This is a genomic window from Pseudomonas sp. C9D1 (assembly GCF_056491235.1).
The window spans coordinates 4,127,443-4,180,000 of the sequence record NZ_JBSZIE010000002.1 but is presented as its reverse complement, the minus strand read 5'-3'; the positions used below and the strand labels follow the sequence as shown (position 1 = coordinate 4,180,000).

At 64.2% G+C, this 52,558-nt stretch carries 52 protein-coding genes and 1 rRNA gene (2 of these 53 running past the window's edge); 27 read left to right on the top strand and 26 right to left on the bottom strand.

Annotation, left to right across the window (positions count from 1 at the left end):
- Together ACXI0U_RS27105 and tyrS are read right to left on the bottom strand one after the other, a co-directional pair.
- Positions 1–601, bottom strand: a 16S ribosomal RNA gene (locus tag ACXI0U_RS27105) (it extends 936 nt beyond the left edge of the window).
- A 553-nt stretch (positions 602–1,154) separates the two neighbouring features.
- On the bottom strand, positions 1,155–2,354 hold the full coding sequence (tyrS, locus tag ACXI0U_RS27100) for a tyrosine--tRNA ligase (RefSeq protein ID WP_350447640.1): 1,200 nt from the start codon (positions 2,352–2,354) through the stop codon (positions 1,155–1,157).
- Between the two features lie 181 nt (positions 2,355–2,535).
- Here tyrS and ACXI0U_RS27095 point away from each other — a divergent pair, with 181 nt between their 5' ends.
- Together ACXI0U_RS27095 and ACXI0U_RS27090 are read left to right on the top strand one after the other, a co-directional pair.
- Entirely contained in the window at positions 2,536–3,975 is a 1,440-nt protein-coding gene (locus tag ACXI0U_RS27095) for a peptidoglycan DD-metalloendopeptidase family protein (RefSeq protein WP_184488561.1), read from the top strand.
- 4 nt (positions 3,976–3,979) lie between these two features.
- A complete protein-coding gene (locus tag ACXI0U_RS27090; RefSeq protein WP_021221628.1) occupies positions 3,980–5,071 on the top strand; it encodes an anhydro-N-acetylmuramic acid kinase in 1,092 nt (363 codons plus the stop codon).
- A gap of 62 nt (positions 5,072–5,133) precedes the next feature.
- Here ACXI0U_RS27090 and erpA read toward each other — a convergent pair whose 3' ends face one another.
- The 3 genes from erpA to ACXI0U_RS27075 all read right to left on the bottom strand — a co-directional run bounded on the left by erpA (position 5,134) and on the right by ACXI0U_RS27075 (position 6,710).
- Positions 5,134–5,484: an iron-sulfur cluster insertion protein ErpA gene (gene erpA / locus ACXI0U_RS27085; RefSeq protein ID WP_031288532.1), complete on the bottom strand. Its 351-nt coding sequence runs from the start codon at positions 5,482–5,484 to the stop codon at positions 5,134–5,136.
- Between the two features lie 81 nt (positions 5,485–5,565).
- Positions 5,566–5,979, bottom strand: a complete 414-nt coding sequence (locus ACXI0U_RS27080) for a bactofilin family protein (protein WP_021221626.1) — start codon at positions 5,977–5,979, stop codon at positions 5,566–5,568.
- Between the two features lie 5 nt (positions 5,980–5,984).
- Positions 5,985–6,710 carry a DUF6776 family protein gene (locus ACXI0U_RS27075; RefSeq protein WP_021221625.1) on the bottom strand — a complete coding sequence of 242 codons (726 nt, stop codon included), beginning with the start codon at positions 6,708–6,710 and terminating at the stop codon, positions 5,985–5,987.
- Between the two features lie 192 nt (positions 6,711–6,902).
- Here ACXI0U_RS27075 and hemJ point away from each other — a divergent pair, with 192 nt between their 5' ends.
- The 5 genes from hemJ (at position 6,903) to ACXI0U_RS27050 (ending at position 11,638) form a co-directional block, all read left to right on the top strand.
- On the top strand, positions 6,903–7,328 hold the full coding sequence (gene hemJ / locus ACXI0U_RS27070; RefSeq protein WP_021221624.1) for a protoporphyrinogen oxidase HemJ: 426 nt from the start codon (positions 6,903–6,905) through the stop codon (positions 7,326–7,328).
- Between the two features lie 31 nt (positions 7,329–7,359).
- Positions 7,360–8,322 carry an NAD(P)H-dependent flavin oxidoreductase gene (locus ACXI0U_RS27065; RefSeq protein WP_479551064.1) on the top strand — a complete coding sequence of 321 codons (963 nt, stop codon included), beginning with the start codon at positions 7,360–7,362 and terminating at the stop codon, positions 8,320–8,322.
- Positions 8,319–9,581, top strand: a complete 1,263-nt coding sequence (locus tag ACXI0U_RS27060) for an alanine racemase (protein WP_431483283.1) — start codon at positions 8,319–8,321, stop codon at positions 9,579–9,581. Before ACXI0U_RS27065 ends, ACXI0U_RS27060 begins: the two co-directional genes overlap by 4 nt.
- 96 nt (positions 9,582–9,677) lie before the next feature.
- Positions 9,678–10,796, top strand: coding sequence for a DUF805 domain-containing protein (locus ACXI0U_RS27055; RefSeq protein WP_431483282.1), 1,119 nt, complete (start codon positions 9,678–9,680; stop codon positions 10,794–10,796).
- A gap of 53 nt (positions 10,797–10,849) precedes the next feature.
- Positions 10,850–11,638: an SDR family NAD(P)-dependent oxidoreductase gene (locus tag ACXI0U_RS27050; protein WP_431483281.1), complete on the top strand. Its 789-nt coding sequence runs from the start codon at positions 10,850–10,852 to the stop codon at positions 11,636–11,638.
- A gap of 45 nt (positions 11,639–11,683) precedes the next feature.
- Here ACXI0U_RS27050 and ACXI0U_RS27045 read toward each other — a convergent pair whose 3' ends face one another.
- Entirely contained in the window at positions 11,684–13,165 is a 1,482-nt protein-coding gene (locus ACXI0U_RS27045; protein WP_431483280.1) for an AAA family ATPase, read from the bottom strand.
- An 89-nt stretch (positions 13,166–13,254) separates the two neighbouring features.
- On the opposite strand from ACXI0U_RS27045, the gene ACXI0U_RS27040 reads away from it, so the two are divergent.
- The 3 genes from ACXI0U_RS27040 to coq7 all read left to right on the top strand — a co-directional run bounded on the left by ACXI0U_RS27040 (position 13,255) and on the right by coq7 (position 15,118).
- Positions 13,255–13,593: a histidine triad nucleotide-binding protein gene (locus tag ACXI0U_RS27040; RefSeq protein WP_031288529.1), complete on the top strand. Its 339-nt coding sequence runs from the start codon at positions 13,255–13,257 to the stop codon at positions 13,591–13,593.
- Positions 13,593–14,402, top strand: coding sequence for a formylglycine-generating enzyme family protein (locus tag ACXI0U_RS27035; RefSeq protein ID WP_431483279.1), 810 nt, complete (start codon positions 13,593–13,595; stop codon positions 14,400–14,402). Before ACXI0U_RS27040 ends, ACXI0U_RS27035 begins: the two co-directional genes overlap by 1 nt.
- A 68-nt stretch (positions 14,403–14,470) precedes the next feature.
- Positions 14,471–15,118: a 2-polyprenyl-3-methyl-6-methoxy-1,4-benzoquinone monooxygenase gene (gene coq7, locus ACXI0U_RS27030; RefSeq protein ID WP_431483278.1), complete on the top strand. Its 648-nt coding sequence runs from the start codon at positions 14,471–14,473 to the stop codon at positions 15,116–15,118.
- A 119-nt stretch (positions 15,119–15,237) separates the two neighbouring features.
- Here coq7 and speD read toward each other — a convergent pair whose 3' ends face one another.
- Together speD and ACXI0U_RS27020 are read right to left on the bottom strand one after the other, a co-directional pair.
- Positions 15,238–16,032 (bottom strand): adenosylmethionine decarboxylase, encoded by a 795-nt coding sequence (gene speD, locus ACXI0U_RS27025; RefSeq protein ID WP_021221615.1) that lies wholly within the window; start codon positions 16,030–16,032, stop codon positions 15,238–15,240.
- A gap of 226 nt (positions 16,033–16,258) precedes the next feature.
- The gene (locus ACXI0U_RS27020) at positions 16,259–16,681 is read right to left on the bottom strand and encodes an OsmC family protein (protein WP_021221614.1); all 423 of its coding nucleotides are present in this window, start codon (positions 16,679–16,681) and stop codon (positions 16,259–16,261) included.
- A gap of 238 nt (positions 16,682–16,919) precedes the next feature.
- Here ACXI0U_RS27020 and crp point away from each other — a divergent pair, with 238 nt between their 5' ends.
- Complete coding sequence (gene crp, locus ACXI0U_RS27015) at positions 16,920–17,564, top strand: cAMP-activated global transcriptional regulator CRP (RefSeq protein WP_021221613.1); 645 nt, start codon at positions 16,920–16,922, stop codon at positions 17,562–17,564.
- Between the two features lie 54 nt (positions 17,565–17,618).
- Here crp and trpC read toward each other — a convergent pair whose 3' ends face one another.
- The 12 genes from trpC to ACXI0U_RS26955 form a co-directional block, all read right to left on the bottom strand.
- A complete protein-coding gene (trpC, locus tag ACXI0U_RS27010; protein WP_316926619.1) occupies positions 17,619–18,455 on the bottom strand; it encodes an indole-3-glycerol phosphate synthase TrpC in 837 nt (278 codons plus the stop codon).
- Positions 18,452–19,501: an anthranilate phosphoribosyltransferase gene (gene trpD, locus ACXI0U_RS27005; RefSeq protein ID WP_021221611.1), complete on the bottom strand. Its 1,050-nt coding sequence runs from the start codon at positions 19,499–19,501 to the stop codon at positions 18,452–18,454. Before trpD ends, trpC begins: the two co-directional genes overlap by 4 nt.
- A 1-nt stretch (position 19,502) precedes the next feature.
- Positions 19,503–20,096: an aminodeoxychorismate/anthranilate synthase component II gene (locus tag ACXI0U_RS27000; RefSeq protein ID WP_021221610.1), complete on the bottom strand. Its 594-nt coding sequence runs from the start codon at positions 20,094–20,096 to the stop codon at positions 19,503–19,505.
- Between the two features lie 10 nt (positions 20,097–20,106).
- Positions 20,107–21,594, bottom strand: a complete 1,488-nt coding sequence (gene trpE / locus ACXI0U_RS26995; protein WP_431483276.1) for an anthranilate synthase component I — start codon at positions 21,592–21,594, stop codon at positions 20,107–20,109.
- An 87-nt stretch (positions 21,595–21,681) separates the two neighbouring features.
- Positions 21,682–22,521 (bottom strand): phosphoglycolate phosphatase, encoded by an 840-nt coding sequence (locus ACXI0U_RS26990; RefSeq protein ID WP_431483275.1) that lies wholly within the window; start codon positions 22,519–22,521, stop codon positions 21,682–21,684.
- The gene (rpe, locus tag ACXI0U_RS26985; RefSeq protein ID WP_021221607.1) at positions 22,521–23,189 is read right to left on the bottom strand and encodes a ribulose-phosphate 3-epimerase; all 669 of its coding nucleotides are present in this window, start codon (positions 23,187–23,189) and stop codon (positions 22,521–22,523) included. The genes ACXI0U_RS26990 and rpe overlap by 1 nt, the downstream gene beginning before the upstream one ends.
- Before the next feature lie 136 nt (positions 23,190–23,325).
- Positions 23,326–24,153, bottom strand: coding sequence for an ABC transporter permease (locus ACXI0U_RS26980; protein WP_021221606.1), 828 nt, complete (start codon positions 24,151–24,153; stop codon positions 23,326–23,328).
- A gap of 11 nt (positions 24,154–24,164) precedes the next feature.
- Positions 24,165–25,397: an ABC transporter permease gene (locus ACXI0U_RS26975; protein ID WP_021221605.1), complete on the bottom strand. Its 1,233-nt coding sequence runs from the start codon at positions 25,395–25,397 to the stop codon at positions 24,165–24,167.
- A 69-nt stretch (positions 25,398–25,466) separates the two neighbouring features.
- Positions 25,467–26,498: an ABC transporter substrate-binding protein gene (locus ACXI0U_RS26970; RefSeq protein WP_021221604.1), complete on the bottom strand. Its 1,032-nt coding sequence runs from the start codon at positions 26,496–26,498 to the stop codon at positions 25,467–25,469.
- A gap of 52 nt (positions 26,499–26,550) precedes the next feature.
- Positions 26,551–27,660 (bottom strand): ABC transporter ATP-binding protein, encoded by a 1,110-nt coding sequence (locus ACXI0U_RS26965; RefSeq protein ID WP_431483274.1) that lies wholly within the window; start codon positions 27,658–27,660, stop codon positions 26,551–26,553.
- Between the two features lie 153 nt (positions 27,661–27,813).
- Positions 27,814–28,443 carry a response regulator gene (locus ACXI0U_RS26960; protein ID WP_021221602.1) on the bottom strand — a complete coding sequence of 210 codons (630 nt, stop codon included), beginning with the start codon at positions 28,441–28,443 and terminating at the stop codon, positions 27,814–27,816.
- Entirely contained in the window at positions 28,440–30,839 is a 2,400-nt protein-coding gene (locus ACXI0U_RS26955) for a PAS domain-containing sensor histidine kinase (RefSeq protein ID WP_431483273.1), read from the bottom strand. Before ACXI0U_RS26955 ends, ACXI0U_RS26960 begins: the two co-directional genes overlap by 4 nt.
- Before the next feature lie 142 nt (positions 30,840–30,981).
- Between ACXI0U_RS26955 and ACXI0U_RS26950 the strand changes: the two genes are divergently transcribed.
- Positions 30,982–32,034 carry an alpha/beta hydrolase family protein gene (locus ACXI0U_RS26950; protein ID WP_431483272.1) on the top strand — a complete coding sequence of 351 codons (1,053 nt, stop codon included), beginning with the start codon at positions 30,982–30,984 and terminating at the stop codon, positions 32,032–32,034.
- On the opposite strand, the gene ACXI0U_RS26945 is transcribed toward ACXI0U_RS26950, so the two are convergent.
- From ACXI0U_RS26945 to ACXI0U_RS26935, 3 genes are read right to left on the bottom strand one after another with little or no spacing between them, the layout of a single operon-like run.
- Positions 32,031–32,798 (bottom strand): TerB family tellurite resistance protein, encoded by a 768-nt coding sequence (locus ACXI0U_RS26945; protein WP_431483271.1) that lies wholly within the window; start codon positions 32,796–32,798, stop codon positions 32,031–32,033. The genes ACXI0U_RS26950 and ACXI0U_RS26945 overlap by 4 nt on opposite strands.
- A 1-nt stretch (position 32,799) precedes the next feature.
- Positions 32,800–33,474: an N-acetylmuramate alpha-1-phosphate uridylyltransferase MurU gene (murU, locus tag ACXI0U_RS26940; protein ID WP_431483270.1), complete on the bottom strand. Its 675-nt coding sequence runs from the start codon at positions 33,472–33,474 to the stop codon at positions 32,800–32,802.
- Entirely contained in the window at positions 33,471–34,496 is a 1,026-nt protein-coding gene (locus tag ACXI0U_RS26935) for an aminoglycoside phosphotransferase family protein (protein ID WP_431483269.1), read from the bottom strand. Before ACXI0U_RS26935 ends, murU begins: the two co-directional genes overlap by 4 nt.
- Before the next feature lie 127 nt (positions 34,497–34,623).
- On the opposite strand from ACXI0U_RS26935, the gene ACXI0U_RS26930 reads away from it, so the two are divergent.
- The 12 genes from ACXI0U_RS26930 to ACXI0U_RS26875 all read left to right on the top strand — a co-directional run bounded on the left by ACXI0U_RS26930 (position 34,624) and on the right by ACXI0U_RS26875 (position 49,247).
- Positions 34,624–37,401, top strand: coding sequence for an LPS-assembly protein LptD (locus ACXI0U_RS26930; protein WP_374979698.1), 2,778 nt, complete (start codon positions 34,624–34,626; stop codon positions 37,399–37,401).
- Positions 37,382–38,674 carry a peptidylprolyl isomerase gene (locus ACXI0U_RS26925; RefSeq protein ID WP_031288521.1) on the top strand — a complete coding sequence of 431 codons (1,293 nt, stop codon included), beginning with the start codon at positions 37,382–37,384 and terminating at the stop codon, positions 38,672–38,674. The genes ACXI0U_RS26930 and ACXI0U_RS26925 overlap by 20 nt, the downstream gene beginning before the upstream one ends.
- A 77-nt stretch (positions 38,675–38,751) precedes the next feature.
- Positions 38,752–39,741 (top strand): 4-hydroxythreonine-4-phosphate dehydrogenase PdxA, encoded by a 990-nt coding sequence (pdxA, locus tag ACXI0U_RS26920; RefSeq protein ID WP_431483268.1) that lies wholly within the window; start codon positions 38,752–38,754, stop codon positions 39,739–39,741.
- A gap of 121 nt (positions 39,742–39,862) precedes the next feature.
- The gene (rsmA, locus tag ACXI0U_RS26915) at positions 39,863–40,666 is read left to right on the top strand and encodes a 16S rRNA (adenine(1518)-N(6)/adenine(1519)-N(6))-dimethyltransferase RsmA (RefSeq protein ID WP_431483267.1); all 804 of its coding nucleotides are present in this window, start codon (positions 39,863–39,865) and stop codon (positions 40,664–40,666) included.
- Between the two features lie 38 nt (positions 40,667–40,704).
- Positions 40,705–41,085: a Co2+/Mg2+ efflux protein ApaG gene (gene apaG / locus ACXI0U_RS26910; RefSeq protein ID WP_043244113.1), complete on the top strand. Its 381-nt coding sequence runs from the start codon at positions 40,705–40,707 to the stop codon at positions 41,083–41,085.
- Between the two features lie 11 nt (positions 41,086–41,096).
- Complete coding sequence (locus ACXI0U_RS26905) at positions 41,097–41,921, top strand: symmetrical bis(5'-nucleosyl)-tetraphosphatase (RefSeq protein WP_431483266.1); 825 nt, start codon at positions 41,097–41,099, stop codon at positions 41,919–41,921.
- A complete protein-coding gene (glpE, locus tag ACXI0U_RS26900) occupies positions 41,918–42,247 on the top strand; it encodes a thiosulfate sulfurtransferase GlpE (protein ID WP_021221590.1) in 330 nt (109 codons plus the stop codon). Before ACXI0U_RS26905 ends, glpE begins: the two co-directional genes overlap by 4 nt.
- A gap of 278 nt (positions 42,248–42,525) precedes the next feature.
- Positions 42,526–44,448 (top strand): PrkA family serine protein kinase, encoded by a 1,923-nt coding sequence (locus ACXI0U_RS26895; RefSeq protein ID WP_021221589.1) that lies wholly within the window; start codon positions 42,526–42,528, stop codon positions 44,446–44,448.
- A 112-nt stretch (positions 44,449–44,560) separates the two neighbouring features.
- Positions 44,561–45,832 carry a YeaH/YhbH family protein gene (locus tag ACXI0U_RS26890; protein WP_043244110.1) on the top strand — a complete coding sequence of 424 codons (1,272 nt, stop codon included), beginning with the start codon at positions 44,561–44,563 and terminating at the stop codon, positions 45,830–45,832.
- A 10-nt stretch (positions 45,833–45,842) separates the two neighbouring features.
- Positions 45,843–47,408: a SpoVR family protein gene (locus tag ACXI0U_RS26885; protein ID WP_021221587.1), complete on the top strand. Its 1,566-nt coding sequence runs from the start codon at positions 45,843–45,845 to the stop codon at positions 47,406–47,408.
- A gap of 59 nt (positions 47,409–47,467) precedes the next feature.
- Positions 47,468–48,049, top strand: a complete 582-nt coding sequence (locus ACXI0U_RS26880) for a DUF4136 domain-containing protein (protein ID WP_021221586.1) — start codon at positions 47,468–47,470, stop codon at positions 48,047–48,049.
- The gene (locus ACXI0U_RS26875) at positions 48,015–49,247 is read left to right on the top strand and encodes a multifunctional CCA addition/repair protein (RefSeq protein WP_431483265.1); all 1,233 of its coding nucleotides are present in this window, start codon (positions 48,015–48,017) and stop codon (positions 49,245–49,247) included. The genes ACXI0U_RS26880 and ACXI0U_RS26875 overlap by 35 nt, the downstream gene beginning before the upstream one ends.
- Here the strand turns inward: ACXI0U_RS26875 and folK are convergent.
- A complete protein-coding gene (gene folK, locus ACXI0U_RS26870; RefSeq protein WP_021221584.1) occupies positions 49,220–49,762 on the bottom strand; it encodes a 2-amino-4-hydroxy-6-hydroxymethyldihydropteridine diphosphokinase in 543 nt (180 codons plus the stop codon). The genes ACXI0U_RS26875 and folK overlap by 28 nt on opposite strands.
- A complete protein-coding gene (gene folB / locus ACXI0U_RS26865) occupies positions 49,753–50,106 on the bottom strand; it encodes a dihydroneopterin aldolase (protein ID WP_021221583.1) in 354 nt (117 codons plus the stop codon). Before folB ends, folK begins: the two co-directional genes overlap by 10 nt.
- A gap of 52 nt (positions 50,107–50,158) precedes the next feature.
- Between folB and plsY the strand changes: the two genes are divergently transcribed.
- The gene (gene plsY / locus ACXI0U_RS26860) at positions 50,159–50,728 is read left to right on the top strand and encodes a glycerol-3-phosphate 1-O-acyltransferase PlsY (protein WP_043244106.1); all 570 of its coding nucleotides are present in this window, start codon (positions 50,159–50,161) and stop codon (positions 50,726–50,728) included.
- Between the two features lie 53 nt (positions 50,729–50,781).
- Here plsY and tsaD read toward each other — a convergent pair whose 3' ends face one another.
- Positions 50,782–51,807, bottom strand: coding sequence for a tRNA (adenosine(37)-N6)-threonylcarbamoyltransferase complex transferase subunit TsaD (tsaD, locus tag ACXI0U_RS26855; RefSeq protein WP_021221581.1), 1,026 nt, complete (start codon positions 51,805–51,807; stop codon positions 50,782–50,784).
- Between the two features lie 204 nt (positions 51,808–52,011).
- On the opposite strand from tsaD, the gene rpsU reads away from it, so the two are divergent.
- Both rpsU and dnaG read left to right on the top strand, forming a co-directional pair.
- Positions 52,012–52,227, top strand: coding sequence for a 30S ribosomal protein S21 (gene rpsU / locus ACXI0U_RS26850; RefSeq protein ID WP_003085057.1), 216 nt, complete (start codon positions 52,012–52,014; stop codon positions 52,225–52,227).
- A 194-nt stretch (positions 52,228–52,421) separates the two neighbouring features.
- On the top strand, positions 52,422–52,558 hold the 5' end (the start) of the coding sequence (gene dnaG / locus ACXI0U_RS26845; RefSeq protein WP_431483264.1) for a DNA primase. It continues 1,855 nt past the right edge of the window; 137 of the gene's 1,992 nt are visible here — the first part of the coding sequence; it begins with the start codon at positions 52,422–52,424; the stop codon falls past the right edge of the window.

Here is a 52,558-nt window from a genome sequence, read left to right as displayed (position 1 = left end):
TCACATCCAACTTGCTGAACCACCTACGCGCGCTTTACGCCCAGTAATTCCGATTAACGCTTGCACCCTTCGTATTACCGCGGCTGCTGGCACGAAGTTAGCCGGTGCTTATTCTGTCGGTAACGTCAAAACAGCAAGGTATTAACTTACTGCCCTTCCTCCCAACTTAAAGTGCTTTACAATCCGAAGACCTTCTTCACACACGCGGCATGGCTGGATCAGGCTTTCGCCCATTGTCCAATATTCCCCACTGCTGCCTCCCGTAGGAGTCTGGACCGTGTCTCAGTTCCAGTGTGACTGATCATCCTCTCAGACCAGTTACGGATCGTCGCCTTGGTGAGCCTTTACCTCACCAACTAGCTAATCCGACCTAGGCTCATCTGATAGCGCAAGGCCCGAAGGTCCCCTGCTTTCTCCCGTAGGACGTATGCGGTATTAGCGCTCCTTTCGAAACGTTGTCCCCCACTACCAGGCAGATTCCTAGGCATTACTCACCCGTCCGCCGCTGAATCATGGAGCAAGCTCCACTCATCCGCTCGACTTGCATGTGTTAGGCCTGCCGCCAGCGTTCAATCTGAGCCATGATCAAACTCTTCAGTTCAATACTGCTTGGGTTTTGAGAAAACCCTAAACCTGGCTCAGCAATCGCAAATAAACTCTCGAATTCACGAGTGTTACTTGTGTTGCTGATAATCAGTCGACTACCAGTCTTACATCACAAGCACCCACACGAATTGCTTGATTCAAATTGTTAAAGAGCAATTTCGATTAAGTCTTTCGTCTCAACCGAGGCCGCGCATTCTACAGCAGCCTTTCTATCTGTCAAGCTGTTTCTCGAAGAATTTTTTCTTTCTACTCAACGACTTGCGCTTTCCGTGAATCTTTCGCTTCACATCAGCGGGAGGCGAATTCTACAGCGTTTCAACTCGCTGTCAACACCTCTTTTTCAGCCTCCTTCGAACTCATTCGGAAGACACTGGCGACACCAAAACCCAACCTGGCACCACCCTTCCACTGCATCGATTCGACCTAGATCAAACCACTCTACCTTTACTTAACCTTTTGATTTGCAAGAGGTTTTTCTTGGCTTCTGCTGTGGAAGTGGTGCGCATTATAGGGATCAGAAACGGCACGTCAACACTTTATTGAAAAAATCATTCAGCCTTCAACGAGATGCGCGCAAACGCCTTCTTGCCAGCCTGACAGACATGCACGGCACCGAGCTTGAAGATGAAGCCGCGATCCACAACGACGCCATCAACACGCACACCACCCGAACCGAGCAGATCACGAGCGACAGCAGCGTTCTTCACCAGCCCTGCCTTATTAAGGACGGATGCAATGGGCATGTCCTCTATAGATAGCAGCTCGATCTCCGGCAGGTCTTCCGGCAGCTCGCCTTCCTTCATACGGTTCCCCGCAGAACGATGAGCAGAAGCCGCAGCTTCCTCGCCATGGAAACGAGCGACGATCTCTTCGGCCAACTTGATCTTGATGTCACGCGGATTGGCGCCCTGTTCAACATCACGACGGAACTGCTCGATCTCCTCCATGGAGCGGAAGCTGAGCAGCTCGAAGTAACGCCACATGAGCACATCAGGAATGGAAACGAGCTTGCTGTACATAACGCCCGGCGCTTCCTGGATACCCACATAGTTACCCAGGGACTTGGACATCTTCTTCACGCCATCCAAGCCCTCGAGCAGCGGCATGGTGACGATGCACTGAGACTCCTGCCCATAAGCACGCTGCAGTTCACGCCCCATCAGCAGGTTGAACTTCTGGTCAGTCCCCCCAAGCTCCACGTCCGCACGCAAGGCCACCGAGTCGTACCCTTGAACCAGCGGATAGAGGAACTCATGGATAGCGATGGGCTGATTGGTGGTGTAGCGCTTGTCGAAGTCATCGCGCTCCAGCATACGAGCGACGGTGTACTGCGAAGACAGGCGAATGAAATCCGCAGGACTCAACTGGTCCATCCAGGTGGAGTTGAACGCAACCTCGGTCTTCGCCGGATCAAGAATCTTGAAAACCTGAGTCTTGTAGGTCTCGGCGTTGTCCAGGACCTGCTCGCGGGTCAAAGGCGGGCGAGTGGCGCTTTTGCCGCTGGGGTCACCGATCATCCCGGTGAAGTCACCTATAAGGAAGATGACCTGATGGCCCAGCTCCTGGAACTGACGCAGCTTATTAATAAGGACGGTATGACCGAGGTGCAGATCGGGCGCGGTCGGATCGAACCCCGCCTTGATACGAAGGGGCTGCCCCCGCTTGAGCTTTTCAACCAGCTCGGACTCGACCAGAACCTCTTCCGCGCCGCGCTTGATAAGCGCCAGCTGCTCTTCAACCGACTTCATGACAGCCCCGTACACACTAGAGAAACCGAAAGGGAACCAAACATACAAGATCGCTGACTAATTACAAGTTTTGCGCCCGGGGCGGTACCAACCGGCGGAAGGCAGGATCTTGAGGTTGCCTACACCGGATTTTGGTTATATTTTAGGCAGTTAGTTCACATTCTAAAAAACACCACTCGCCATGACGCATATTGTTCCTAAAGCGCCGCGCTACCCGAAAAGCCATTTGCTGGCCGCAAGCGGTGTAGCTGCGCTGCTCAGCCTGGCTTTGCTGGTGTTCCCGTCTCGCGAGGTCGAGGCGAAGAAGACCTACATCAACCTGGAAATGGAGAACGGCTCAGAAGCCCTCATCCAGGAAAAGGACGACCTCCGATCAGACGCAGTCATCGGGGAAGAGGGCAGCTCGCCATTCGCTAACATCGAGCGCCCTGCAGACAACCAGAACAGCGCCGACAAAGACGCGAACAAGGACGAACAGACCCAAAGCGAGCTTGCCTCCAGCGAACCTCCGAAAGATCCCGGCTTGCATACGGTCACCGTAGGCAACGGCGATACCCTGTCGACGCTGTTCAGCAAGGTCGGCCTATCCGCCACCGTACTGCACGATGTGCTCAACAGCAGCAAGGACGCCAAAGACCTCAGTCGCCTGAAGATCGGCCAGGCCTTCGAATTCCGCCTGAGCCCCGAGGGTGAACTGCAGAGCCTGCACTCCAAGCTCAGCGACCTCGAGACCGTCACCCTGTCCAAGACCGACAAGGGCTATGACTTCAAGCGAGACCTGGCCAAGCCGGACATCCATACCGCCTATGCCCATGGCGTGATCGATAGCTCCCTGTTCCTATCGGCCAAGCGCGCCGGCATGTCTCACAACCTGACCATGGACCTGGCCAATATCTTCGATTACGACATCGACTTCGCCCTCGACATCCGTGAAGGCGACGAATTCGAAGTCATCTATGAAGAGAAGTCGGTGAACGGCAAGCAGGTGGGCACCGGCAACATCCTCGCCGCTCGCTTCACCAACCGCGGTAAGACCTACAGTGCCGTGCGCTTCACCAACAACCAGGGCATTGCCAGCTACTTCCGCGATGACGGCACCAGCATGCGCAAGGCCTTCATCCGTACCCCGGTGGACTTCGCACGCATCAGCTCGCGCTTCTCGCTCGGCCGTCGCCATCCGATCCTCAACAAGATCCGCGCGCACAAGGGCGTCGACTACGCAGCGCCTCGCGGCACGCCGATCAAGGCAACCGGTGACGGCAAGATCTTCCTGGCCGGGCGTCGCGGTGGCTACGGCAACGCAGTGATCATCCAGCACAGCGGCAAGTACCGGACGCTCTATGGCCACATGCAGGGTTTCGCCAAAGGCATCAAGACCGGCGGCACCGTCAAGCAAGGTCAGATCATTGGCTACATCGGTACCACGGGTCTCTCCACCGGCCCGCACCTGCACTATGAGTTCCAGGTGAACGGCCAACACGTCGACCCGCTCGGCGTGAAGCTGCCCATGGCTGACCCGCTCGCCGCTGCAGAGAAGAAGCGCTTCCTGCAAATGAGCAAGCCGCTGATGGCACGCATGGACCAAGAAAAGGCCACCATGCTCGCGCAGAACAAGCGCTGATTCGATGCCGCGCTACCTCGGAGTGATGTCCGGAACCAGCCTGGATGGGCTGGACATCGCCCTGATCGACCAAGGCGAACACACCCGCCTGATCGCCTCGCACTACATCCCCATGCCCGACACACTCCGCCAGGAGTTGCTCTCGCTATGTTCACCAGGCGAAGACGAACTCGCACGCGCGGCCTTGGCCGAACAACGCTGGGTCGAACTGGCCGCTTCGGGGATCGCCCAACTGCTTCGCGAAAAAGGCCTCACAGCCGCAGATATCCGCGCAATCGGCAGCCATGGCCAAACCGTGCGCCACGAACCGGCGCGCGGCTTCACCATCCAGATCGGCAACTGCGCCCTGCTGGCCGAGCTCACCGGCATCACGGTGGTCGGTGACTTCCGGCGCCGCGACGTCGCTGCCGGCGGCCAGGGTGCGCCCCTGGTGCCAGCCTTCCACGAGGCGCTCTTCGACAATGACAGAGGCAACCGCGCCGTGCTCAACATCGGTGGGTTCAGCAACCTCAGCCTGATCGAACCCAACCAGCAGGTGCGTGGTTTCGATTGCGGCCCCGGCAACGTACTCATGGATGCCTGGATCCAGCTCAACCTCGGCCAGGACTACGACCGTGATGGCGCCTGGGCAGCCAGTGGCCAGGTCCAGCCGCAGTTGCTGAGCACACTGCTGAAGGATGAGTTCTTCAGCACGCGCGGCCCCAAGAGCACCGGCAGGGAACTGTTCAACCTGCCCTGGCTGCAGGCGCAGTTGGCCAAGCTCCCGGCCTTCAAGGCGGAGGACGTGCAAGCCACCCTTCTTGAGCTCAGCGCTCGCACCATGGCAGAAGCACTCAAGGCATCCCAAGCGGAAACCCGCGATCTGCTGGTCTGCGGCGGTGGCGCCCACAATGGCACCTTGATGCAACGCCTCGCCGAGCTGCTGCCCGGCACCCAGGTCAGCAGCACCGACAGCCGAGGCGTACCGGCAGACTGGGTCGAAGCCATGGCCTTTGCCTGGCTGGCCCATTGCTGCCTCGAAGGCATCCCTACCAACCGCCCGAGCGTGACCGGCGCCAAAGGCCTGCGCATCCTCGGCGCCATCTACCCCGCCTGACCAAACTGCACAAACGAAAACGCCGTGCATAAGCACGGCGTTTCGGTATCAGCGAAGGATGATCAGATCGAGAAGGACGAACCGCAGCCGCAGGTAGTGGCGGCATTCGGGTTCTTGATCACGAAGCGCGAGCCTTCGAGACCTTCCTGGTAATCCACTTCCGCACCGGCCAGGTACTGGAAGCTCATGGGATCGACCACCAGGCTCACACCATCGCGCTCGACAATGGTGTCATCGTCAGCCACGTCTTCATCGAACGTGAAACCGTATTGGAAGCCCGAACAGCCACCGCCCGTGACGAAGACGCGCAGCTTGAGCCGCGGATTGCCTTCCTCATCGATCAGGTTCTTCACCTTGTTTGCCGCTCCATGCGTAAACATCAGGGCTGTGGGGGTGAAGGATTCGACACTCATGCTGTAACTCTCCCGGCTTGACGCCGCCTTACTGCGCTGTGGCCACGCATTATCCGCTTACCCTAGAAAACTGGTCAACTATTAAGCGTCCTGGCTTTCCGGACCGGCCGGCGCCTCCAACAGGCGCTGCGCTTCCTTGATGTGCCCGAGGCGCCCTTCTATCTGCGCCCCCATGGCCATCTCCATGAGCCCGTAGTAGAGGTTGCCGCGTACCCGTGCCTTGGCACCCAGCTCCAGGTGCTCGGAAGCGAATACATCACCGACCACTTCCCCGTCGATGATCACGTGAGGCGCGCGGATCTCGCCCTCCACCAGGCCTTCGACGCTGACCCTGACCAGCCCTTCGCTGGCATTGAGGTTGCCCTTGAGGCGGCCGTCCACCTGCACCGCGCCCTGGAAGCGCAGATCACCCTCCAGTTCCGCGCCGATGGCGATGATGCTGGTCTTGCCGCTGAAACGCTGCAGATCAGCCTTGGGTTTCTGTTTGTTGAACATGCTCGTCATGACTCCTCGTCAATCCACTCGAATGTGCGCTCCAGCGGTTTCTGCTGGCCGTCCACTTGCGCGCGCACCTTTACCTGACGGGGACTGAAGCCTTCCGGCAGCTCCAGCTCGGCGAAACGTCCCGCTTCGGGAATCGCCTGGAAGTGCTTGAAGGAAAACACAACATCCTGCTGCGTCATCTCGCGGGAAAGCGTCGCCAGCTCTAGGCTCGCCTCCTTGCCGTCCTGACGACCGATCACTCGCACACGCAGCGTGCCCTTGATCGGCTGGTCATCCTTGCCGACCCGGCTGAGCATCAGCCGGAAACGGAAGCGCTGTGGCTGGTCCGTGCCATGCAACTCGAAAGCGCGGATGCGCAATCCCTCACGGCGGCTGTCCGGTGCCAGCACGCCACGGTAGAACGCCAGTTCCTGCTGCAGTTTGAAAACCTGCTCTTCCATCATCTTGATGGTCTGGCGGCTCTGCTCGTTGGCCTGGAGCCCCAGTCGCTCGCCGCTTACCAGTACCGCCTGGCGCTGTTGCAACTGTTCGAGTGCACGGGTGCGCTCATCCAGTTGCGCGCGCAGGCTGTCGCGCTCCGCCACGGCATCCGCCATGCCCTCGGCTCGCAACCAGCCACCGGCGAAGAACGCCACCGGCAGCGCCAGCAACAGGACCAGTACCAACCAGCGCACCAGCCGCTCACGGCGCGGGTCGCTGATGCGGACCTCCCAGCGCGACATCAGTGACGCCCGGCGCGGTGCGACCGGAGAGGCAGAACGCCACCCCTCGTAGCTAGCTTGAACATCGACCGCACCCTACCCACTGGAAAGCCGCCGATGATAAAGCCGCATCGGCCAAGGGCCAACCGTCGAGGTGACGCGTGACCGCCGGAGCCTCTACTATCGGACCCACCTCACATCAGGGAACATCCAATGCTCTATCTCTGGCTCAAGGCCTTCCACATCATCGCCGTCGTATGCTGGTTCGCCGGTCTCTTCTACCTGCCACGCCTGTTCGTCTATCACGCCTCGGCCGAAGACGCGCCCAGCCGCGAACGCTTCAGCATCATGGAGCGCAAGCTCTATCGCGGCATCATGCAGCCCTCCATGGTCCTCACCCTGCTGCTCGGCGCCGGCATGCTCTACCTCAACCCGGCCTGGTTCAAACAGGGCTGGCTACACGCCAAGCTCACCCTGGTGTTCCTGCTGATCGGCTACCACCACGTCTGCGGCGCCATGCTCAAACGCTTCGCTCGCGGCGAGAACGGCCGCAGCCATGTGTTCTACCGCTGGTTCAACGAAGTCCCGGTCCTGTTCCTGCTCGCCATCGTCATCCTGGTGGTGATCAAACCCTTCTGACTCACGAATGACCGATAGAGAGGAATGCCCGATGTCACTGCCCGCCCTGCTTGAACAACGCCTGCGCCTGCCCGTCGTCGCAGCGCCCATGTTCCTGGTTTCGACCCCGGAACTGGTCCTGGCCTGCAGCAATGCGGGCATCGTCGGCAGCTTCCCCGCCCTCAACCAGCGTGACAGTGCCGGCTTCCGCGCCTGGCTCGACGAGATCGAGGCGGGCCTGATGGCGGGCGCCGCGCCCTATGCGGTCAACCTCATCGTCCATCACAGCAACCCCAGGCTGCAGGCGGACCTGGCCATCTGCGTCGAGAAGCAGGTGCCCATCGTCATCACCAGCCTGGGGGCGGTGAAGGAAGTGGTCGACGCGGTGCACAGCTACGGCGGCCTGGTGTTCCATGACGTCACCACCCGCCGCCATGCCGAAAAGGCCGCCGAAGCCGGCGTCGATGGGCTGATCGCGGTGGCGGCCGGAGCCGGTGGCCATGCCGGCACCTGGAGCCCCTTCGCCCTGGTCGCCGAGATCCGCCAGTTCTTCGACAAGACGTTGCTGCTGGCCGGCTGCCTCAACCACGGCCACGAGATACTCGCCGCGCAGATGCTTGGCGCCGACCTCGCCTACCTCGGTACCCGCTTCATCGCCACACGCCAGAGCAACGCCGACACGCCCTACAAGCAGATGATCCTCGACGCCAAGGCCGCCGATATCGTCCACACGCCCGCCGTCTCCGGCGTACCGGCCAGCTTCATGCGCCAGAGCGTCGAAGCCGCCGGCTACGACCTCAAGCGCCTTACCGACAAGGCCGACGTCAACTACGGCGAAAAGCTCAAGCCCATCAGTGACGAGGCCAAGGCCTGGAAGACCGTCTGGTCCGCCGGTCAGGGCGTGGGCGACATCAGCGACCTGCCGACGGTGGAGGAACTGGTGAAGCGCCTGGATAACGAGTACCGCGCCGCCCACCAGAGGGCCAGCCACCTCGGTCAGCGCTGGCCCCGTTGAAACGCCGCCACCTGCTCGGCCTGGGCGCACTCGGGGCACTCGGGCTCTGGGCTGTGCGCCCTGGTGACCAGGGGCGCCCCCACACACCCTACTTCGCCGACCTACAGCGCCTGCTGAAGCAGGAAGGCCGCGGCGTGCCGCAGTTGGTCATCGACCTCGACCGCCTCGACGCCAATGCCGACCTGCTCGCCCAGCGCCTGGGCAAACTGCCCCTGCGCCTGGTGGCCAAGTCCCTGGCTTCCAATGGCCTGCTGGACTACCTCGCCAAGCGCCTGGCTACGCGCCGCTTCATGGTCTTCCACCAACCCCAGGCCAACCAGTTGGCACAGGCCTTCCCCGACGCCGATCTGCTGCTGGGCAAGCCGCTGCCGGTAGCGGCCGCCCTCGCCTTCTACCAGCAGTTGCCCAATGGCCTGGGCTTCGACCCTACACGCCAGCTCACCTGGCTGATCGACAGCCCGCAGCGCCTCGTGCAGTACCTCGAACTCGCCAAGGCCCTGCAGAAGCCCATGAGCATCGCCCTCGAGATCGATATCGGCCTGCAACGCGGCGGCCACCCGGATGCCACCCAGCTGGCGCAGACGCTGCGGCTGCTCGCCGACAACAGCACGCGGCTGCAACTGCGCGGGCTGATGGGCTACGACGCCCAGGTCGCCCACGCACCGTTCTGGACCGGCAGCCAGCAAGCCTTTACTGCCGCCAACGAGCGATACGCGGCCTTCATCGATGCCGCACGCGCCTTCCCCGCCATCTGGCCCAGGCAACCCCTGCTCAATGGCGCCGGCAGTCTCACCTATCCACTGCACGCCAAGGGGCCGACACCGCTGAACGAAGTCGCCGTCGGCTCGGCCCTGCTCAAGCCCGCCGAGTTCGACACCCCCCTCCTGGCCAGCCACCAGAGCGCGATGTGGATCGCCACGCCGGTACTCAAGGTTCAACGCGGCCCCCTCCCCTACCTGCAACAGGCCCAGGGCATGCTCGAAGCCTGGAACCCCAACCGGCAGAACGCCTACTACCTCTATGGCGGAGGCTGGCCCGCCGAACCCGCATCCCCCGCAGGCCTGGCCTATGACGGCATCTACGGGCGCAGCCCCAACCAGGAGCGCCTGATCGGCTCGGCAACGACCGGGCTCGGCGTCGACGACTGGGTGTTCCTGCGACCTCTCTTGTCCGAAGGACTGTTTAGCGGCTTCGGCCAACTGCGCCTGCTCCGTCACGGCCGCCTCGTCGGCACCTGGAAGCCGCAGCCAGCCGCCTGACCAGCTCTGTTTTTTGTGCGGCAGCCCGCTTGTGCCGCAGGGTGCGCCACCATTACGCTGTGCCATCCCTAACCAGCCGCTGACAAGGATGCCCGCATGTCCGATGCCCGCTACAAGATCGTCTTCGAAGGAGAACTGATGCCCGGTGCGGCATTGGAAACTGTCAAGGAGAACCTGGCCAAGCTGTTCAAGAGCGATGCCAGCAAGATCGACAGCCTGTTCGGCGGGCGCCCCGTGGCGCTGAAGCGTGACCTCGAAGAAGTCGAGGCAGACAAATACCTGGCCGCCCTGCAGCGGGCCGGTGCCCAGGTACGCAAGGAACAGGACCTCGCCGCCGGCTTCAGCCTGGTGGAAACCGAAGACCACCCGAACCCGGAAACCCTCGCCGCAGTAGAAAGCGAGCAGGACACCGGCACCATGACCTGCCCCAAGTGCGGCCACGAGCAGGCCAAGTCCGGCGAGTGCCAGGCGTGCGGCATCATCATCGAGAAATTCCTCGCCCGTCAGGCGCAACTGGCTGAAGCCGCTCCCGCCGTCGCATCGTCGGCCGTGGCACCGGGCGCCTCGCCTTACGCCACCCCGCAGGCCCAGGTCGGCGAGGCGCTGCCCCAGTACTGCGAGCTGCGCCCCTTCGGCATCACCGGCCGTATCGGCCGCGTGCGCTACCTGGCCTGGTCCTTCGTGTTCATGATCGCGCTGCTGGTCGTGCTTGGCGTCGGCGCCGGCATCGGCTTCGCCATCCACCCGATCGTCGGCGGCCTCATCGCCACCGTGCTGGGTATCGCCGCCATCGTCGTCAGCGTGCAGATCAACGTCCAGCGCCTGCACGACATCGGCTGGTCGGGCTGGCTCTACCTGCTGAACTTCGTGCCCATCGTCGGCAGCGTCTTCCCCCTGCTGCTGCTGTTCATCCCCGGCACCACCGGCGCCAACCGCTTCGGTGCACCGCCGCCGCCGAACACCACTGCAGTCAAAGTCCTGGCCTGGATGTGGCTGATCATCCCGGTGGTCTTCGGCATCCTCGCCGCCATCAGCATCCCGGCCTACCAGGACTACGTGGAGCGCTCCGAGATGAGCAGCTACGAGATGCCGGCCGATGGCGATAGCGCCGACTATGCCGAACCGACCGACGAAGCCGCACCCTATGCAGAGCCGGACGAGTCGATGGACGAGGGCGACGTGGCCGCCGAACAGGAAGAGAACGAGTCCAACTGAGCAACCTCCCGGGGCTGACGTTGTCCAACCCGGCCCCGACACGGAGATTCCCGATGCCTCGTTTTGCCCTGATTACCGGCGCCTCCAGCGGCCTCGGCCTGGCCCTGGCGGAAGCCCTGGCCCGGCGGGGTCGCCACCTGATCCTGGTGGCCCGGCAACGTGACGCGCTGGAAAGCATCGCCTACGAGCTGACCCAGCGCTTCGGCGTCGAAGTGCTCTACCGCACCTGTGACCTCGCCGAACCGCTGCAGCTTTCAGGTCTGCTCCACGAGCTCAACCAGGGTGAGCGGGAAATCGACCTGCTGGTGAACAACGCCGGCATCGGCACCTCCGGCCTCTATGTCGAACAGGACTGGAGCCGCGAACAGGAACTGATCGAACTCAACGTCCTCGCCCTCGCCCGCCTCTGCCACGAGATCGGCGGCGCCATGGCCAGCCGTGGTACCGGGCAGATTCTCAACGTCGCGTCGGTAGCCGGCTTCCAGCCCGGCCCCTGGATGAGCAACTACTACGCCAGCAAGGCCTATGTGCTGCACTTCTCCGAAGGGCTGCGCGAGGAGCTGAAGGTTCATGGCGTCGGCGTCTCGGTGCTTTGCCCCGGCCCTACCCGCACCGCCTTCTTCCGCGGCGCACGGATGGCCGGCGAGAAACTGGAAGGCAGCAAGCTGATGATGAGCGCCGAAGAAGTGGCGCTGATCACGATGAAGGCGCTGGAGAAGAACCGCGCCATCATCATCCCCGGCTGGCGCAACCGCCTGCTGGCGATGAGCCCGCGCCTGTCGCCGCGTTGGCTGGTCCGGCGCCTGGCCGGGCGGATCAACAAGGCCTATCTACCGAAATAGAAAACAAAAAGGCGCCGCAAGGCGCCTTTCTTCTCTCCAGCCGTTTCAGTCAGCCTTCACGCAGCGCCCGTCGGCCCAGGCGCGCAGCTTGGCCTGCTCCTCGGCCATCACCACCGACAGCGGTGCCGTACCCAGCAACTGCTGCAACAGCAGCGCCTGGCTCACGCCGGTCTGGGCGGCTTGCGCGGCATAGAGCATCCCCACCACGGCCTGCTCGATCTCGGCACCGGAGAAACCATCGCTGGACGCCGCCAGGATCGGCAGATCGAACTGCGCCGGATCGATATCGCGACGGGACAGGTGGATGCGGAAGATTTCTGCCCGCACCTCGCTACCCGGCAGATCAACGAAGAACAGCTCGTCGAAACGCCCCTTGCGCACCAGCTCCGGCGGCAAACGGTGGATGGCGTTGGCGGTGGCCACCATGAACACCGGCGCCTTGCGCTCCGACATCCAGGTCAGCAACGTACCCAGCACGCGCTGGCTCACGCCGCCGTCCTGGTCGCCGCTGGCCAGGCCCTTCTCCAGCTCATCCATCCACAGCACGCAGGGCGCCATCTGCTCGGCCAGCTTGAGCGCATCACGCAGGTTGCGCTCGGTCTCGCCGAAGAACTTGTTGTACAGGCAGGCGAAGTCCAGGCGCAGCAACGGCAGCCCCCAGAGCCCTGCCACCGCCTTGGCCGCCAGGCTCTTGCCGCCGCCCTGCACGCCCACCAGCAACATGCCCTTGGGCATGGACGCCGGCTTGGCCTCCATGAACGCGCTCTGGCGCTCACCCAGCCAGCGCTTGAGGTTGGCCAGGCCGCCGACATCGGCGAAGCGCGCGGTGTCGTATTCGAAGCTGAGCACGCCTTCAAGGTCCAGCAACTGGAACTTTGTCTTGTTCAGCTCCGGCAGATCTTCCTGAGTGATGGCGCCGTCGTCGCAGATCACATTGCGCGCCAGCGAGCGCGCCTCACCGTGACTGAGGCCACGCAGGTTCTTCACCACCTGCTGCAGGGTGCGGTTGTCGGTGCGCACCCGGGCGCCACGGTTGCGCTCGCTCCAGCGCGTGGCCTCCTCGCGAACGATGGCCAACAGCTCATCCTCGTTCGGCAGCGCCAGGCTGAAGCGGGCGCTGTAGCGCTGTACCTCGGCCGGCAGCTTCATTGCGTGGGAAACCAGCACCAGGGTCGGCTTGTGGATCGCCTCGGCCATGGCGACTTCCTTGAGCAGGCGCACCAGCTTGGGGTTGTCGTCGAAGAAGGGATGCAGGTCGCACATCACATAGAGGTTGGGCTGCGGATCGGCCTTGATCAGCCGCAGCGCTGCCTCGGCATCGGTACTGGCCCCCTCGCCCACGGGGTCGCCACCAAAGCCAAGGCGCTGCAGGCCTTCGGTCACCGCCCAGGTGAACAGGCCCAGCCCGCGCTTCACCGCCAGGGTGGTCAGGGTTTCCAGCACGCGCTGCTCGTCCCAGGACTCGATGACGATGAGTTTGACCTTGGAGTCCAGCACCAGCCCCAGATCGTGGATGTCGTTCTTCACACAGGCTCCTTGTGCGGCCAGGCGGGCTGGCCGGGATAATCTCGCGCCGCTAAACTCGGGGGCTTCTTATAACAGGCCGGAGAATGTCCGTGGACTGTCTGTTCTGCAAAATCGTCGCCGGGGATATTCCTGCACGCAAGCTCTATGAAGACGATCACGTGATCGCCTTCCACGACATCGCGCCACAAGCCCCGGTGCACTTCCTGGTGATCCCGAAAAAGCACATCAACACCCTCAACGACCTCACCGAAGACGACAAGACGCTGACCGGGCATATCGTCCACACTGCCCAGCGCCTGGCCAAGGAGCAGGGCTGTGACGAAGGCTTCCGCGTGGTTATGAACTGCAACGAACTGGGCGGCCAGACCGTCTATCACATCCATATGCACGTGCTCGGGCAGCGCCAGCTGCACTGGCCGCCGGGCTGATGCGCCGCACGCTACTCCTCGCCCTCTCGCTGCTACCCCTCGCCGCCCTGGCCCAACAGGCCGGCGAGCGCCTGCGCGACAGCCTGCCGGACGGCGCCCAGGGCCCGGAACTGGTGATCGTCCCTGCCGGCGAGTTCCTCATGGGCGATGCCACCGGGCGCGGCAACGACAACGAGCGCCCCACCCACCGCGTGACCATCGACAAGACCTTCGCCATCGGCCGCTTCGAGCTGACCTTCGATGACTGGCAGCGCTACGCCAGCGCCACCGGCAAGCCGATGCCCGACAACGAAGGCTGGGGCCTCTCCGGGCAGCGCCCGGTGATCCATGTGAGCTGGTTCGATGCCCGCGCCTATTGCGACTGGCTGAGCAGCGTCACCGGCCAGCGCTACCGGCTGCCCACCGAGGCGGAATGGGAATACGCCGCACGGGCCGGTGGTACAGGCTACTACGGGTGGGGCGATGAGTTGGACAGCAGCGAGAGCGCGCCACGGGCCCATTGCCGGGGCTGCGGCACCCCCAATTCGATCCGCGGCAAAACGGCGCAGGTCGGCCAGTACCCGGCCAACGCCTTCGGCCTGCACGACACCGCCGGCAACGTCTGGGAATGGACCGCCTCGCGCTTCGCCGCCCCCTTCGACGGCAGCGAGGCGCAAGCCGCGGCCTTGCTGGATCGCAGCCCCCGCGTGGTCCGTGGCGGTGCCTGGAACAGCGGGCCGGCGTACCTGCGCACCAGCCTGCGCGATCTCAAGCAGCCGGGGCACGATGACTACGCACTGGGCTTCCGGGTACTGCGCGAACTGGACTGATCCCAGTCAAACCCGGGCAGGCCCGATGGGTTAAACTGCCCGGCATTCTTGCCTACCGGAGGTGCCCCATGGCCACCGAACGCCAGTACTCCCCCGTTGACCGCTTCCTGCTCCAGGCCGATGCCGCGCTCAAGACCCTGCTGCCGTTCAAGGGCCAGCCCTATCGCCCCAACCCGGCGAACCTGCAGGACGAGGTGCCCATGAGCGAGGCGGACAGCCGCCATGTCACTGGCCTGATGCGCATCAACCACACCGGCGAGGTCTGCGCCCAGGCGCTGTACCAGGGGCAGGCGCTGACCGCCAAGCTGCCGGAAGTGCGCAAGGCCATGGAGCATGCCGCCGAAGAGGAAATCGACCACCTCGCCTGGTGCGAGCAACGCATCCGCGAACTGGGCGGCCGCCCCAGCGTGCTCAACCCGCTGTTCTATGGCCTGTCGTTCGGCGTCGGTGCCGTCGCCGGCCTGATCAGCGACAAGGTCAGCCTCGGCTTCGTCGCCGCCACCGAGGACCAGGTCTGCAAGCACCTGGACGACCACCTGCAGCAGATCCCTGCCGACGACGCAAAGTCCCGCGCCATCCTCGAACAGATGCGTACCGACGAGGAGCAGCACGCCACCACCGCGCTGGACGCCGGCGGCCTGCGCTTCCCGGCGCCGGTGAAGTTCGGCATGACCCTGCTCTCCAAGGTCATGACCAAGAGCACTTATAGGGTTTAAGCAGCGGCAAGCTGCAAGTTTCAAGCGGCAAGCAAACCGCAAGAACGACAAAGGGCGCCGAGGCGCCCTTTGTGCTTTTCACGTGCGGCTTGCAGCTTCGAGCTGGCAGCCCCCGCGCGTCAGCGCGGCATATTGCGCGCGTAGAAGATCTCCAGCATCTCGTGCCGAACACGCTCTTCGACCTGCTTGCGCTGCTCAGCGGTCAGGTTGGAGGTCGCGTCGCCGAACAGGTAGTTGTCCAGGTCGAAGTTCTTCAACAGCATCTTGGTATGGAACAGGTTCTCCTGGTACACGTTCACGTCCGTCATCTGGTACGCGTCCTGGGTATCGTCGGAGAGGTAGTTCTGGATCGAGTTGATCTCGTGGTCGATGAAGTGCTTCTTGCCTTCCACATCGCGAGTGAAGCCACGCACGCGATAGTCGACGGTGACGATGTCCGAGTCGAACTGGTGGATCAGGTAATTGAGCGCCTTCAGGGGCGAAATCACACCGCAGGTGGAAACGTCGATGTCCACGCGGAAGGTCGCGATCCCCGACACCGGATGGATCTCCGGGTAGGTGTGAACGGTGATGTGGCTCTTGTCCAGGTGGGCCAGGATGGTCTCGGGCAACGGACCGGGGGATTCCTCGATCTGGCTGTCGGTGGGGGTCACCGGCTGCTCGGAAATGAGGATGGTCACGCTGGCGCCCTGGGGATCGTAATCCTGGCGGGCAATGTTGAGGATGTTCGCACCTATGATGTCGACCACGTCGGTGAGGATCTGGGTCAGGCGTTCGGCGTCGTACTCTTCATTGATGTACTCGACGTAGGCCTGCTGGTCCTCGGGGGTCTCTGCATAGCAGATGTCATAGATGTTGAAGCTCAAGGTCTTCGTCAGGTTATTGAACCCGTGGAGCTTGAGTTTGCTTTTCACCGTTGGGAACTCTCTGTTCATTGCGGCCCTGCCGCGTGGTTGAGCATGCCCGTCAGAAGCGCACAGTGACTTCTGCGTAGGACGGTTTACACCTCTTCGCGATGGCGATTGTGGTTATCGGTTCTGGGGCGGATTACCCCGGAAAAACGAGGGGGCGCATTATGCAGATGACGGGCGTCACCTGCCAGAGTCTGCGCCCCGAATGTGATGATTGGGTGTCGGTGGGTCAGCCGAGTTCGACGATTTCGTAATCGTGGGTGATCTCGACACCGGCGCGGCCGAGCATGATCGACGCGGAGCAGTACTTCTCGGCCGAGAGCTCGACGGCGCGCTTGACCTGCGCCTCCTTCAGGCCGCGGCCCTTGACCACGAAGTGCACGTGAATCTTGGTGAAAACCTTGGGGTCTTCATCAGCGCGCTCGGCTTCGAGGAAGGCCTCGCAGCTCTCCACCGGCTGGCGGGATTTCTTGAGGATACTCACCACGTCGAAGTTGGTGCAGCCACCCAGGCCGATGAGCAGCATCTCCATCGGGCGCACGCCTAGATTGCGGCCACCACTCTCCGGCGGGCCGTCCATCACCACGGCATGACCACTGCCGGACTCGCCGACGAACAGGGCTTCTCCCGCCCACTGGATACGCGCTTTCATCGCCAGACTCCAGGCTGAAAAAAAGGGTCGCCAGCTTATCACAGCCCCTGGAAAGGCCGCGTGTCACATACGTTGGTCGTTTAGTTCCCCGCCAGTTGTTACCTGCGTCTCAAATTCGGATCACCGGTCACGAACCGTCTGTTAAGCTGACGCCGGATAACTGGCACACTTAGCCAGATAACTAATAAGAAAGTGCCTGTTGGACAAAGGCTTACCTTTAAAATTTCGGGACTCGGGCATGGTAGCTATTACCCTCACACCAAAGATCAAGAACCTCGACAAGCTGCTAGCGCACTGTCATCGCCGCCGTTATACGGCAAAGAGCACCATCATCTATGCGGGCGACCGCTGCGAGACGCTCTTCTTCATCATCAAAGGCTCAGTCACCATCCTCATCGAGGATGACGACGGCCGCGAAATGATCATCGCCTATCTCAACTCCGGGGACTTCTTCGGTGAGATGGGGTTGTTCGAAAAGGAAGGTACCGAGAAGGAACGCAGTGCCTGGGTACGGGCCAAGACGGAATGCGAAGTGGCTGAGCTCAGCTACGCCAAGTTCCGCGAGCTGACCCAGCAGGATCCGGAGATCCTCTACGCCCTGGGCAGCCAGATGGCGGACCGCCTGCGCAACACCACGCGCAAGGTTGGCGACCTGGCATTCCTCGACGTCACCGGTCGTGTCGCTCGCACCCTGCTGGACCTGTGCAAGCAACCCGACGCCATGACGCACCCGGATGGCATGCAGATCAAGATCACCCGTCAGGAGATCGGTCGCATCGTCGGTTGCTCGCGTGAAATGGTCGGTCGCGTACTCAAGAGCCTGGAGGAACAGGGCCTGGTACACGTGAAAGGCAAGACCATGGTGGTATTCGGTACCCGCTAAGACGCGCACATGAAAAAGCCGGCAGGACGCCGGCTTTTCCATGTGCACTTCCAGTCAATCAGGATCGATCGCCCGGCTCACCCCGCCACGCTCGGGGAAGAACAGCCGGCGCAGTTCCGTGCCCGGTTCCTCGGCACGCATGAACGCCTCGCCCACCAGGAAGCCGAATACCTCGCTGACTTCCATCAGCTCCACATCCGCACGGTTGAGGATGCCGCTCTCGGTGATCACCAGGCGATCACGCGGGATCATCGGCAGCAGGTCCAGGGTGATATCCAGGCTCACCTCGAAGGTGTGCAGGTTGCGGTTGTTGATACCCACCAGCGGCGTATCCAGGGTGTTCAGCGCCCGCTCCAGCTCATCGCCATCGTGCACCTCCACCAGTACATCCAGCCCCACATCCTTGGCGGTCTTCGCCAGCTCGGCCATCTGCGCATCGGACAGCGCGGAGACGATGAGCAGCACGCAGTCGGCACCCAGCGCACGCGCCTCGACCACCTGGTAGGGGTCGATGAGGAAATCCTTGCGGATCACCGGCAGCGAACAGGCCGCGCGAGCCTCCTGCAGGTAGGCGTCACCGCCCTGGAAGAAATCGATGTCGGTCAGCACCGAGAGGCAGGTAGCGCCGCCGTCCTGGTAGCTGCGGGCGATCTGCGCCGGCACGAAATTCTCGCGGATGACGCCCTTGCTCGGGGAGGCCTTCTTGATCTCGGCGATCACCGCCGGCTGCTTGCGTGCAGCCTGCTCCAGCAACGCACGGGCAAAACCACGGGGTGCATCGGCGGCACGGGCCAGCGCCTCGACTTCCGCCAGCGGCACGCGCAGGCGACGCTCGGCGACTTCCTCGGCCTTGCGGGCCAGGATCTTTTCAAGAACGGTAGGGATGCTCACGCTTCATTCTCCACTCGGAACACCGCGGTAAAGGAGGCCAGTTCTTCCAGCTTCTCGCGGGCGAGGCCGGTGTGCAGTGCGTCATGGGCGAGCTGCACGCCCTCTTTGAAGGTGCTCGCGTGGTCCGCCGCATAAAGCGCGGCACCGGCGTTGAGCACGATCATCTCGGCAGCCTTCTGGCCGTTCTCGGTCTTGCGACGGCCCAGGGCATCGCGGATCAGCTCCAGCGACTGCTGCGGGCTGTCCACGGCGAGGCCGATCAGGCTCTGGCTCTTGATCCCGAAGTCCTCGGGCTGCACCTGGTACTCGGTGACCACCCCGTCCTTGAGTTCGGCGACATGGGTCGGAGCCGCGAGGCTGATCTCGTCCAGGCCATCCTTCGAATGCACCACCAGGATGTGTTCGCTGCCCAGGCGCTTGAGCACCTCGGCCAACGGGCGGCACAGCGCCTGGCTGAATACGCCGACCACCTGGTGCTTCACACCGGCCGGATTCGTAAGCGGGCCGAGCATGTTGAACAGGGTGCGCAGCCCCAGCTCGCGACGCGGGCCGGCGGCGTACTTCATCGCCTTGTGATGGACCTGGGCGAACATGAAGCCGACGCCGACGTGCTCGATGCAGCGCGCCACCTGTTCGGGCTTCAGGTCCAGGTAGATGCCGGCCGCCTCCAGCACGTCGGCGCTGCCGGTCTTGCCGGACACCGCGCGGTTGCCGTGCTTGGCGACCTTGCCCCCTGCGGCGGCGACCACGAAGCTCGCCGCCGAGGAGACGTTGAAGATGTTGGCGCCGTCGCCACCGGTGCCGACCACGTCGACCACCCGGGCCAGGGAGCCCAGTTCGACACGGCTGGCCAGCTCGCGCATCACCGAGACCGCACCGACGATCTCGTCGATGGTCTCGCTCTTCATGCGCATCCCCATGAGGAAGGCGCCGATCTGTGCGTCGGTGCATTGGCCGGTCATGATCAGGCGCATCACGTCCTGCATTTCCTCGGTGGTCAGGTCCAGCTGGTTGACCACGCGGTTGAGGGCTTCCTTGATATCCATCTCAGCGCACCCCGCCTTGTTGCTTGAGGAAATTGGCCAGCAGCTCGTGGCCCTGCTCGGTGAGTATGGATTCCGGATGGAATTGCACACCCTCGATGTTCAGCGTCTTGTGGCGCAGCCCCATGATCTCGTCCACGGCGCCGTCGGCATGCTGGGTCCAGGCGGTGATCTCCAGGCACTCTGGCAGCGTCTCGCGCTTCACCACCAGGGAGTGGTAGCGGGTCACGGTGAGCGGGTTGTTCAGCCCTTCGAACACGCCCAGGTCCTCGTGGAACACCGGGCTGGTCTTGCCATGCATGGCCTGGCGCGCACGCACCACGTCACCACCGAAGGCCTGGCCGATGCTCTGGTGGCCCAGGCACACGCCGAGGATCGGCAGCTTGCCGGCGAAGTGAGTGATCACCTCCAGCGATACGCCCGCCTCGGTGGGCGTGCACGGGCCGGGTGAAACCACGATGCGCTCGGGGTTCAGGGCTTCGATCTCGGCGACGGAGAGTTCGTCGTTGCGGATCACATGGACATCAGCACCCAGTTCGCCCAGGTACTGCACCACGTTGTAGGTAAAAGAGTCGTAGTTATCGATCATCAGCAACATGGAGCGATCCTCAGGCGTCGGTCTTGGCGGTCTGTTCGGCGAGAGCCACGGCACGGAACATGGCGCGGCGCTTGTTCAGCGTCTCCTCCCATTCCAGTGCCGGGACCGAGTCGGCGACGATTCCCGCGCCTGCCTGCACGTGCAGTTGGCCGTCCTTGATGACCGCCGTGCGAATCGCGATGGCGGTGTCCATATTGCCGTTCCAGGCCAGGTAGCCCACGGCGCCGCCGTAGACGCCACGCTTGACCGGTTCGAGCTGGTCGATGATCTCCATCGCGCGGATCTTCGGCGCCCCGGAGAGGGTGCCGGCCGGCAGGATGGCGCGCAGCGCGTCCATCGCCGAGACGCCGTCCTTCAGCTGCCCGGTGACGTTGGAGACGATGTGCATCACGTTGGAGTAGCGCTCGATCACCATCTTCTCGGTGACCTTCACCGAGCCGGTGGACGAGACGCGGCCGACATCGTTGCGGCCCAGGTCGATGAGCATCAGGTGCTCGGCGAGTTCCTTGGCGTCGGAGAGCAGGTCCTCCTCCAGCGCCAGGTCGGCTTCCTCGGTGGCGCCACGCGGGCGGGTGCCGGCGATGGGGCGCACGGTGACCAGGCCATCCTCGACCCGCACCAGCACCTCCGGCGAGCTGCCCACCACATGGAAGTCGCCGAAGTTGAAGAAGTACATGTAAGGCGTCGGGTTGAAGCAGCGCAGCGCCCGGTACAGGTCGATGGGCGCAGCCTTGAAATCGATGGTCATGCGCTGGGAGATCACCACCTGCATGCAGTCGCCGGCGAGGATGAACTCCTTGATCTCGCGTACCGCCTGCTCGTACTCCTCACGGGTGGAGCTGGAGCGGTAGGGCAGGTCTTCGGAGAACTGCAGCGCCGGGTCCACGCCCAGGCGCGGGGTGATCGGCAGGCGCAGCTTCTGGCGCAGCTCGGCGAGGGCCGCCTGGCCCTGCTCGAAGGCGTCGGGGGCGCTCGGGTCGACCAGCACGATGGCGTGCAGCTTGCCGGCCAGGTTGTCGAACACCACCACGGCGTCCGAAACCATCAGCAGGATGTCCGGGGTGCCCAGCGGATCGGGGTTCGGGCAGTTGGCCAGGCGCTTCTCGACGTAGCGCACGCAGTCGTAGCCGAAGTAACCCACCAGCCCGCCGTTGAAGCGCGGCAGCCCGGCGATGGGCGCCACCTTGTAGCGATCCTTGAAGCTCTCGACGAAACCCAGCGGGTCTTCGCTCTCCTGGCTTTCCACGACCTGGCCGTCGATGCTCACGCTGACCTGGTGGCCATGGGCGCGCAGGACGGTGCGGCTTTCCAGCCCGATGATCGAGTAGCGGCCCCACTTCTCGCCGCCCTGTACCGATTCGAGCAGGTAGGAGTACGGCGTGTCGGCCAGTTTCAGGTAGAGGGAAAGGGGGGTGTCGAAATCCGCCAGGGTTTCGAACGCGAGCGGGATGCGGTTGTAGCCTTCAGCGGCCAAACGCAGGAATTCATCGCGGGTCATGATCAGCCTCGTGGGCGAGGAGCCCGCAGGCTCCTGGAGAAAAAACGTCGGTGTGCAAACGCGCCGGAGTATCCGGCCAGAATCAAATCAGGCGCGCCAGCGCCAACGGGCCGCGGCCTTGATGATCTTCATTCCGGCTCGTTCGAGCCAACGCTTGCAGGGAACCAGCACGTTTCTATCTCTGTGAGGCAGATGATCTGGGGAGTCGGGCGACATTAGCGCAGCGCCGTTTGCCGCGCAACCGCCAGGCAGCAGCTCACGCAGGTCGTCCACCACCAGGGCCGGCCCCTCTTCGCTGATGGGCCGTCCGTGGTTGTAGCCGTAGCTCATGGCCACGCACTGCACGCCGGCCGCCTTGGCTGCCAGCACGTCGTTGCGCGAGTCACCGATGAACAGCGACTCGGTGCGGCTGGTGCCGGTCATGTGCATCACATGGAGCAGTGCCGCCGGGTCGGGCTTCTGCTGGGGCAGGGTGTCGCCGGCGATGATCAGCGGGAAGTAGCGCCCGAGCTTCATCTCGTCCAGCAAGGGTGCGACGAAGCGCTCCGGCTTGTTGGTGATCAGCGCCAGCTCGACGCCCTTCTTCTTCAGCCACTTGAGGGTCTCGGCGACGCCCGGGTAGACCACCGTCAGCGAATGGCTGTCGGCGTACGCCTCCATGAAGATCTCCAGCGCCTTCTCGGCGTCCTCGTCATGCACGGCGGCATGGTCGAGGCCACCGGCCAGGGCGCGGCGTACCAGCACCCGGGCACCGTTACCGACCCATTCGCGCACCTGCTCGATACCCGCGGCCGGACGGCCGAGGGTGACGAGCATGCGGTCGATGGCGGCAGCGAGGTCGGGCACCGAATCCACCAGGGTGCCATCCAGGTCGAACATCACCAGGCGCGGCAGGCGCCCGTCGAACAGCCGCTGCAGGGCGCTCATCAGGCCTGGGCCAGCTCGGCGCGCATGGCGGCGATGACTTCGGCGTAGTCTGGCGTGTTGAAGATGGCCGAGCCGGCGACGAAGGTGTCGGCGCCCGCAGCGGCGATCTCGCGGATGTTCTTCACGTTTACGCCACCGTCGATCTCCAGGCGGATATCGCGGCCAGAGGCGTCGATCAGCGCGCGCGCCTCACGCAGCTTGTCGAGGGTCCCGGGGATGAACTTCTGCCCGCCGAAGCCGGGGTTCACGCTCATCAGCAGGATCATGTCGACCTTGTCCATCACGTACTTCAGCGCGTCCAGGCCCGCTGCCGGGTTGAACACCAGGCCGGCCTTGCAGCCGCCGTCGCGGATCAGTTGCAGGGAGCGGTCGACGTGCAGGGAGGCTTCCGGGTGGAAGGTGATGTAGGTGGCACCGGCCTCGATGAAGTCGCCGATGATGCGATCCACCGGCGAGACCATCAGGTGCACGTCGATGGGCGCGGTGACGCCGTACTTGCGCAGCGCCGAGCAGACCATTGGGCCGATGGTCAGGTTGGGCACGTAGTGGTTGTCCATCACGTCGAAGTGGACGATATCGGCGCCAGCGGCGAGCACGTTGTCGACTTCCTCGCCCAGGCGGGCGAAATCGGCGGAAAGGATCGACGGGGCGATGGCGAAGGGTTGCATGACAGACCTCGGAGCAGAATCACGGTGGCGCGGATTGTAGCCTGAGTCCGCCTCCAAGGCTTTGTCATACATCAGCGATGCCCCGCCACAATGCAAACGGGGAGCCTTGGCTCCCCGTTTCCGACCTGTCGCGCCGTTACTCGGGCATCGACGTACGCAGTTTTTCGCTGCGGCCGCGCAGCCACTCCAGCACCAGCAACAGCACCACGGAGAAGCCGATCAGCAGGGTCGCCGCCGCCGCGATGGTGGGGCTGAGGTTCTCGCGGATGCCGCTGAACATCTGCCTCGGCAGGGTCGCCTGCTCGGGGCCGGCGAGGAACAGGGTCACCACCACTTCGTCGAAGGAGGTGGCGAAGGCGAACAGCGCCCCCGAAATCACCCCCGGCGCGATCAGCGGCAGGGTCACGCGGAAGAACGCGGTCAGCGGTGGTGCGCCCAGGCTGGCGGCGGCGCGCACCAGGTTGTGGTTGAAGCCCTGCAGGGTGGCCGACACGGTGATGATGACGAAGGGCACACCGAGCACCGCGTGCACCAGGATCAGCGACAGGTAGCTGTTGCCCAGCCCCAGCGGGGCGAAGAACAGGTAGCTGGCGACACCGATGATCACCACCGGCACCACCATCGGCGAGATCAGCAGGCTCATCACCAGCGCCTTGCCGCGGAACTCGCCCCGGGTCAGGCCGATGGAGGCCAGGGTGCCGAAGACCATCGCCAGCAAGGTCGCGGCCGGGGCGACGATGATGCTGTTGGTCAGCGCGCGCATCCACTCGGCCGAGCCGAAGAAGTCCGCGTACCAGCGCAGGGAGAAACCCTGCAGCGGGTAGACCAGGAAGGTGCCCGAGTTGAACGACAGCGGGATGATCACCAGCACCGGCAGGATCAGGAACAGCAGCACCAGGCCGCAGAGGATGCGCAGGGTGTAGAACCACAGGCGCTCCACCGGAGACATGTAGGGACTCAGCATTTCTTATCTCCTCAACCCAGGCGCAGGCGGCCGGCGCCCACCAGCCAGCTGTAGACGACGTAGAGCACCATGGTGGCCAGCAGCAGCATGCCGCCCAGGGCCGTGGCCATGCCCCAGTTGATGGTGGTGTTGGTGAAGAAGGCGACGAAGTAGCTGACCATCTGGTCGTTCGGGCTGCCCAGCAGCGCCGGGGTGATGTAGTAGCCGATGGACAGGATGAACACCAGCAGGCAGCCCGCGCCTACACCCGCCACTGTCTGCGGGAAATACACCCGCCAGAAGCTGGCGAAGGGGTGGCAGCCGAGGGAGATCGCCGCACGCATGTAGGTGGGCGAGATGCCCTTCATCACGCTGTAGATCGGCAGGATCATGAACGGCAGCATGATGTGCACCATCGCCACGTAGACGCCGGTGCGGTTGAACACCAGTTGCAGCGGCTGGTCGATCAGCCCGAGCTTGAGCAGCGCGCCGTTGATCAGGCCACCGGACTGCAGCAGCACGATCCAGGCCGCCACGCGTACCAGGATCGAGGTCCAGAACGGCAGCAGCACCAGGATCATCAGCAGGTTGCTCTTGCGCGTCGGCAGGTTGGCCAGCAGGTAAGCCAGCGGATAGGCCAGCACCAGGCAGATGAGGGTGATCACCGCGCCCATCCAGAAGGTGCGGGTGAAGATGTCCAGGTAGATGGCCTGGTCGGGCGTCGCCGGGGCGACTTCGCCGAGGTCGTCGATGCGATGGTCGACGGCCGCCAGCAGGTAATAGGGGGTCAGGCTCGATGCGTTGCGGCGGATCGCCTGCCAGTAGGCCGGGTCGCCCCAGCGCTCGTCGAGGCCTTCCATAGCGTCCTTGTAGGAAGCGGGGGTTTCCTTGAACGGCAGTGCGCGAGCGGTCTTGGCCATCAGGCTGCGATAGCCGGCCAGCTCCATGTTCAGGCGCTTGGAAAGATCGCCGACGGTCTGGTTCTTGCGCGCAGCGGCCAGGTCTTCGGCCAGGGCCTTGTAGGCCGGCTCATCGGGCAGCGCCTTGCCGTCCCAGGCGGAGATCGCCTCGACGGTACGCGGCAGCGCGCCGACCACCTCGGGGTTGCTCACACTCTTGTAGAGCAGAGTGCCGATGGGGACCAGGAAGGTCAGCAGGAGGAACAGCAGCAGCGGCAGGATCAGGGCCTGGGACTTCAGGCGGTTGACCCGCTCGGCACGCGCGAGGCGTTGCTTGAGGGTCGGGCCGGCAACGAGGGTGGCCATGGCGAACTCCGGTGGATCTCTGGGTACTCCCCTCCCCCGCGAGGAGGAGGGGATGTGCTGGGTGGCCGGTTACTTGGCAGCCCAGGAGTTGAAGCGCTGTTCCAACTGCTCGCCGTAGTCGGCCCAGAAGGTCACGTTCATGGCGACCTGGTCCTTGATGTTCTCAGGCGTGGTCGGCATGTCCTTGAGCAGGCCCTTGTCCAGCAGCGGTACCGCCTGCTTGTTGGCCGGACCGTAGGCGATGTTCTCGGAGTAGATCTTCTGCTGCTCGGGCTTGACCGAGAAGGCGATGAACTTCAGCGCGGCGTCCTGATCCTTGGCACCCTTCGGGATGGCCCAGGCGTCGAAGTCGTAGATGCCACCAGTCCATACCACCTTGAGATTGCTCTCTTTCTGTACAGCGGCAATGCGGCCGTTATAGGCGGAGCTCATGACCACGTCACCGGAGGCGAGGAACTGCGGCGGCTGGGCGCCGGCTTCCCACCACTGGATGCTCGGCTTGATCTGGTCGAGCTTCTTGAAAGCGCGGTCCTGGCCTTCCTTGGTGGCGAGTACGGTGTAGACGTCCTTGGGCGCGACGCCGTCGGCCATCAGGGCGAACTCCAGGGTGTACTTGGCGCCCTTGCGCAGGCCGCGCTTGCCCGGGAATTTGCCGGTATCCCAGAAGTCGGCCCAGCTGGTGGGTGCGCTCTTCAGCTTGTCGGCGTTGTAGGCGAGCACGGTGGACCAGACGAAGAAGCCCACGCCGCAGGGCTGGACGGCGCCGGGCACGAAGTCCTCGGCCTTGCCGAACTGCGCCGGGTCGAGCTCCTCGAACAGGCCCTCGTCACAGCCGCGGGCCAGCTCGGGGGATTCGACCTCTACCAGGTTCCAGGAAACGCTGCCGGTATCGACCATGGCTTTCACCTTGGCCATCTCGCCGTTGTACTCGCCGGCGATGATCTTGTTGCTGGTGGACGCCTGGAAGGGTTCGTAGAACGCCTTCACCTGGGCATTCTTGTTCGCGCCGCCGAATGAAACGACGGTCAGGTCGGCTGCCATGGCCTGTGCGGCGCATGCCAGCCCCAACGCAAGGGCAGTGAGCTTCAAGGATTTGGACATTGTTGTTTTCTCCATAGTGCTGGGTGGGTAATGCCGGGGTGCCGCCGCGTCGTCAGTCCGCTATCAGCGGGTCCAGTGCGCGCACGTGCTCCACTTGCCAACCGAGGGACACCACGTCGCCTACCGCCAATGCGGGGTCGAGCTCGGCAATGGGTTGCTTGACGAAGAAGTCGGGCTTGCCACACACCTCCATGCGGATGCGCACGTGGTCGCCCAGGTAGACGAACTCCTCGACGCGGCCGGAGAAGCGGTTCGCGCAGCACTCGCTGCCACCGTTCAGGCGTATCCGTTCGGGGCGGATCGACAGGGTCACCGGCTCGCCCGGCTGGCCGACGTTGACCGCCAGCGCCTCGACCTTCTCGCCACGGGCCAGGCTGACCACGCAGCGCTCGCCGTCACGGCTGACCAGCTGGCCGTTGAGGCGGTTGTTCTCACCGATGAAGTTGGCCACGAAGGTGTTGCTGGGGGCTTCGTAGAGCTCGCGGGGCGGGGCGATCTGCTGGATCTCGCCCTGATGGAACACCGCCACGCGGTCGGACATGGTCAGCGCCTCGCCCTGGTCGTGGGTCACGTACACCACCGTCACGCCCAGGCGCTGGTGGATGTGCTTGATCTCCATCTGCATGTGCTCGCGCAGCTGCTTGTCGAGCGCGCCCAGCGGCTCGTCCATCAGCACCAGCTGCGGCTCGAACACCAGGGCGCGGGCGAGGGCCACGCGCTGCTGCTGGCCGCCGGATAGCTGGGCCGGGTAGCGGTTGCGGAAGGCGTCGAGCTGGACCATGGACAGCGCGCGTTTGACGCGCTCGCTGATGTCGGTCTTGTTCATGCCGCGCACGGTGAGCGGGAAGGCCAGGTTCTCGGCCACCGTCATGTGCGGGAACAGCGCGTAGTTCTGGAACACCATGCCGATGTCGCGCTTGTGCGGCGGCACGTTGTTGATCGAACGTCCGGCCAGGAGGATCTCGCCATTGGTCGGGGTCTCGAACCCGGCGAGCATCATCAGGCTGGTGGTCTTGCCAGAGCCGGAGGGGCCCAGCAGGGTCAGGAACTCGCCTTTGCGAATATCCAGGTTGAGGTCTTTGACGATGAGCGACTCGCCGTCGTAGCTCTTTTGCACGCCACGGAAGCTGACCAGTACATCGTTCGCCGGAATGGAGGCCATCACCGCACCTTTGTGATTTTTGTTTATGCCGTCCCCAGAGACTAGAGAAGCCGGCAAGCCACGCAAATCGGGCGCTATGAGAGATTGCTATAAGGGCGGCGGAGGATCGCGTGTAGGGCGAGCCCTACAATTCCCAGCGGGTCGATCAGGTATTCAGACCAGCTTGTGCTCCACCGCGTACTTGACCAGATCGGCCACCGAATGGGCGCCGAGCTTCTGCATCAGGCGCGCCTTGTGGGTGCTCACGGTCTTGCCGCTGACTGCCAGGTGCTGGGCGATCTCGTTGACGCCCTCCCCCTTCACCAGGCGCTCGAACACCGAGAACTCGCGCTCGGACAACAGCGCGTGGGGCGGGCGCGAATCGGTCAGGCCCACTTCGAAGACCATGCGGTCGGCCAGCTCGGGGTCGATGTAGCGGCCACCGGACGCAACCTTGCGGATGGCGGTGAGCAGCAGCGCCGGGTCGCTGTCCTTGGTGGCGTAGCCGGCAGCGCCGATCTTCAGCGCGCGCGCCGCCATCTGCACCTCGTCGTGCATCGACAGCACCAGCACCGCCGGCGGGTTGGTCAGGGCACGGATACGCGGAATGGCCTCCAGGCCGTTGACGCCGGGCATGGAGATATCCAGCAGCACCACCTCGCAAGGCGTCTGCCGCAGGGTGTCGAGCAACTGCTCGCCATTGCCCGCCTCACCCACCACGCACAGGTCCTTGGCCAGGCCGATCAACTGCTTGATGCCCTCGCGGACGATGGTGTGGTCTTCGGCCACCAGTACTCGGATCACGCGTTCTTCTCCTTGTCCAAAGCGATGCGCACCACCAGCGTGGCGCCTTCCCCCGGCTGGCTGTCGATCGACAGGTCGCCGCCCAGCATCAACACCCGCTCGCGCATGCCGACGAGGCCGAAGGATACGCCCGGTCGGCAGGCAGCGGGGTCGAAGCCCGCGCCATCGTCGCTGACGATCAATTGCAGGCTGCCGTCTTCCAGCTCCAGCGCCACGTCCACGCTATGGGCCTGGGCGTGGCGCATGACGTTGGTCAGTGCCTCCTGGAGGATACGGAACAGGCCGATAGCCTTGGCGTCCGACAGCTGCGGCAGCACCTCCGGCACCCGCACCAGGCAGGGGATGCCGGTGCGCGCCTCGAAGCGCCGTGCCTGCCACTCGATGGCCGAACCGATGCCGGCGTCGAGGATGGGCGGGCGCAAGGCCGTGGCCACATCGCGCACCAGCTGGAAGAGCTGGGCGATGAGGCGCTTCATGCTGTTCAGGCGCTCGCCCAGGCCGGGGTCCAGCTCGCCATAGGCCAGCTCGCACATGGAGGTTTCCAGCTTGAGCACGGTGAGCACCTGGCCCAGCTCGTCGTGCACTTCGCGGGCGATGCGCGCCTTCTCCTCCTCGCGCACGCTTTCCAGGTGCGCCGACAGGTCCCGCAGTTGGGCACGGGATGCGGCCAGTTCGAGTTCGATCTGCTTGTTGGCGGTGATGTCCCAGACCACGCCGTCCCAGGTGGCGCGACCGTCCTCGAAAAGACGCGCACTGGCCTTGATGTCGGCCCAGCGCTGCTGGCCTTCGCGGGTGAGGACGCGGCCCTGCCAGTGCCAGTCGCGGTCAGCCGCCAGCGCCGCCATCTGGCTGGTCCAGTAGCCGTCGACATCGTCCGGGTGCACTAGGCCACGGATGCCACGCCCGGTGTCCAGCAACTCACCGGCGCTATAGCCCACCAGGGCCTCGCTGCCGGCGCCGATGAAGGCGAATTCGGCGTCCTCGCCGGCACGCAGGCGCTCCAGGCGGAACACCAGGCCCGGCACGTTGGAGGCGATGCCCTTGAGGCGCGCCTCGCTCTCCTCTAGGGCGGCATGGGCACGGCGGCGCTCGGTGACGTCGGTGAGGAACACCACCAGGTACTCGGAAGTGCCGAAGCGCAGGAAGCTCAGGGAAACGTCCGCCGGCATCTCGCTGCCATCGGCGCGCAGGCAGGCGGTCTCGAAGGTCTGCGCACTTTCATCGTGATTGCGCGCGCGGCGCCAGAGGTTGAGCCAGCGGTCCATGTCCAGCTGCGGCTGGATATGCGCCAGGGGGCGATCGGTGAGGCCGCCGGCCTCGTAGCCGAGCATCTGCTCCACGGCACGGTTGGCATAGCGCACATGGCTGTCCCAGTTGACCCAAAGGATGCCGACGGTGCTGTTGTCGATGGAGAACTGGGTCAGGCGCAGCGCCTCTTCCGCCGTCTCGCGCAGCTGGATGGCATGGCGCGCCTCCAGCAGGCGCTTCTCCAGGCTGCGCTGCTGGCGGCGCAGCCAGTAGATGATCGCCGCCGCGCTGAGGAACAGCAGGCCGAGCAGCAGGCTGAGGTTCTGCCAGAAACCGGGCGACTCGCCCATGCGCGGGTACTTGGGCTGCAGCCAGCGCTCGTGCAACTGGTCCAGGTCCTTGGGCGGAATGGTGCGCAGGGCGGCGTCCACCGCCGTGGAGAGCTGCGGCCAGTCGCGCCGGGTCGCCACTCGCAGCAACTGGGGAAAACCGATGTCGCCCACCACCGCAAGGCCGGAGAACTCCTGCTCGCGAGACAGCCGGCTGAGCTGCGCCTCGTCTATCACCGCGAACTTCACTTGCTGCTCCAGCACCGCACGCAGGGCCTGGCGCTCACTGCCCACGCCCTGCACGGCGACATTGGAGTAGGTGGCGCGCAGGTAGTCCGCCACCGCGCTGGGTGCACGCACCGCCACGGGCTCATCACCGCCGAGCTTCTCGATATCCACGGCGCCGCCGTTACCGCGCTCCCCCACCACCAGCTGCGGCACGCGCATATAGGGGTCGGAGAACAGCCACAGGCGCAGGCCGGCAGGGGTTTGGCTGAGGCCGGGCGCGAGGTCGATCTGCCCGGTGCGCAGGGCACTCTCCAACTCGGCGTTATCGGCGAAGGTGCGCCAGACCAGGCGCACGCCGAGCGCGGCGGCGACCCAGTCGAGCAGCTCCACGTTGACGCCGGAGAGTTGCTGCAGGCGCCGGTCCAGCTGTGCATAAGGCGCCTGCAGCACCACACCGGCACGCAGCTGCTCGTGCTGATCCAGCCACTCACGCAGCGGCGGCTCCAGTGCGACCGGCGTGGATGCGGGAGCAGCGCCCAGGGAAGCCGCCAGGCAGCAGGTGAGAAGCAAGAGACACAACGAACGAATCACAGGAAACTCCGCACAGCCAGGCTGCCCGAGAACGAAGCCGACGTACCTTACTCCAGCATCCCTGCCGAGGCGAAGGTGCGCCTGACAAATACCGGCCTAGCCTTTAGGCTGCGTGCCTATGGCCACTCCGTGGAATTCTCTGATGCTCCGAGCCCCTCGCCCGACACTCGCCGCCCTTTGCCTCGCGCTGCTGCTGCCGACGATCGCCCACGGCGAAGACCCGCCGGCCGAAAAGAAGGACGAGAACGCCGCCACGGAAACGCCGGTGGAACGCGCGCCCCTGGAAGAACGCAGCCAGGAAGACGCCAGTGCCCTGGAGCGCCAGTTGCCCCAGAAGGAACAGCAACAGCTTAAGGCCGGCGACGATGTCTTCCTGGCCCTGTGGAAGCCGGCCAATGTGGCCGAGCCCAATGGCGTGGTGATCCTGCTGCCCAGTGATGGCGAGAGCGCCGACTGGCCCCGGGCGATCGCGCCGCTGCGCAACAAGCTGCCGGATGTCGGCTGGCACAGCCTCAGCCTCACCCTGCCCGATCCCAAGGGCAACGAGCCGCCGCCGCGCCCGGTGGAGCAGGCCACCCCACCTGCCGACGGCGAAGCGAAAACCGAGAAGGCCGACCCGGCCACCCCGCCCCCGACGCCCGAGCAGGCGGGCAGCGCCGAGCCCTCCACCGACCCAGCGCAGCCGGTACTCAGCGCCGAGGAAGAGCGCAAGGCCCAGGCCACGCGGATCGCCGCGCGCATCCAGGCGGCCATCGCCTTCGCCAACCAGCAGGGCCCGAAGACCATCGTCCTGCTCGGCCACGGCAGCGGTGCCTATTGGGCCGTGCAGGCCTTGAGCGACGCGCCGTCCGCCGGCATCGACAACCTGGTGCTGGTGGATGCCGAGGTGCCGCCCGGCTACAGCCCGGCCCTGGAGGACTCGGCGCCCAAGCTCAAGCAATCCATCGGTGATTTCTTCTACAAGGACCGGCCACTGGACAGCGCCGCCGCCCTCAAGCGCCTGCAGGCGAGCAAGCGCGACAAGCACCCGGCCTATGTGCAAGTGGGCCTGAAGACGTTGCCGGACCGGAGCGCCGACCAGGAGCAGTTGTTCCGGCGGGTGCGGGGCTGGCTCGAATCGCACCTGCAGGCACCGGGGAAAAAGGCACCCGCGGCCGCGCCAGCGCCCATCATCCCGCAGTCGCCGGGTATCTAACGGAAGCCGTGGCGCTCGCGGATCAGGCTGTAGGCGTTGTGCAACTCACGGGTTTTCTCGGTGGCCTCACGCACACGCTGCGGGCTGGCCCCGGCGCCGGCCAGCTTGTCCGGGTGGTTGCGGCTGATCAAGCGCCGGTAGGCGCGCTTGATCGCCGCCGGTTCACTGTTGGCGTTCACCCCCAGTAGCGCCAGCGCATCCTGGTAGGCACTGCCACGACGCACAGGCGCACCGCCGGGGATATCGAAGCCGGCGCACAGGGCTTCCACCTGCTCCGCCGGCCAATCCAACCATTTGCCCCAGAGCAGGATCAGCTCCCGCTCGTGCCTGCCAACCCGGCCATCCGCTGCCGCCATCTGCCAGCAACTGCGCAGCAACGCCTCGCCTTCGGCACGCTGATAACGCAACCCGCGCAGGGGCAAGTACAGGTCGACCGGCTCGGACTTGCCCCGGGTGAAGGCGACGATCGCCCGGCGCTGCCCGGCCTCGTCCAGCCCAAGGCGGCGCATCTCGGCACGGGCCTGCTGGATGTGCAGGTCCACGACCCGCCCCTCGCTCTTGGCCAGGCGGCCGAGCAGTACGAAAAGCAGGTCCTCCTGTTCCACAGCCGTGCCACGGCGCAAGCGCGCCCGCAGACTGGCCCAGGAATCCAGCTTCAGCCGGCGATCCACCACCTGGCCAAGCAGGCCACCCAGCAATGCGCCGGGAATGCTGGCGATGAACATGCCGACGATGGCGCCGAGCAACGTGACGGGCCAGAACATCTCAGCGCTCCGCCTCGATCAGGCGCTCGACTTCCGCCAGGCGCTCGTGGGTGCCGACATCCACCCAGCGGCCGGTGAAATGCTCGCCACTGACGCGTCCGTCGCCCATGGCCTGGCGCAGCAACGGCGCCAGTTTGAAGGCTCCGGCACTGCTCCCTTCGAAAAGCGCGGGGTGCAACACGGCGATGCCGCTGTAGGTCAGGCCTGGCTGGCCGGGCACACCGTCACGGACCACGCCCTGGTCGAGGATAAAATCGCCACCCGGGTGGTGAGCGGGGTTATCCACCAGCACCAGATGAGCGAGCCCTTGCAACTGAAAATCCTTCAGGGCGGCGAAATCGTAGTCGGTCCAGATATCACCGTTGACCACCAGGAAAGGCTCGTCCCCCAGCAGCGGCAGCGCGCGGTGAATGCCGCCACCGGTTTCCAGGGGTTCGCCTTCCGGCGAGTAGCGGATGGAAACGCCGAAACGCTCGCCGCTACCCAGGTGATCCTCGATCTGCTGGCCGAGCCAGGCGTGGTTGATCACCAGTTCGCGGAAGCCGGCCGCCGCCAACGCGCGGATGTGGAACTCGATCAACGGGGTGCCGGCGGCACGCACCAGCGGCTTGGGGGTGTGCAGCGTCAACGGGCGCATGCGCTCGCCCTTGCCCGCCGCGAGGATCATCGCCCTCATGGGGCCACCGCCTCGGCCTGCGGCAGGGAGTCGAACAGTGTCTTGAGATCGGCCAGCTCGGGGCGCCGCTCGATCACCGCCTCTATATAGGAGAAGAAGCGCGGGACATCACCCAGGTACTTGGGCTTGCCATCGCGGTGGCAGATGCGCGCGAAGATGCCGATGACCTTGAGGTGACGCTGCACGCCCATCAGGTCGCTGGCACGGAGGAAGTCGTCCAGTTGCGGCTGTACCGGGATACCGGCCTCACGGGCGAGGTTCCAGTAGCGCTCCAGCCAGGCACGCACGCGTGCTTCGGGCCAGCTGAGGAAGGCGTCCTTGAACAGGCTGGTGACGTCGTAGGTGACCGGACCGTAGACCGCATCCTGGAAATCCAGCACACCCGGGTTGGGTGTACTGAGCATCAGGTTGCGCGGCATGTAGTCGCGGTGCACCAGCACACGGGGCTGCTCGAGGGCGCTGGTGATCAGCAGGTCACAGACACGTTGCCAGGCAGCCAGGCGCTCGCCGGACAGCTCGAGGCCCAGGTGGCGCTGCAGGTACCAGTCGGGGAACAGCTGCAATTCGCGGCGCAGCAGGGCGTCGTCATAGGCCGGCATCGGCACCTCGAAGCTACGCTTCTGCAGGGCCAGCAATGCCCGGAACGCATCCTCGAACAAGGCATCGGCGTTATCGGCGTCGATCACCTCGAGGTAGGTCTGGCGGCCCAGATCATCGAGCAAGAGAAAGCCCTGCTCCAGGTCCGCCGCAAGAATCCGCGGCACATGCACACCGGCTTCGGCGAGCATTTCGGCCACTTTGACGAAGGGGCGACAGTCTTCCTGGGGCGGCGGAGCATCCATCAGGATCAGGCTGCGGCCCTCCGCCTGCCAGCGGAAATAACGGCGGAAACTCGCGTCACTGCTGGCCGGCAGCAGATCGGCGGGGGGCACTTCGCCCCAGCCTTCGGCATGGAACAAGGCGGGCAGTCGCTGGTCCAGCCAGGCGCTAAGTTGTTGAAGGCGTACATCTTCATGGGGCATTACAAGGGTCTCCGACGGCGCTAGCCGTTGCGCGGGTCATGCTTTATTATCCAGCATCTTTTTCAGCCCATCGAGAGGCGTGCGGCCCCCGCGGGCCGATGGCGCGCAGGAAGCCCGGACTAACAAGATGGCAGTAAAATCCCCCGCGTTTCGTAAAAAATTCCCCCTGCTGGTCACCGGCAGCCTGCTGGCAATGCAGCCTGTGGCCACTCAGTTCGTAGTCGCCGCCGAGCAGTTCGACTGCCAGGCAGCCGCCTCCGGCAGTTGGGCCTGTGCGCCCAAGGCGACGGCAGAGAGCCTGCCTCCGCGCCCAGTTCACAGCGAAAGCGCCGTGAGTTCCAGGGTTGGCGTCGCTGGCGCGGCAGCCACGAGCGGCACGTCCGAATCGGCCGAAGCCCGGACGACGCTGGTCACCGAAGCCGGTGGCAAGGCACTCGCCTCCCGTAGTGCTGACTTCAGCCATCTGGACTGGGTTCCGCGCGACAAGCTGACCGCAGCGCAACTGGCCGAAGCCGGCCCGTACTGCGCAGGTGCCTATGTCGAGCCACGCCGCCCCGGCATGAACGACAAGACCCCGCCGGAAGATGCACCCACTTACGTTTCCGCCAAGGCCTCGCGCTACGAGCAGGAAAAGCAGGTCGCGACCCTCGCCGGTGACGTGGTCCTGCGCCAGGGCAGCATGCAGGTGGAAGCCGACGAGGCGAACCTGCTGCAAGCCGAGAACCGTGGCGAGCTGGTGGGCAACGTCAAGCTGCGCGACAACGGCGCCCTAGTGGTCGGCGACAGGGCCGAACTGCAACTGGACAACGGCGAAGCGCAGATCGACAACGCCGAGTACGTGCTGCACAAATCGCACACCCGCGGTAGCGCCCTGTACGCCAAGCGCCAGGAAGACGCGATCATCCGCTTGAAAGACGGCACCTACACCCGTTGCGAGCCGGGCGACAACGCCTGGCACCTGAAAGGCAACAACATCAAGCTGAACCAGGCCACGGGCTTCGGCACCGCGACCAACGTGACGCTGCGGGTCAAGGACATTCCGGTGTTCTATACCCCCTACATCTATTTCCCCATCGACGACCGTCGCCAGTCCGGCTTCCTGCCGCCGAGCATCGGTACCAGCAGCGACACCGGCTTCTCCCTGCTGACGCCGTACTACTTCAACCTCGCGCCCAACTACGACGCCACGCTTTATCCGCGTTACATGGCCAAGCGCGGCCTGCTGATGGAAGGCGAGTTCCGCTACCTGACCAAGAGCAGCGAAGGCCAGTTCGGCGGTGCGTACCTGAACGACGAGGACGACGATCGTAAGCTGCAGTCCGAGTACAAGGACAAGCGCTGGCTCTACAACTGGCAACACAAGGGCGGCCTGGACGAACGCCTGATGACCGAGGTGGACTACACCGACATCAGCGACCCGTACTACTTCCAGGACCTGCAGACCGAGCTGGGCATCGAGCAATCGACCTACGTCAACCAGCAGGGCGCCGTCACCTGGCGTGGCGACAGCTACACCGCCCGGCTCAATGCCCATGCCTATGAAATGGCTACGGTCACCGAGATCACCCCGTACGACCGCCTGCCCCAGATCACCCTGGATGGAGTGCTGCCGGTCGATGCCGGTGGCCTGAAGTTCTCCTACTCCACCGAGTTCGTGCGCTTCGAGCGTGATCTGCGCAAGGGCATGTTCACCGACGAAGACGGCGCTACCAGCCCCTGGTACGACACCCGCATCCCGGGCCTGGCCCGTGCCAACGGCAACCGTATCCACGTGGAGCCGGGCGTCAGCCTGCCGCTGGACTGGAGCTACGGCTTCATCAAGCCTTCGGTCAAATACCTCTACACCCAGTACGACCTGGACCTCGACCAGCAGGGCAAGAACACCCTGCTCGCCGGCCAGGAGTTCAACAGCAGCGAAGACCGCAGCGTGCCGATCTTCAGCGTCGACAGCGGGCTGTACTTCGATCGCAACACCGAGCTGTTCGGTAATCAGTACAAGCAGACCCTGGAACCGCGCCTGTTCTACCTCTATGTTCCCGAGGAAAAGCAGGACAACATCCCGGTCTTCGACAGCAGCGAAAGCGCATTCAGCTATTCCTCGCTGTTCCGTGAGAACCGCTTCTCCGGTCGCGACCGTGTAGGTGATGCCAACCAGGTATCCCTGGGCCTGACCAACCGCTGGATCCAGCCCAACGGCTTCGAGCGTCAGCGCTTCAGCATCGGCCAGGCCTTCTACTTCGAAGACCGCAAGGTGCAACTGCCCGGCATCGACTACCGCGATCGCAAGTCGGCCCAGGCCAGCGTTTCGCCCTATGCACTGGAATACCTGTACCGCTTCAACCGCGACTGGCGCCTGTCCTCCGACTTCAACTGGGACCCGGATGCCGGCCGCACCCGCTCCGGCAGTGTGATGTTCCACTACCAGCCGGAAGACGACGTCAACAAGGTGGTCAACTTCGGTTACCGCTACCGCAACGACGCCGTGGTCTACAACCAGACCACCGGCCAGTGGCAGGAAGGCGGCGACTACATCGACAACGTGACCGGTCGCGTGATCAAGGATTACTACAAGATCCAGCAGCACGACGCGTCCGTGATCTGGCCGGTCGTCCCGCAGTGGAACGCCATCGCACGCTGGCAGTACGACTACAACCGCAGCCGCACCCTGGAAGCCTTCGGTGGCTTCGAGTACGACAGCTGCTGCTGGAAACTCCGTCTGATCAACCGCTACTGGGTCGACTACGACGAGACCACCCTTTCGCCCGAACTCAACGAGAAAGCCGACCGCGGCGTCTTCCTGCAGATCGTGTTCAAGGGCCTCGGCGGCGTAATCGGCAACAAGGTTGAAAGCTTCCTCGACAATGGCATCCAAGGTTACCGTGAACGTGAAGACCAAGCTTTCTGATTGTCTCCGCCCGCTGCTGTTGGGCGCCCTGTTCCTCGGTGGTGCCGTGCATGCCGAGGTCCAGTCGATCGACCGTGTCGTGGCCATCGTCGACAACGACGTGATCATGCAGAGCCAGCTCGACCAACGCGTCCATGAGGTGCAGCAGACCATCGCCAAGCGCGGTTCGGCGCTGCCCCCCGAGCATGTACTGGGCCAGCAGGTGCTGGAACGCCTGATCATCGAGAACATCCAGCTGCAGATCGGCGACCGCTCCGGCATCCGCATCACCGATGAGGAACTGAACCAGGCCATCGAAGCCATCGCCCAGCGCAATGGCATGAGCGTCGAGCAGTTCCGTGGCGCCCTGGCCCAGGACGGCCTCTCCTATGAGGACGCCCGCGACCAGGTCCGTCGCGAGATGGTCATCAGCCGTGTTCGTCAGCGTCGCGTGGCGGAGCGGATCCAGGTCACCGACCAGGAAGTGCAGAACTTCCTCGCCTCCGACCTGGGCAAGATGCAGCTCTCCGAAGAATTCCACCTGGCCAACATCCTGATCCCGGTTGCGGACGGCTCCTCGCCCGAAACCATCCAGGCTGCCGACCGCCAGGCCAAGGAGCTCTACCAGCAACTGCAGCAAGGCGCCGACTTCGCACAACTGGCGATTTCCCGCTCTGCAGGCGAAACCGCTCTGGAAGGCGGCGAGATCGGCTGGCGCAAGGCCGCCCAGCTGCCGCCGCCCTTCGACGGCATGATCAGCGCCCTGGCACCCGGTGAAGTCACCGAGCCTGTACGCACCCCGGGCGGCTTCATCATCCTCAAGCTGCTGGACAAGCGTGGCGGCAGCACCCAGGTTCGCGATGAAGTGCACGTTCGCCACATCCTGCTCAAGCCGAGTGAGATTCGCAGCGAAGCCGACACCGAGCGCCTGGCCGAGCGTCTCTATGAGCGCATCAAGTCCGGTGAAGATTTCGCCGACCTGGCGAAGAGTTTCTCCGAGGACCCGGGCTCGGCCCTCAATGGCGGCGATCTGAACTGGATCGACCCCAACGCGCTGGTTCCAGAGTTCCGCGAAGTCATGGCCAAGACCCCGGCCGGCCAGCTGTCCCGCCCGTTCAAGAGCCCCTATGGCTGGCACGTGCTGGAAGTCCTGGGCCGTCGCGCCACCGACAGCGCCGACCAGATGCGCGAGCAGCAAGCCATCAACGTCCTGCGTAACCGCAAGTACGACGAAGAACTGCAAGCCTGGCTGCGTCAGATCCGCGACGAGGCGTACGTCGAAACCAAGCTCTGATTCTTCGGCGCCCTGCCACGCAGGGTGGCGCGCTGGCGGTACAATCGCCGCCACGCGCCACAGCCGGAGAGCCCGCAATGCCCCTTCCCCGCTTCGCCCTCACCCCTGGTGAACCCGCCGGCATCGGCCCGGACCTCTGCCTGCTCCTGTCCCGAGAGCGCCAGCCCTACCCCCTGATCGCCATTGCCAGCCAAGCGCTGCTGGAAGAGCGCGCCAGCCAGCTCGGCCTCGACATCCGTGTCACGCCCGTCTCGCCCGCCGCTTGGCCTGAAGAGCCGGCACCAGCAGGCGCACTCTACGTCTGGGACACCCCCCTGCAAGCTCCCGTCCAGCCCGGCGTGCTCGAACGGGCCAATGCAGGCTACGTGCTGGAAACCCTGACTCGCGCGGGCAAGGGCTGTCTGGATGGCCATTTCGCGGGGATGATCACCGCGCCCGTGCACAAGGGCGTGATCAACGAGGCCGGCATTGCCTTCTCCGGGCATACGGAGTTCCTCGCCGAACTCACCCACACCACGCAGGTGGTGATGATGCTCGCCACCCACGGCCTGCGCGTCGCCCTGGTGACCACGCACCTGCCGCTGAAGGATGTAGCCGCCGCCATCACCAGCGAACGCCTGGAACGGGTGACCCGCATCCTTCACACCGACCTGGTGGAGAAATTCGGCCTGCCCAATCCGCGCATCCTGGTGTGCGGTCTCAACCCTCATGCGGGCGAAGGTGGCCACCTGGGGCGCGAGGAGATCGAGGTCATCGAGCCCTGCCTGGAACGCCTGCGCAAAGAAGGCCTGAACCTGATCGGCCCTCTGCCCGCTGACACCCTGTTCACCCCCAAGCACCTGGAGCACTGCGACGCGGTGCTGGCGATGTACCACGACCAGGGCCTGCCCGTGCTCAAATACAAGGGGTTCGGCGCGGCGGTCAACGTCACCCTCGGCCTGCCCATCATCCGCACGTCGGTGGACCACGGTACAGCCCTGGACCTGGCCGGAACCGGGCGCATCGATGGGGGCAGCCTGCAGGTGGCCCTGGAGACGGCCTACGAGATGGCCGCTAGCCGAGGCTGAGCCACAGCGCGCCGATCAGCAGCACATTTCGGCCTGATCGGCGCAATGCTGTAAACTCCGCGCCTTTCCCCGTTTCCAGCTTCAAGCTACCGGCTTCAAGCTGCTCCACCTGGAGCCCGCAATGTCCGAATACCAACACCGCGCGCGCAAGCGCTTTGGCCAGAACTTCCTGCACGACGCTGGCGTCATCCATCGCATCCTTCGCGGCATCCATGCCAAGGAAGGCGAGCGCCTGCTGGAAATCGGCCCGGGCCAGGGCGCCTTGACCGAAGGGTTGCTGGGCAGCGGTGCGCAACTGGACGTCATCGAGCTGGACCTGGACCTGATCCCGATCCTGCAGAGCAAGTTCGGGCACGAGCCACGCTTCAAGCTGAACCAGGGCGACGCCCTGAAGTTCGACTTCAACCAGCTCAACGCAGAGCCCCACAGCCTGCGGGTGGTGGGCAACCTGCCCTACAACATCTCCACCCCGCTGATCTTCCACCTACTGAGCAACGCGCACCTGATCCGCGACATGCACTTCATGCTGCAGAAGGAAGTGGTGGAGCGCCTGGCCGCCGAGCCGGGTGGCGGCGACTGGGGGCGGCTGTCGATCATGGTCCAGTACCACTGCCGCGTGGAGCACCTGTTCAACGTCGGCCCCGGGGCCTTCAACCCGCCACCCAAGGTGGATTCGGCGATCGTGCGCCTGGTGCCCCATGAAGTCCTGCCGCACCCGGCCAAGGATCATCGCCTGCTGGAGCGCATCGTGCGCGAAGCCTTCAACCAGCGCCGCAAGACCCTGCGCAATACACTCAAGGGCCTGCTCGATAGCCATGCCATCGAAGCCGCCGGTGTCGACGGTAGCCTGCGCCCCGAACAACTGGACCTGGCCGCGTTCGTACGCCTGGCCGACCAGTTGGCCGAACAGACAACCGGCGCCTGACGCCCTAGACTTTCATTCCGGTTCCAGAGAACAGTCCCGTGCCCGATTCCCGCTACCTGGTCGCCGTCAGTGTCACCACCCGCTTCCTTCCGGAGCAGTCGCAGCCCGAGCAAAACCGCTTCGCCTTCTCCTACACCGTGACCATCCGCAACGAGGGTGAGCTGCCGGCCAAGCTGGTGTCTCGCCACTGGGTGATCACCGATGGCGACGGCCATGTGCAGGAAGTGCGGGGTGCCGGCGTCGTCGGCCAGCAACCGCTGATCGAGCCGGGCGCGAGCCACGTCTACAGCAGCGGCACGGTCATGGCGACCCGCGTCGGCACCATGCAGGGCAGCTACCAGATGGTGGCAGAAGACGGTAAACGCTTCGACGCCGAGATCGCCCCCTTCCGCCTGGCCGTTCCCGGCGCGCTGCACTGACAGGAGCCCCCATGACGGTGTACGCAGTCGGCGACCTCCAGGGCTGCCTCGATCCACTGGAATGCCTGCTGGAACGCGTGGCGTTCGACCCCGCTCGCGATCGCCTGTGGCTGGTGGGCGACCTGGTCAACCGTGGCCCGAAATCGCTGGAAACCCTGCGTTTCCTCTACGCCATGCGCGATAGCCTGGTCTGCGTGCTGGGCAACCATGATCTGCACCTACTGGCAGCGGCCCACAATGCCGAGCGCCTGAAGAAATCGGACACCCTGCGCGAGATCATCGAAGCACCCGATGCCGCCGACCTGCTTGAATGGCTGCGCCAGCAAAAGCTGATGCACTATGACGAGCAGCGCGACATCGCCATGGTCCACGCCGGCATCCCGCCCAACTGGACGCTGGCCAAGGCGCTGAAACGCGCGGGCGAGGTGGAGGAAGTTCTGCGGGACGATGTCCGTCTGCCCCTCTTCCTTGACGGCATGTACGGCAACGAGCCGGCGAAATGGGATGGAGACCTGCAAGGCATCGCCCGCCTGCGCGTCATCACCAACTGCTTCACCCGCATGCGCTTCTGCAAGGCCGACGGCACCCTGGACCTCAAGAGCAAGGAGGGCATCGACACCGCCCCCCCTGGCTACGCACCCTGGTTCAGCCACGCCGAGCGCAAGACTCGTGGTCAGAAGATCATCTTCGGCCATTGGGCGGCCCTGGAAGGCAAGTGCGACGAACCCGGCCTCTTCGCCCTCGACACCGGCTGTGTCTGGGGCGGGGCCATGACCCTTCTGAACGTCGACAGCGGCGAACGCATCAGCTGCAGTTGCGAGGAGAACAACACATGAGCGAATTCCAGCGCATCCCGCCGGAGCAGGCCCAGGCACTGCGCGAACACGGTGCCCAGGTGGTCGACATCCGTGACCCGCAGAGCTACGCCAACGGCCACATCACCGGCTCGCAGCATCTGGACAACTACTCCCTCGCCGACTTCATCGCCAAGGCCGACCTCGACAAGCCCCTGATCGTCACCTGCTACCACGGCAACTCCAGCCAGGGGGCCGCCGCCTACCTCGTGGGCCAGGGCTTCTCCGACGTCTACAGCCTGGACGGTGGCTTCGAGCTCTGGCGCGCCACCTACCCCGGCGAAGTCGCCCAGGGCAGTGCCGAGTAAAAATTTTCTCGATGGCGCAATCCCGCGCCATCACTGGCCTAGCGCCGCGACCTGACGAACGGCAATCTCTTGTTATCCTTCCGTCATCCTTGACCTCCCGGATTCCGAACTACTCTTAGGTCAGGCCATCCAAAAGGGGAGAGCCGGCACACCGGTTCCGGGCCATCGGCAGCGACCATTAGGTGTTCTGGGGGTTTCTCATCGGCTGACTCGTCGGCTGACTGCCCGCACCCGCATATCCGATCCCGCCGGCTCCCAGTATCCAGCGAGGTGACGCAATGAGCATTTTCAGCCACTTCCAACAACGCTTCGAGGCGACCCGCCAGGAGGAATATTCCCTTCAGGAATATCTCGACCTGTGCAAGCAGGACCGCAGCGCCTATGCCACCGCAGCCGAACGGATGCTGATGGCCATCGGTGAGCCGGAGCTGTTGGACACCTCCACCGACTCGAGGCTGTCACGGATCTTCTCCAACAAGGTGATTCGCCGTTACCCGGCCTTCGCCGACTTCCACGGCATGGAAGACTGCATCGACCAGATCGTCGCCTTCTTCCGCCACGGCGCCCAAGGCCTGGAAGAGAAGAAGCAGATCCTCTACCTCCTGGGTCCGGTGGGCGGCGGCAAATCCTCCCTGGCCGAGAAGCTCAAGCAGCTGATCGAGAAAGTGCCCTTCTATGCCATCAAGGGCTCTCCGGTGTTCGAGTCGCCCCTCGGGTTGTTCAATGCCACCGAAGACGGCGCCATCCTCGAAGAGGACTACGGCATTCCCCGGCGCTACCTCTCAACCATCATGTCGCCCTGGGCCACCAAGCGCCTCGCCGAGTTCGGCGGCGATATCAGCCAGTTCCGCGTGGTCAAGCTCTACCCCTCCATCCTCAACCAGATCGCCGTAGCCAAGACCGAGCCCGGTGACGAGAACAACCAGGACATCTCTGCCCTGGTGGGCAAGGTGGATATCCGCAAGCTGGAGGAATTCCCGCAGAACGACGCCGACGCCTACAGCTACTCGGGCGCTCTGTGCCGGGCCAACCAGGGCCTGATGGAGTTCGTCGAGATGTTCAAGGCGCCGATCAAGGTGCTGCACCCGCTGCTGACCGCCACCCAGGAAGGCAACTACAACAGCACCGAGGGCCTCGGGGCGATTCCGTTCCAGGGCATCCTGCTGGCCCACTCCAACGAATCGGAATGGCACAGCTTCCGCAACAACAAGAACAATGAGGCATTCATCGACCGGATCTACATCGTCAAGGTGCCCTATTGCCTGCGCGTCAACGACGAGATCAAGATCTACGACAAGCTGCTGGCCAACAGCTCCCTGGCCAACGCCCACTGCGCACCCGACACCCTGAAGATGCTCGCGCAGTTCTCCGCCCTCTCGCGTCTCAAAGAGCCGGAGAACTCCAATATCTACTCGAAGATGCGCGTCTACGACGGCGAGAACCTCAAGGACACCGATCCCAAGGCCAAGTCGATCCAGGAATACCGCGACGCCGCCGGCGTCGACGAGGGCATGAACGGCCTCTCCACCCGCTTCGCCTTCAAGATCCTCTCCAAGGTGTTCAACTTCGATCCGCACGAGGTCGCCGCCAACCCGGTTCACCTGCTCTACGTGCTGGAACAGCAGATCGAGCAGGAACAATTCCCCGCCGAGGTGCGTGAGCGCTACCTGCGCTTCATCAAGGAGTACCTGGCACCGCGCTACATCGAGTTCATCGGCAAGGAAATCCAGACCGCCTACCTCGAGTCCTACAGCGAATACGGCCAGAACATCTTCGACCGTTACGTGCTCTACGCCGACTTCTGGATCCAGGATCAGGAATACCGGGACCCGGAAACCGGCGAGATCCTCAACCGTGTCGCCCTCAACGAAGAACTGGAGAAGATCGAGAAACCCGCCGGCATCAGCAACCCGAAGGACTTCCGCAACGAGATCGTCAACTTCGTGCTGCGCGCCCGGGCCAACAACAACGGCAAGAACCCCACCTGGCTCAGCTACGAGAAGCTGCGGGTGGTGATCGAGAAGAAAATGTTCTCCAACACCGAGGACCTGCTGCCGGTCATCAGCTTCAACGCCAAGGGCAGCAAGGACGAGCAGCAGAAGCACAACGATTTCGTCAAACGCATGGTCGAGCGCGGCTACACCGAGAAACAGGTTCGCCTGCTGTCCGAGTGGTACCTGCGGGTACGCAAGTCGCAGTAACTGCAGCCACAAGCTGCAGGCTTCAAGCGGCAAGAAGGAGCGGGGGCCGATGCTCTGCGCTTCTACCTGCGGCTTGCGGCCTGCGGCTTGAAGCTGCCCCGGAGGGGCACCCATGAGCTACGTGATCGACCGACGCCTGAATGGCAAGAACAAGAGCACGGTGAACCGCCAGCGCTTCCTCAGGCGGTACCGCGACCACATCAAGAAGGCGGTGGAGGAAGCCGTCAGCCGCCGTTCCATCACCGACATGGAGCATGGTGAGCAGATCAGCATTCCCGGCCGCGACATCGACGAGCCCGTGCTGCATCACGGCCGTGGCGGCCGGCAGACCATCGTTCACCCGGGTAACAAGGAATTCACCACAGGCGAACGCATCCCTCGCCCGCAAGGCGGTGGCGGCGGACGCGGCAGTGGCAAGGCCAGCAACTCCGGCGAAGGCATGGACGAGTTCGTCTTCCAGATCACCCAGGAAGAATTCCTCGACTTCATGTTCGAAGACCTGGAGCTGCCCAACCTGGTCAAACGCCATCTCACCGGCTCCGACACCTTCAAGACCGTACGCGCCGGCATCAGCAACGAGGGCAACCCCTCACGCATCAATATCATCCGCACCCTGCGCTCGGCCCATGCCCGTCGCATTGCCCTTTCCGGCTCCAGTCGCGCCAAGCTGCGTGTGGCGCGGGAAGAACTTGCCAGGCTCAAGCGTGAGGAGCCGGACAACTTCGGCGACATACAGGAACTGGAAGCAGAGATCCTCAAGCTGCGGGCGCGAATCGAACGGGTGCCGTTCCTCGACACCTTCGACCTCAAGTACAACTTGCTGGTCAAGCAGCCCAACCCCAGCTCCAAAGCCGTGATGTTCTGCCTGATGGACGTCTCCGGCTCCATGACCCAGGCGACCAAGGACATCGCCAAGCGCTTCTTCATCCTCCTGTACCTGTTCCTCAAGCGGAACTACGACAAGATCGAAGTGGTGTTCATCCGTCACCACACCAGCGCCCGCGAGGTGGACGAGGAGGAGTTCTTCTACTCCCGCGAAACGGGCGGCACCATCGTCTCCAGCGCCCTCAAGCTGATGCAGGAGATCATGGCCGAGCGCTACCCCGTCAACGAATGGAACATCTATGCGGCACAGGCCTCGGACGGCGACAACTGGAACGACGACTCGCCCATCTGCCGGGACATCCTGATCAAGCAGATCATGCCCTTCGTGCAGTACTACACCTACGTCGAGATCACCCCGCGCGAGCACCAGGCGCTGTGGTTCGAGTACGAGCAAGTTTGCGACACCTTCGCCGACACCTTCGCCCAGCAGCAGATCGTCTCCCCCGGCGATATCTACCCCGTGTTCCGCGAACTCTTCCAGCGCCGACTGGTTACCTGAGGGCCGTGACATGACTGCCACAGAGAAGAAAAGGCAACCCATCTCCACCGGTTCGGAGTGGACCTTCGACCTGATCCGCACCTACGACCGCGAGATCAGCCGCCTGGCCGAGCGCTACGCCCTGGACACCTATCCCAACCAGATCGAAGTCATCACGGCCGAGCAGATGATGGATGCCTACGCCTCGGTGGGCATGCCGCTGGGCTACCACCACTGGTCTTACGGCAAGCACTTCCTGGCCACCGAGAAAGGCTACTCCCGCGGGCAGATGGGCCTGGCCTACGAGATCGTCATCAACTCCGACCCCTGCATCGCCTACCTGATGGAAGAAAACACCATCACCATGCAGGCACTGGTGATCGCCCACGCCTGCTACGGCCACAACAGCTTCTTCAAGGGCAACTACCTGTTCCGCACCTGGACCGACGCCAGCTCGATCATCGACTACCTGGTGTTCGCCAAGCAGTACATCATGCAATGCGAGGAGCGCCACGGCATCGACGCGGTGGAAGACCTGCTGGACTCCTGCCACGCCCTGATGAACTACGGCGTCGACCGCTACAAGCGACCCTATCCGATCTCCGCCGAAGAAGAACGGCGCCGGCAAAAGGAGCGCGAGGAACACCTGCAGAAGCAGATCAACGACCTCTGGCGCACCATTCCCAAGGGCGCGGGCAAGGGTGGTGACAAGGACAACCGGCGCTTCCCGTCGGAACCCCAGGAAAACATTCTCTACTTCATCGAAAAGCACGCACCGCTGCTGGAGCCCTGGCAGCGCGAGATCGTGCGCATCGTGCGCAAGATCGCCCAGTACTTCTATCCCCAGCGCCAGACCCAGGTCATGAACGAAGGCTGGGCGACCTTCTGGCACTACACCCTGATGAACGACCTCTACGACGAAGGCCTGGTCACCGAAGGCTTCATGCTCGAGTTCCTCCAGTCCCACACCAGCGTCGTATTCCAGCCCGGCTTCGACAGCCCTTACTACAGCGGCATCAACCCCTACGCCCTGGGCTTCGCCATGTACCGCGACATCCGCCGCATGTGCGAGGAGCCCACCGAGGAAGACAAACGCTGGTTCCCCGACATCGCCGGCGGCGACTGGCTCTCCACCATCAAATTCGCCATGAAGAGCTTCAAGGACGAGAGCTTCATCCTCCAATACCTCTCGCCCAAGGTGATCCGCGACTTCAAGCTGTTCAGCATCCTCGACGACGACCAGAAGGACGAGCTGCTGGTCCCTGCCATCCATGACGAACCCGGTTACCGGCAGATCCGCGAAACCCTCGCCGCCCAGTACAACCTCGGCAACCGCGAACCCAACGTGCAGATCTGGAACGTCGACCGCCGTGGCGACCGCTCCCTGACCCTGCGCCACCAGCAACACGACCGCAAACCCCTGGGCGAATCCACCGAGGAGGTGCTGCGCCACCTGCACCGCCTCTGGGGCTTCGACATCCACCTGGAAACCATGAACGGCGAGCAGATCACCGGCACCCACCACGTACCGCCCAAGGGTGAACGCAGCGAAGACGGCGAATACCCGCGCCTGGACCTGGTCATCCCGCCCATTTGATCGGTTGACCGCATGCCGGGCACCCCCGAGCATGCGGTCATCGCCCATGGAGAGCGTCGATGCGCCTGTTCCTCGTCCTGCTGTTGTGCCTGGTCCTGGCCACCTGCTCCACCCACATCCCCAGCATCCAGGTGGTGCACCCGGACGGCGGCGACCTGACCGCTCGCCACAGCTTCCAACTGGTTCCTCCGGAACAGGCGCTGCTCGGCCAAGCCCCCTACCGTGAGCACTACGCTCGGCTAGACCCATTGCTCCGCCAAGGCCTGGCGACCCGGGGCTATCACGAAAGCCAGACGCCCGAGCTGCGCATCTACTACTGGCTGGCCCTGCAGGACGCACCGCTGGAGTTCAAGGTCGACCAGGCGCCGCCCAGCCCACTCGGCCCCTACCAGGCCATCCACCGCCTGCGTGATGAAACCGGCACCCTGCGCCTGCGCATCACCGACCTCGATGGCCAGGTGCTCTGGGAAGGTATCGCCAGCACCGGCCTGAGCCCCGCCTGGGACAGCGCCGAGCTGCTGCAAAGCGCAGTGGAAGCCCTGACCCGGCAAATCCCCATCGCAGCCAGCGAGCGGGCTGCTATCCTCCGCACCCTCGGAGGTGAGCATGCAGATATACAAGGTGGGCGGCGCGGTTCGTGAGCGCTTGTTGGGTCGCCCGGTCACGGAAGTGGACTGGGTCGTGGTCGGCGCAACCGCCGAAGAAATGCTCGAACAGGGCTTCAAGCCGGTCGGCGCGGACTTTCCCGTGTTCCTCCACCCGCAGAGCGGCGAGGAATACGCGTTGGCACGTACCGAACGCAAAAGCGGGCGCGGCTACGGCGGCTTCACCTTCTTCGCCAACCCGGACGTCAGCCTCGAAGAGGACCTGATCCGCCGCGACCTCACCGTCAACGCCATCGCCGAAGACGAACACGGCACGCTGGTCGACCCCTATGGCGGCCAGCACGACCTTGAGCAGCGCATCCTCCGGCACGTCTCCCCCGCCTTCGCCGAAGACCCGCTGCGCGTGCTGCGCGTGGCCCGCTTCGCCGCCCGCTATGCGCCGCTCGGCTTCACAGTGGCCGAAGAGACCATCGAACTGATGCGGGAAATCGCCGAATCCGGTGAGCTGGACGCCCTGACCGCAGAGCGCAGCTGGAAGGAAATCTCCCGCGCCCTGATGGAGCCGCGCCCGGACGTGTTCATCCAGGTGCTGCGCGACTGCGGTGCACTGCAGGCCTGGATGCCGGAACTGGACGCCCTGTTCGGCGTGCCCCAGCCCGAGCATCATCACCCGGAGGTGGACTCAGGACTGCACGTTCTGGCGGTGCTGCAGCAGTGCGCGGAACACGACCAACCCCTCACCGTGCGCTGGGCCTGCCTACTGCACGACCTGGGCAAAGGCGAGACGCCAGAAGAGGAGTGGCCCCGGCACATCGCCCACGAACAGCGCGGCCTCAAGCTGATCCAGCAGGTCAACGAGCGCTGCAAGGCGCCTCGGGACTGCCAGGAGCTGGCGATGCTGGTGGGCGAGTTCCACACCCATGCCCACCGCGCCACCGAACTCCGCGCCTCGACCCTGGCAGAGCTGCTCGCCCGTTTCGATGTCTACCGCCGCCCGCAGCGCTTCGAGGAATTCATCGCGGCCTGCGAGATGGACGCCCGCGGCCGGCACGGCCTGGAGCAGCGCGAATACCCCCAGGCCGACTACCTGCGAGGCGCCGCCGAAGCCGCGCGTGCAGTCGCGGTCCAGCCATTGCTGGAAAAGGGCTACAAGGGGGCCGAACTGGGCGAAGCGCTCAGGCTCGAGCGCCTGAAGGCACTGAAGGCTTACAAGGAAGGCGCGGGGAAGGCCTGAAGCAGATCGGCGGGCGTCAACTGGCGCCCCTGCCATTCGAAAGGCACCGGCCACAGCTGCTGCTGAATCTGCGCCGTTGCCCAAAGCTCCGCGAAGCTGCGCCCCTCACCCGGGTGCAGGCGCTCAGGCGCTACCAGTGCCAAGGGCCAGAGCACGAACGCGTTCTTCAACACCTCTGCACGCGGCAAGGCCAGGCCATCGAAACTGCCGACCAGGTCGCCGTAAAGCAGCACATCGATGTCCAGCGGCAGACCCTTGCGATCTGGCGCATAGCGGCCGTTGTCGGCCTCGATGAATTTGAGGCGGCGGTCCAGTTCCATCAGGGGCAGGTCGGTCGTCGCCGCCACCACCAGGTTGTAGAAGGGTCCGCTCTTGATGCCCACCGGCTGGCTTTCGAACACCGGCGAGCAATGGATCTCATGAAGGAAGCCGGCCAGTGCATCGAGGCCTGCCCGCAGGTGTTCTTCACGCCCGATATTGCTGCCCAGGCCCAGCAGAACCGGTGTCAGCGGCATCCGCGTTCAATCTCCACGCCAACGCTGCTGGCAGCGGGCACCGCACCGGGCTTGTGCAGCTTGAGCCGCACCCAGGGAATGTTGAATTCCGCCATGAGCACAGCGACCAATCGCTCGGCGAAGGTTTCCACGAGAAGGAACTGCGATTCGCCAGCGAACGCCTGGATGCGCTGGGAGACAGAAGCGTAGTCCAGGGCATGGGCCAGCTCATCATCGGCGGCGGCCGGGCGGTTGTCCCAGGCCATTTGCAGGTCCAGGCGCAGGCACTGGCGAATGCTCCGCTCCCAGTCGTACGCACCAATGACGGTATCGACTTCAAGACCCTCGATGAAAACCGTGTCCACGTAACTTCTGCCCCGTTAGAATCAGGGCTCCCTCGCCCTGGAATGGATACCAATGTTCTGGCTGCTGGCGATTCTCGCCTACCTGCTCGGCTCGCTGTCCTTCGCCATCCTGCTAAGCCGGTTGTTCGGCTTCGCCGACCCACGCGACCAGGGCTCAGGCAATCCGGGCGCCACCAACATGCTGCGCGTGGCGGGCAAGAAGCTCGCGATCCTCACCCTGCTCGGCGACTTGCTCAAAGGCCTTCTGCCCGTACTGGTCGCCTACCTGATCGGGCTCGGCATCCAAAAACAGGCCTGGATCGGCCTCGCCGCCGTGCTCGGGCATCTCTACCCGCTGTACTTTCGCTTTCGCGGCGGCAAGGGCGTCGCCACCGCCGCCGGCATGCTGCTCGGGCTCTACCCGCCGGCCGCCTTGCTGGCTGTCGGGGCCTGGGCGCTGACCTTCTTCCTCACCCGCACCAGCTCGCTCGCCGCGCTGATCGCAACGCCGCTGACCCTGCCATTACTGGCCTGGCAGAAACCCGGAGCCCTGCTGCCAATGGCCGTGCTCTGCTGCCTGATCGTCTGGCGACACCGCGGCAATCTACGCGACCTTTTCGCAGGACGCGAACGACATTTCTGAAACTGAAGACAGCCTCAAGCTACAAGCCTGAGGCTACAAGACGCCACGCGACGCTAGATCGACGGCAGGCTTTCCATCGGCCAGCGCGCCTGCACGGCAATGGCCGGACCTTCCTGCTGCCCGGCCTTCAGGCGCTGGCAACCGGCATAGGCGATCATCGCGCCGTTGTCAGTGCAAAACCGCGGGCGCGCATAAAAGACGTTGCCGTGGAATTCGCCCAGCATCGCCTCCAGCGATTGGCGCAGCGCCTGGTTGGCACTCACCCCACCGGCGATCACCAGTCGCTTCAAGCCGGTCTGCTTCAGGGCCCGGCGGCACTTGATGACGAGAGTCTCGACCACCGCCTGCTGGAACGCCAGAGCGATGTCGCAACGGGTTTGCTCACCGTCGTCCCCAGCATTGCGGCACTGCTGCCAGGTGTTGAGGGCGAAGGTCTTGAGGCCGCTGAAGCTGAAATCCAGGCCAGGCCGATCAGTCATCGGGCGCGGGAAGGTGAAGCGCCCCGGCACACCGCTTTCGGCCAGGCGGGCGATCTCGGGGCCACCCGGATAGCCCAGGCCGATGAGCTTGGCGGTCTTGTCGAAGGCTTCGCCCGCAGCGTCGTCCACCGACTCACCGAGCAAAGCGTAACGGCCGATGCCATCGACGCGAACCAGCTGGGTATGGCCGCCGGAAACCAGCAAGGCGACGAACGGAAACTCCGGCGGCTGCTCTTCCAGCATCGGCGCCAGCAGATGGCCTTCCATATGGTGCACACCCAGCGCAGGCACGCCCCAGGCGAACGCCAGGGCCTGGGCGCAGGAGGCACCCACCAGCAGCGCGCCGACCAGGCCGGGGCCGGAGGTGTAGGCGATGCCATCGATATCGGCCGGCTTGCAACCGGCGCCATCGAGCACTTCGCGCAACAGCGGCAGCATGCGCTTGACGTGATCGCGGGACGCCAGCTCGGGCACCACGCCGCCGTACACGCGATGGAGGTCGATCTGACTGAACAGCGCATCGGCCAACAGGCCGCGCTCGCTGTCGTAGAGAGCGACACCGGTCTCGTCGCAAGAGGTTTCCAGACCCAGCACTAGCATTGGGAACCTGCCTTCCAGGCCTAGCTAATAAAGAAGGCGCGCATCATAATCGCCGCCCTCCGCCCCGGCCAGCGGTTTTCGACTGAAGGCTTTGCATTCCAGGGCGCAAGGCGTTAACATCCGCAACCCTTGAAAACCGACGTTCTCCCGCAGTCTTAGCCAGGAGCGCGTTCACCCACGGTAATTAGTGAAGGTACGACCTGGATGCCAGCCGTCAAAGTTAAAGAGAACGAACCCTTCGACGTAGCCCTGCGTCGCTTCAAGCGCTCCTGCGAAAAAGCCGGTGTACTGGCTGAAGTCCGCAGCCGCGAGTTCTACGAGAAGCCCACGGCAGAGCGCAAGCGTAAAGCTGCTGCTGCAGTGAAGCGTCATGCCAAGAAAGTGCAGCGCGAGCAGCGCCGCCGCGAGCGCCTGTACTGAGTTAACAGGCTTCGCCGCACGCTTTCAGCATCGCCCGGCTCCGGCCGGGCGAGTGCATTCAGGCACCGCATGCGACACTCCGCTTCGCCCTGGCGAACGCCGGAGTTTTTTGCATTTGCAGCACCGGTAATGCCGCTATCGCCAACCGGCGATGGGGGCCTATGCTTTGACCCTCCCAGCGTCCTGAGCACCCTATGGCCGGCCTGATCCCCCAAGGCTTCATCGACGATCTGCTGAACCGCACCGACATAGTCGAGGTGGTGAGTTCGCGCATCCAACTGAAGAAGGCCGGCAAAAACTACAGCGCCCGTTGCCCATTCCATAACGAAAA

Bases quoted from the DNA above. Each gene is read 5' to 3' on its own strand.
- tyrS (WP_350447640.1), bottom strand. From the start codon at position 2,354: ATGAAGTCGGTTGAAGAGCAGCTGGCGCTTATCAAGCGCGGCGCGGAA.
- ACXI0U_RS27095 (WP_184488561.1), top strand. From the start codon at position 2,536: ATGACGCATATTGTTCCTAAAGCGCCGCGCTACCCGAAAAGCCATTTG.
- ACXI0U_RS27090 (WP_021221628.1), top strand. From the start codon at position 3,980: ATGCCGCGCTACCTCGGAGTGATGTCCGGAACCAGCCTGGATGGGCTG.
- erpA (WP_031288532.1), bottom strand. From the start codon at position 5,484: ATGAGTGTCGAATCCTTCACCCCCACAGCCCTGATGTTTACGCATGGA.
- ACXI0U_RS27080 (WP_021221626.1), bottom strand. From the start codon at position 5,979: ATGTTCAACAAACAGAAACCCAAGGCTGATCTGCAGCGTTTCAGCGGC.
- ACXI0U_RS27075 (WP_021221625.1), bottom strand. From the start codon at position 6,710: ATGTCGCGCTGGGAGGTCCGCATCAGCGACCCGCGCCGTGAGCGGCTG.
- hemJ (WP_021221624.1), top strand. From the start codon at position 6,903: ATGCTCTATCTCTGGCTCAAGGCCTTCCACATCATCGCCGTCGTATGC.
- ACXI0U_RS27065 (WP_479551064.1), top strand. From the start codon at position 7,360: ATGTCACTGCCCGCCCTGCTTGAACAACGCCTGCGCCTGCCCGTCGTC.
- ACXI0U_RS27055 (WP_431483282.1), top strand. From the start codon at position 9,678: ATGTCCGATGCCCGCTACAAGATCGTCTTCGAAGGAGAACTGATGCCC.
- ACXI0U_RS27050 (WP_431483281.1), top strand. From the start codon at position 10,850: ATGCCTCGTTTTGCCCTGATTACCGGCGCCTCCAGCGGCCTCGGCCTG.
- ACXI0U_RS27035 (WP_431483279.1), top strand. From the start codon at position 13,593: ATGCGCCGCACGCTACTCCTCGCCCTCTCGCTGCTACCCCTCGCCGCC.
- coq7 (WP_431483278.1), top strand. From the start codon at position 14,471: ATGGCCACCGAACGCCAGTACTCCCCCGTTGACCGCTTCCTGCTCCAG.
- ACXI0U_RS27020 (WP_021221614.1), bottom strand. From the start codon at position 16,681: ATGAAAGCGCGTATCCAGTGGGCGGGAGAAGCCCTGTTCGTCGGCGAG.
- crp (WP_021221613.1), top strand. From the start codon at position 16,920: ATGGTAGCTATTACCCTCACACCAAAGATCAAGAACCTCGACAAGCTG.
- trpD (WP_021221611.1), bottom strand. From the start codon at position 19,501: ATGGATATCAAGGAAGCCCTCAACCGCGTGGTCAACCAGCTGGACCTG.
- ACXI0U_RS27000 (WP_021221610.1), bottom strand. From the start codon at position 20,096: ATGTTGCTGATGATCGATAACTACGACTCTTTTACCTACAACGTGGTG.
- trpE (WP_431483276.1), bottom strand. From the start codon at position 21,594: ATGACCCGCGATGAATTCCTGCGTTTGGCCGCTGAAGGCTACAACCGC.
- ACXI0U_RS26990 (WP_431483275.1), bottom strand. From the start codon at position 22,521: ATGAGCGCCCTGCAGCGGCTGTTCGACGGGCGCCTGCCGCGCCTGGTG.
- rpe (WP_021221607.1), bottom strand. From the start codon at position 23,189: ATGCAACCCTTCGCCATCGCCCCGTCGATCCTTTCCGCCGATTTCGCC.
- ACXI0U_RS26980 (WP_021221606.1), bottom strand. From the start codon at position 24,153: ATGCTGAGTCCCTACATGTCTCCGGTGGAGCGCCTGTGGTTCTACACC.
- ACXI0U_RS26975 (WP_021221605.1), bottom strand. From the start codon at position 25,397: ATGGCCACCCTCGTTGCCGGCCCGACCCTCAAGCAACGCCTCGCGCGT.
- ACXI0U_RS26970 (WP_021221604.1), bottom strand. From the start codon at position 26,498: ATGTCCAAATCCTTGAAGCTCACTGCCCTTGCGTTGGGGCTGGCATGC.
- ACXI0U_RS26965 (WP_431483274.1), bottom strand. From the start codon at position 27,660: ATGGCCTCCATTCCGGCGAACGATGTACTGGTCAGCTTCCGTGGCGTG.
- ACXI0U_RS26950 (WP_431483272.1), top strand. From the start codon at position 30,982: ATGCTCCGAGCCCCTCGCCCGACACTCGCCGCCCTTTGCCTCGCGCTG.
- ACXI0U_RS26945 (WP_431483271.1), bottom strand. From the start codon at position 32,798: ATGTTCTGGCCCGTCACGTTGCTCGGCGCCATCGTCGGCATGTTCATC.
- murU (WP_431483270.1), bottom strand. From the start codon at position 33,474: ATGAGGGCGATGATCCTCGCGGCGGGCAAGGGCGAGCGCATGCGCCCG.
- ACXI0U_RS26935 (WP_431483269.1), bottom strand. From the start codon at position 34,496: ATGCCCCATGAAGATGTACGCCTTCAACAACTTAGCGCCTGGCTGGAC.
- ACXI0U_RS26930 (WP_374979698.1), top strand. From the start codon at position 34,624: ATGGCAGTAAAATCCCCCGCGTTTCGTAAAAAATTCCCCCTGCTGGTC.
- pdxA (WP_431483268.1), top strand. From the start codon at position 38,752: ATGCCCCTTCCCCGCTTCGCCCTCACCCCTGGTGAACCCGCCGGCATC.
- rsmA (WP_431483267.1), top strand. From the start codon at position 39,863: ATGTCCGAATACCAACACCGCGCGCGCAAGCGCTTTGGCCAGAACTTC.
- ACXI0U_RS26905 (WP_431483266.1), top strand. From the start codon at position 41,097: ATGACGGTGTACGCAGTCGGCGACCTCCAGGGCTGCCTCGATCCACTG.
- glpE (WP_021221590.1), top strand. From the start codon at position 41,918: ATGAGCGAATTCCAGCGCATCCCGCCGGAGCAGGCCCAGGCACTGCGC.
- ACXI0U_RS26895 (WP_021221589.1), top strand. From the start codon at position 42,526: ATGAGCATTTTCAGCCACTTCCAACAACGCTTCGAGGCGACCCGCCAG.
- ACXI0U_RS26890 (WP_043244110.1), top strand. From the start codon at position 44,561: ATGAGCTACGTGATCGACCGACGCCTGAATGGCAAGAACAAGAGCACG.
- ACXI0U_RS26885 (WP_021221587.1), top strand. From the start codon at position 45,843: ATGACTGCCACAGAGAAGAAAAGGCAACCCATCTCCACCGGTTCGGAG.
- ACXI0U_RS26880 (WP_021221586.1), top strand. From the start codon at position 47,468: ATGCGCCTGTTCCTCGTCCTGCTGTTGTGCCTGGTCCTGGCCACCTGC.
- ACXI0U_RS26875 (WP_431483265.1), top strand. From the start codon at position 48,015: ATGCAGATATACAAGGTGGGCGGCGCGGTTCGTGAGCGCTTGTTGGGT.
- folK (WP_021221584.1), bottom strand. From the start codon at position 49,762: ATGCCGCTGACACCGGTTCTGCTGGGCCTGGGCAGCAATATCGGGCGT.
- plsY (WP_043244106.1), top strand. From the start codon at position 50,159: ATGTTCTGGCTGCTGGCGATTCTCGCCTACCTGCTCGGCTCGCTGTCC.
- tsaD (WP_021221581.1), bottom strand. From the start codon at position 51,807: ATGCTAGTGCTGGGTCTGGAAACCTCTTGCGACGAGACCGGTGTCGCT.
- rpsU (WP_003085057.1), top strand. From the start codon at position 52,012: ATGCCAGCCGTCAAAGTTAAAGAGAACGAACCCTTCGACGTAGCCCTG.